Source organism: Corynebacterium liangguodongii (assembly GCF_003070865.1).
GTDB classification, from domain to species: Bacteria; Actinomycetota; Actinomycetes; order Mycobacteriales; family Mycobacteriaceae; genus Corynebacterium; species Corynebacterium liangguodongii.
This window is the reverse complement of the sequence record NZ_CP026948.1, coordinates 2,038,543-2,095,983: the sequence shown is the minus strand read 5'-3', so window position 1 is coordinate 2,095,983 and position 57,441 is coordinate 2,038,543. Positions and strand designations below refer to the sequence as shown.

Sequence of the window (57,441 nt, the reverse complement as noted above, 5' to 3'; positions counted from 1 at the left end):
GATCGAGCGTGATTTCTGCCAGCTGGGTGCTCCCCGCGCTAGCGGGGATGAGCCCCTGTGTGCCCGCATTTTACGCTACGAGTCCTCGTGCTCCCCGCGCTAGCGGGGATGAGCCCGTGCCCGCCCTTGATGGAGTAGACGTAGTCTTGTGCTCCCCGCGCTAGCGGGGATGAGCCCTGTGGCGGAGCGTGAGTAGCATCCCACCTTGGGTGCTCCCCGCGCTAGCGGGGATGAGCCCATGACGTAGAACGCGTGCCCGCCGGTCGTGAAGTGCTCCCCGCGCTAGCGGGGATGAGCCCGAAGCCGCGGCAGTAGCACTCGACGCGGCAGCGTGCTCCCCGCGCTAGCGGGGATGAGCCCAAAAACATGAACGCGACCACGTGCAATTACAGGTGCTCCCCGCGCTAGCGGGGATGAGCCCCCGAACACCGTGTACCTGGTGACGGGGTGATGGTGCTCCCCGCGCTAGCGGGGATGAGCCTCCCGGGTGAGCTGATTGATCGCGGCTTGCAGGGTGCTCCCCGCGCTAGCGGGGATGAGCCCCATCGGCGAGGCTTTCATCATGGAAATCATGGGTGCTCCCCGCGCTAGCGGGGATGAGCCCGTGACGCTGATCCTGGTCCTTCATTTCCATTAGTGCTCCCCGCGCTAGCGGGGATGAGCCCAAGGAGTGGTCACAGACCCGTTTGGCACAGCAGTGCTCCCCGCGCTAGCGGGGATGAGCCCCTACCAGCCTTGGAAACCCCCACGAGGGAGGCGTGCTCCCCGCGCTAGCGGGGATGAGCCCACGTCCGACGTGCTGACCTTGCCGTCCAGCGCGTGCTCCCCGCGCTAGCGGGGATGAGCCCGCATCCAACAGCGCATCATGCGCCGCAATCCGGTGCTCCCCGCGCTAGCGGGGATGAGCCCTTGGTGGCCTGGTGAGGGAAAGTCAGGTCGGAGTGCTCCCCGCGCTAGCGGGGATGAGCCCCACTACCGGCGACTTGATGAACCGCACACTTAGTGCTCCCCGCGCTAGCGGGGATGAGCCCAACGCGCGATAGAACAACTGTTCTATAGACGTGTGCTCCCCGCGCTAGCGGGGATGAGCCCTACATCCACCAGGTTGTTCGACCCGCTCTAAAGTGCTCCCCGCGCTAGCGGGGATGAGCCCGCACAGACTCTGCGTGAGGTGATGGGGAGTACGTGCTCCCCGCGCTAGCGGGGATGAGCCGGTGGCGAGCGAATCACGGAAACGAAAAATCTGGGTGCTCCCCGCGCTAGCGGGGATGAGCCCCTACAGCCTCTACAGCTGCCCCGAGCTAGATGGTGCTCCCCGCGCTAGCGGGGATGAGCCCATTACACACCAGCCCGTAATTACGCAACTGTGGTGCTCCCCGCGCTAGCGGGGATGAGCCCCATCATGACCCACATGCCCAGCCCTCACGCGAGTGCTCCCCGCGCTAGCGGGGATGAGCCAGCCTCATCAACCCCGAAAAGAAGATCACGAACGTGCTCCCCGCGCTAGCGGGGATGAGCCCGGCAAGGTCGTTTTCCACCAGTTCAAGAACGGGTGCTCCCCGCGCTAGCGGGGATGAGCCCGAGCAGAGCGACGGAGGCGTAGCCGACTGCGGTGCTCCCCGCGCTAGCGGGGATGAGCCCAATCTGCTCGGCCCCTGGGTCTCACTCCACAAGTGCTCCCCGCGCTAGCGGGGATGAGCCCAGTCACCGCGATTGACAAGCTAGACCAGCGGAGTGCTCCCCGCGCTAGCGGGGATGAGCCCGCGGTAGAGGAACTCTTCGAGAGTGCCCCCGCGTGCTCCCCGCGCTAGCGGGGATGAGCCCACGTCAAGAAGCGTTTCGCCAGTGTGGGCGTTGTGCTCCCCGCGCTAGCGGGGATGAGCCCGTGCCGTAGACACTCATGTAGAACTAACCGTAGTGCTCCCCGCGCTAGCGGGGATGAGCCCCATCGAGCTCACGCTCCAGCACGACAATCTGCGTGCTCCCCGCGCTAGCGGGGATGAGCCCATGCATAAATGCATTGGTCAACGCTGGCACGGGTGCTCCCCGCGCTAGCGGGGATGAGCCCCCGATGGAATTGGCTTCCATCCACAACGTGCTGTGCTCCCCGCGCTAGCGGGGATGAGCCCTGGCAGGAGGTGGTGGAATGAGCACCCACATCGTGCTCCCCGCGCTAGCGGGGATGAGCCCCCGAGCACCTGTTCGGCGTGTGGGCGAAACACGTGCTCCCCGCGCTAGCGGGGATGAGCCCATGCGCGCATCGTCGGCGGCATTTTCGATCCCGTGCTCCCCGCGCTAGCGGGGATGAGCCCGGACCTCGTGCGGTGGCTTGCGGCGCACGAGTGTGCTCCCCGCGCTAGCGGGGATGAGCCCAGAATCGAATGTGTCAGATTTAAGACCGCTGTGTGCTCCCCGCGCTAGCGGGGATGAGCCCAGACTCGGCACTATCGTGCTCGCGGTAGTCGGGTGCTCCCCGCGCTAGCGGGGATGAGCCCTTTGACGCCGGCATAGGTGAGCAGCGCGCCCAGTGCTCCCCGCGCTAGCGGGGATGAGCCCGGCACCATTGGTGCGTGAGAGTGCTGTCGTCGGTGCTCCCCGCGCTAGCGGGGATGAGCCCCTTGAGGAGCTGATGGGTCTCACGATCCCGCGGTGCTCCCCGCGCTAGCGGGGATGAGCCCATTAAGAAATGGCTTACCAAAGTCGAGTCCTAGTGCTCCCCGCGCTAGCGGGGATGAGCCCGCCATGGCATGCGCAGCCCAATGCTCCGCAGTGTGCTCCCCGCGCTAGCGGGGATGAGCCCATGTCGGTGACCAGCTGGCAGAAGTCACGCTCGTGCTCCCCGCGCTAGCGGGGATGAGCCCCGGGCCACGAATGTTGTGGGTAGCACGAGGTGGTGCTCCCCGCGCTAGCGGGGATGAGCCCGGGCTTGCCACTGTCCGAGGTGTCGGTTGATGGTGCTCCCCGCGCTAGCGGGGATGAGCCCAATTCGCGCCATGTTGTCCGGTTTTCGATACTGTGCTCCCCGCGCTAGCGGGGATGAGCCCGGCATGGGCGAGGATGACACACTCGCAGACCTGTGCTCCCCGCGCTAGCGGGGATGTGCCCGCTCCCATCGCCGGGGATGTGCTCGCCTGTCTGTGCTCCCCGCGCTAGCGGGGATGAGCCCGAAAGGTAGGCTAAACAATGTCCCAAATCACCGTGCTCCCCGCGCTAGCGGGGATGAGCCCCTGGCTTGAAACGGGCGAAACCCCCGCCGAGGGTGCTCCCCGCGCTAGCGGGGATGTGCCCGCTCCCATCGCCGGGGATGTGCTCGCCTGTCTGTGCTCCCCGCGCTAGCGGGGATGAGTCCGGATCATGCCCGCCGCCAAGATCGGAAAGCGCGTGCTCCCCGCGCTAGCGGGGATGAGCCCTAGTGTTAGTGGTGTCAGCAAGGAAGACACAGGTGTTCCCCGCGCTAGCGGGGATGAGCCCGAGCGAGGAATGCTCGAGGGAACCCACCCCGAGTGCTCCCCGCGCTAGCGGGGATGAGCCCCAATGTGGAGCGCATCGAAAAATACTCCAAATGTGCTCCCCGCGCTAGCGGGGATGAGCCCACCAGCCAGGTCACGAACGTGAGCTTCATGTTGTGCTCCCCGCGCTAGCGGGGTGAGCCCGCGGCAGTAGCGTCCGGGACGACTAGCTGAATGTGCTCCCCGCGCTAGCAGGGATGAGCCCCACGCACACATCACCCTCCTGGGCGGGCAGGGGTGCTCCCCGCGCTAGCAGGGATGAGCCCGCGCCCACCCCATATGTGCCTGCACCGCGCCCAGTGCTCCCATTCATCCCCTAGGAAGTACCTGCCCAGCCCTAATGCACCGGACCAAATACCCTCCTGCGACGGTAAAATCGCCACCGTGAACTACACCGTGGAAGTCAATAGGGAAGACGATGTCTGGCATGCGACAGTGCTGGAGCTCGAAGGCGTCCATATGTTCGCGGAGACTTATTGTGCTCTGGAGGGGCATGTTCGTGAAGTAATTGCCCTCGCCCAAGACCTCCCCGCCGGAGAAGAATCTGCGTTTGAACTCAACTGGGTATTGGGCGGTGCATTGGAGTCGCGGAGCTGAGAATAGTAGGGCGCGTTTCGGCGGTCCGCGCTAGTCGCCCCTCTGCGCTGTCTCCACCCGATCCTCGCCCAGCAAGCGGAACCCCACCTCTCCCGCTAGCGCTCCGCACGAACATTGCGCGGCAGACGTCCCGCAGCAGCAACCCCCCCCAAAAAAATCCCCCGCACTACACCTCTTTAGACCGGCGCGACGTTTTCCTGCAGTTCCTGCTTCACCCGCTCGGAGTAGGGGCGGGGCTTGTGCGGGCGTTCGGGGTGGGCGTGGCGGCGTGCGTAGCGACGCTTCTCCACCTGCACCCCGAGTACGAGGCAGATGAGGCCGACGATGAGCCAGCCGATGAGGATGGCCACGTAGGGGGCGATGGAGAGGTGCGGGAAGTAGGCGATGTTGCGGGTGGATTCGATGAACCCGGCGCCGATCCAGAAGTTGTGGAGGAAGCCGAAGAAGGGGTATTGCACCTCCGGGTTGAAGGCGCCGCCCGCGGTAGTGAAGTTCAGGCCCACGAACATGCTGGCGTAGGTCAGCGAGCTAAACCGCCCGAGGATCGGGTGCAGGCCAACGCCCAGGAACAGGATGGCCGCGCAGTAGAGCAGCGAGAGCGCCCACGTGGAGAGGATCTGGCCCGCGAACATGCCGAAGAATAAGTGGGCGGTGGCCATGAACACGGTAGAGATGACGACGGCGGCCGCCGCGGCGATGGCGACGCGCACGCGGAAGCGGTGGTGGGCACCGGCGGCGCCGATAGCGATGGCGGTGGCGTAGGAGCCGACAGACATCGCGATCATGTAGAAGAAGATGTTCTGCCCCACGGGTCGTCGGCGTCGACAGGCACGACGTCCTCGATCGCGAGCCGCACCTCCTGGGCCTGGGTGAGGCGCTGGAATATGGTCACCACGGTCTCGGCTGTGGTGACCGAGGAACCCGAGGCGATCAACAGGTCGGCGTGGTCGGCTCCGTCTAGCCCGGCGGGGACGAAGGCGCCGGCGATTTCCCGGTTGGCCAGGAGGTCCGTCGCCTCCTCGCGGGTTGCCACGGTGCTCACGTTGATGCTCTCGCCCAGCGAAGAGGTGAGCGCTTGCTCGACGGGCGCGGCGGCCGCGGGGTTGTCGGCGATGATGGCTAGGTCGAGGTCGTGGGGGCGTGGGTTGTGGAAGCCGCCGAGGTAGAACAGCAGCATAAGGAACGCCATCAGAACAGTTAGGATGACGTGTTCGAGAATCGGGCGGACGTTTCTCCTGTAGGAAGACACAATTATACCGCAAAAAGTAGCGCGGTGAATAAGCAAGCACATCCCAGGGCGGATGCCCGCCCTGGGATGCTTGAAAAGCGCGGTCTATCCTACCCCACGGGCGGGTAGTTCTTCTTGGCGGCCTCCGAAAGACCAGTTGGGTTGCCGTTTTCGTCGTAGACGTAGAAGCCCTCACCGGATTCCTTGCCGATGTGCCCTTTGTCCATGAAATCTTCCTTCAGGCGGCGGTTGAACTCCGCGGCCAGCGGGTCGCCGGTCTCGGCGCGGTTTTTGGTGATGCCGTAGACCACGCCGAAGCCGGTGCGGTCCTGGGCGAGGAAGGGGCTGAGCTGAGAGGATCCGGCGATCATCGCTGCGACTTTGTCGATGGTCTCGATGTCGGCCACGCCCCTGACCCACAGGTCGCGTGCCTGGTCGACCCAGGTGGAGTAGAGGGAGTTGATGATGTACTTCGGCTGCTCGCGGTTCAGCCGGATCGGTTGCATGCCCATTTCGGGAGCGAACTCGACGATCTGATCCACGACCGCGGGGTCGGTGTCGTCAGTAGGCATGACCTCGACGATGTTGGCGATGTGGATGTCGTTGGCGAAGTGGTAGGCGAGGAACTTCTCTGGGCGTCCGGTTGAGTCCTTGAAAGAGCTCGGCAGCAGGGTGGAGGTGTTGGTGAGAACGATCGTGTGCGCGGGCAGGAACTCGGCGAGCTTGGAGTAGGTTTCGCGTTTGATCTCGAGGTTCTCCGGCACGGCCTCGATGATGATGTCGGCGTCTTTTGCGGCCTCTTCAAGGGATGTGGTGAGCTTTACCGCGGCAGCTGTGGCCTTGGCCTTGTCTTCTGAGACGTCGTCAAGATCGCGCACGTACTTGCCCGCGATGGTTTCGAGGCGCCCCTTGGCGGCCTCGATGGCGTCATCGTTGATGTCGTAGGAGGTGGTGTTGAAGCCGTAGAAGGCCAGGCGGTAGGCGATTTGGGCGCCGAGGTTGCCGGCGCCGAGCACGGAGACATTTTTCACATCAGTCATGTGAGCGAGCCTACTCCTTAATGTTGGTGGTAGTCGGCAAGGAAGTTGCCCAGGCGCTCGATCGCGTTTTCCAGCTGGGAGGCCCAAGGCAGTGTGACCACGCGGAAGTGGTCGGGGGTGGGGTAGTTAAAGCCCGTGCCCTGCACCATGAGGATTTTCTCCGACTTGAGCAGGTCGAGCATGAAGCGTTCGTCGTCGTGGATGTGGTACATCTCGGTGTCGATCTTGGGGAAGCAGTAGAGCGCCCCCTTCGGCTCGACGACGCTCACCCCGGGGATCTCACGGAGTTTGCGCACTGCCGTATCGCGCTGCTCACGCAGACGCCCGCCCTCGCCGGTGAGCTGGTAAATCGACTGCCGGCCGCCGAGCGCGACCTGGATCGCGTGCTGGCCGGGCACGTTGGCGCACAGCCGGGTACCGGCGAGCAGGTTGAGGCCCTCGATGAACCCGGTGGCGCGGCGGCGCGGCCCGGTGATGATCATCCAGCCGGCGCGGTAGCCGGCAACTCGGTAGGCCTTGGATAGTCCGTTGAATGTGACGGTAATCAGGTCGGGGGCGACCTCCGCCATGGAGATGTGGGTGGCGTCGTCGTAGAGGATGCGGTCGTAGATTTCGTCGGCAAGCACCATGAGCTCGTGCTCGCGGGCGATATCGGCGATGCCTTCGAGGACCTCGCGGGAGTAGACGGCGCCGGTGGGGTTGTTCGGGTTGATCACGACGATCGCCTTGGTGCGGCTCGTGACCTTGGCGCGGATGTCTTCCAGCGACGGGTTCCAGTTGTCTTCCTCGTCGCAGAGGTAGTGCACGACCTTACCGCCGGCGAGCGTGGAGGCCGCCGTCCACAGTGGGTAGTCGGGGGCGGGGATGAGGATCTCGTCGCCGTCGTTCAGCAGGGCCTGGGTGACCATGCTGATGAGCTCGGAGACGCCGTTGCCGAGGTAGACGTCGTCGATGTCGAAGGACGGGAAGTCCTCGATGACCTCGTAGCGGGTCACAATCGCGCGGCGCGCGGGAACGATGCCCTTCGAGGTGGTGTAGCCCTGCGAGGTCGGCAGCGCGGCAATCATGTCGCGCATGATCACATCGGGGGCCTCGAAGCCGAAGATCGCCGGGTTCCCGGTGTTGAGCTTCAAGATGGTATGCCCATCGCGCTCCATCTCCTCCGCGGTGGTGCTCACCGGCCCGCGGATGTCGTAGAAGACGTTTTTGAGCTTCTCCGCCTCGTCGAAGTGGCGGTGCTTGCGCAAGGGCGTTTCGCGTGGCGATGCCCCCTTCACCGCCTCCTCCACAACCTCGTTGGCCGGATACGACGTCTCCTCGTGTGACTCTTTCTTGCCCATGCGGCCTTATCTTACCGGCTTTTACTTGCCCCGGAGCCGCTTGACGGTGTGGTGGGCGGCGCTTAAGGCGTCGTCAGTCAGCGCGCTGAGCTGCTGCTTGCGCGCCGCCTTCCGCAGGGCCTCTTCGTGCGCGCGGGCGGATTCGATCTCGAGCTGACGGATGCGCACGAGCTCGCGGCGCCGGCGCTCGAGCTGGCGCACGCTCGGGGTGTACCAGGAATCCGGCCCGACCTTCATCATGTAGAGCAGGACGAAGAGCGTGGGGATGAGCAAAAAGAGCAAATACCCCAGCCCGCTGCCCGTAGCCACGGCCAGCGCCGGGGCGCCCGCGAGCGCGCCGAGGGTACCGAGCCAGAACACCCCGGCCCGCATCTTCTGCCCGTCGCGCCGGGCGGCTGAGATCTCGCCCGCGCCGTAGAGCGTGACCTCCCCGCCCGCAGGGGAGTAGGCAGTCGGGGCCTGCGGGATGTCGGAGAAGATCGGCTCTAGGTCCGCCTGGAACTCGGCGGCCGCGACGCGCCGGGCGCGCTCGTCGAACTCGGTCACCGTCAGCCGACCCTCGCCGAGAGCGGTGCTCAGCGCTCCCATCGCGTCGTTTCGTTCGTTGTCGCTTAAGCGAAATCTGCCGTAAGGGGTGCTCACACCGGTTGATCTTAGCCGCTAGGCGTCCTCGCTGAACTGCGATTGGTTCAGCCGCCAATACGCCCCGCGCGCGGCGAGCAGCTCGGCGTGGGTGCCCTGCTCGACGATGCGGCCGTGCTCCATGACGATAATGAGGTCCGCGCCGCGGATGGTGGAGAGGCGGTGCGCGATGACGAAGGAGGTTCGGTTGTGCCGCAGCGCGTTCATCGCCTCCTGCACGGCCAGCTCCGTGCGCGTATCCACGCTCGAGGTTGCCTCGTCGAGGATGAGGATCGCGGGCTGCGACAGAAACGCCCGGGCGATCGTGATGAGCTGGCGCTCGCCGGCGGAGATCGCCCCGGATTCCTGGTCGATGACGGTGTGGTAGCCCTCGGGCAGCGCGTGGACGAAGCGGTCGACGTACGTCGCCTTCGCCGCGGCGATGACCTCCTCGTCGGTCGCGTCGAGGCGGCCGTAGCGGATGTTGTCCATGATCGTGCCCTCGAAGAGCACCGCGTCTTGGAGCACCATGCCCACGCTGCCGCGCAGCTGCGCCCGCGTCATCTCGCGGGTGTCCACGCCGTCGATGCGGATAGATCCGGCGTCGATGTCGTAGAAGCGCATGATGAGGTTCACCAGCGTCGTCTTGCCCGCCCCCGTCGGGCCCACGATCGCGGCGGTGCGGCCCGGCTCGACGCGCAGGCTCAGGTCCTGAATCAGCGGGGTCTCCGGGTCGTAGGAGAAGGAGACTCGGTCGAACTCGACGAGGCCGGTGGTGCGGCCCGTCTCTGCGGCGGCGGGATCCGGCGTTTCCTCCTGCGCGTCTAAGAACTCGAAGATGCGCTCGGCCGAGGCCACGCCGGACTGCAGCATCTGCGCCATCCCCGCGATCTCGCCGAGCGGCTGGTTGAACTGGCGGGAGTATTGGATAAACGCTGTGGCGTCGCCAAGCGTCATGTGCCCGGAGGCCACCTTCAGGCCGCCGAAGACCGCGATGGCGACATACGAGAGGTAGGAGACGAACTGCATGATGGGAAACATCGAGTTCGAGAGGAACTGGGCGCGCGAGGCGGCGTCGTAGAGCGCCTCGTTGCGCTCGTCGAAGGTCTCCGCGAGCTCGTCCGTGCGCCCGAAGATCAAGGCGAGCTCGTGGCCCGAAAACGCCTCCTCGACGTGGCCGTTGAGCTCGCCGGTGGCCTTCCACTGGGCCGTGAACTGCTTCTGCGAGCGGGTGCCGATGAGCCCCATGACCACCCCCGTCAGCGGGATGGCCACGAGCGCGAGCAGGGCGAGCTGCCAGGAGATCGCGAACATCATCACGATGATGCCGGCGACCATGAGGATCGAGCCGAGCAGCTGGGCGAGCGCCTGCTGCAGGGCCTGCTGCACGTTATCGACGTCGTTGGTGGTGCGCGAGAGCAGATCGCCGCGCTGGCGCGAGTCGAAGTAGTTCAGCGGCAGCCGGTTGATCTTGCGCTCGACGTCCGCGCGCAGCCCGAAGACCGTCGCCATGGTCACGCGGTTGAGGATGGCGCCTTGCGCCCACATGAGCAGCGAGGAGACGGCAAAGAGCGCGACAGCGAGGGTGATGAAGCTGCCGAGGCGCTCGAAGTCGATGCCGTGGCCGGGATTGAGCTCCATCGCGGCGGCCATGTCCGCGAATCGGTCCTGGCCGCTTTCGCGCAGGCCCTCGATGACCTGTTCCTGCGACGCCCCGGGCGGGAGCTGGCGCGAGATCACCCCGCTGAAAATCACGTCCATCGCGTGCCCGAGCACGCGCGGGGCGTAGACCGCGAGGACGACCGAGCCGATGTTCATCGCGATGACGGCGGCGAGCTTTACCCTGTGCGGGGCGAGCAGGCCGATGAGGCGCTTGGCGCTCGGCCAGAAGTGCTTGGCCTGGCGCGGTGCCTTACCAGAGAAGTCGTCGCCGGCGACGCGGGCCTCGAGCTCGGCGAGCTCGTCATCGCTAAGGCGCGTTGTATCGGTCATCTAGGCCTCCACCATTTCCTGGGAGCGGACGATGTCTTGGTAGGTCTCGTTGGTCTCCAGCAGCTCGGCGTGCGTGCCCAGGCCGACGACCTCGCCGGCCTCCATGACGATGATCTGGTCCGCGTGCTCGATCGAGGCGACGCGCTGGGCGACGATGATCGTCGTGGCGTCACGCGTGTAGGCCTGCATGGCCTCGCGGACCTTCGCGTCGGTGATGGCATCGAGGGCGGAGAAGGAGTCGTCGAAAAGAAAGACCTTGGGCCGCGCGAGCAGCATCCTCGCTATCGACAGGCGCTGGCGCTGCCCGCCCGAGACGTTGGTGCCGCCCTGGGAGATCGGCATATCGAGGGATCCGACAAAGCCCGCCTGCGCGGTGTGCAGCGCCTCCCACATCTCCTCCTCGGTCGCATCGAGCTTGGCCATGCGCAGGTTGGATTCCACGGTGCCGGAGAACAGGTAGGGCTTTTGCGGGACCATGGAGACCCGCTCGACGATGTCCTTTCTCGGCATCGCGGCAACGTCGACGCCGTCGATGAGCACCTCGCCCTCGTCGGCTGCGTGCAGGCGGGGAATGAGCGAGATCAGCGTCGTCTTGCCCGACCCGGTCGCGCCGATAATCGCGGTCGTCGTGCCCGGCCGCGCGGTAAACGTCACGCCCTTGAGCACGGGCTCTTCCGCGCCGGGGTAGGTGTAGGAGACGTTTTTCAGCTCGACGAGGCCTTCGCTTATCGACGCCCCATCCGCCGCCTCCGGCTCCCTCATCGACGACTCGTGGTCAAGCAGCTCGGCGATGCGCCGGGCGCAGACCACCGCGCGCGGCAGCATCATCGCCATGAAGGTACCCATCATCACCGCCATGAGGATCTGCATGAGGTACTGCATAAACGCGGTGAGCGAGCCGACCTCGACCTCGCCGGCATCCACTCGGTGACCGCCGAACCACAGCACCGCCGCGGTAGCGACGTTGAGGATGAGCATGATGACGGGGAAGAGCAAAACGAAGATCCGCCCGATATTGAGCGAGACTTTAGTGATGTCGATGTTCGCGGCGGCGAAGCGCTCGGTTTCGAACTCCTCGCGGCCGAACGCGCGCACCACGCGGATGCCGGTGACCTGCTCGCGCACCACCCCGTTGATCCTGTCCAGCTTGGACTGCATCGATTGGAACATCGGCATGAGCAGGGAGATCATGATGCCCACGGCGACGGCGAGGACGGCAACCGCCGCGACGACGAGCCAGCTCATGCCCGGGTCCTGGCGGATGGCCATGAAGATCCCGCCGATGGCCATGATGGGGGCGGCGACCATGAAGTTGAGGAAGAGCAGGTAGACCATCTGCACCTGCTGGACGTCGTTGGTGCCGCGCGTGATCAGCGTCGGGGTGCCAAAATGGCCAAGATCCTCCGCGGAGAAACCGCTGACGTGGCGGTAGACCCGGCCCCGCAGGTCGCGGCCGATACCCATCGCGGTGCGGGAGGCGAAAAACACCGCGCCCACCGCGGCGATGACCTGGACGAACGCGACGGCAAGCATGACTAAGCCGACGCGCCAGATGTAGGGGACGTCGGCTTGCGCGACACCGTTGTTGATGATGTCGGCGTTGAGGTCGGGCAGGTACAAGGTTGCCAGGGTGGTGATGAGCTGGAGCCCCACGACTGCGGCGATGTAGCCCGCGTAGGGCCGAGAGGCGCGGGCGAGGATTCTGACGAGGTCCACTAATAACCTTTCAGCAATGTTTACCGATGGCTGTTGAGTATATCTGAGGTACACTAGGTTTGTCCCGCCTGGCAGGTGGGAAATGTGAACCCTGCCGAAAAAGTGTGATCACGATGTTAAGGACCGCATCGTCCGTCTCATGGAGGATTGCCTCCTGGCCGAGGATATTTCGACGCAAGAAGCGTGCGAAATTGGGATATCCGAATTGGGCGTTTCGTGGCACACAGCCCGACAATGGAGACATACTGCTCGCCGTGAAGGACGCGTTTTAGAGCGTATGACGGAGGACCGTGAAGGCAAAAACGCCAGGCCACGGTGGGCAAACCAGGAGCAACGTGACACAAACGGGTTGTTGAAAGCTCCTCCAGCTTTCTCGCCCCGGAACTCGGCCCGCAACGTTAAGAAATGATTCGGTTCATCGATGAATGGCGGGATTGTCTCACCGTCGAGTTCCGGACAATCGTCGCGACTGTGGCTTGCATTACAAGAGAAACTCCCCTATGGTTGGAGATTGGAAAGGACAGAGTTTCCAGTGCTACGAAGCGTCGAGAGGGAAAATCTGGCAATTATTTTCAAAAATGGTGTCTGCCATTAAAGCGTGCTCCTAGACATTGGCTCAACTAACAGTATGCAAGAGGAAGGTTCAAAATGCGCAATAATAGAATCAAATTCTTGGTCTCCGTGTGGACGGTGCTAATCGGACTGAGCATGGCTCCAGTCGCTCCTGCCCACGCTCAGGCTCCCAGTGAATTTGAAGACCTGGCAGATGCCTACGATGAAGTGATTCGAATTTCAAATGATTTGAGAGCTAAGAATGGGATCAAAGACGGTGAGGAGACCCCTCAATATATCGTTGATCAGGTCGTGCGGGATCGGCAATCTCGGCAAGAACTAAGAGATTCGGGCGACGCTTATGGAACGAAACTAGGTTATCGAGAGATCGCTGCTTGCGCGACCAATCCAGCAGATTGCGCGCGTGCGAAATCGGCGATTAAAGATGCTGAACGAATTTCTGTAGAACGATTTCCCGGCGACTCAAATGATAATGCACAAGACGCAGACCGGCACTGTATTTGGCAAGCCTTGACAACAATCCGTTCAAATGCAGACTTCGCGCGACAAATAGGAGACGCACATGAAGCAGATCATCCTGGTTCGGATGCGGCTGCCCAAATGGACCAAGCGAACAATCAGACTGGACGCGAAGTGGGTCAGCGACACCCGCAAGACGAGGGCGCGGCAATCAATGAGTGCCACGATCTAGCTGCATCGGGGCAACTAGTTACCCTCAAGTAATGAGAGGACACTTTTATGAGTAATCGGTCGACCGTCATTCCGGTAACGATCGGTATTTTTGGGGGCTTAGCAACAGTGTATTTAGGTGCAATGGCGAATGTCCTGCTTCTGAGAAATTCCGTTGCTCTGGGATTATTGCTGCCGACAATTGTTTTTGCAATAGTTACTGTTGCGGCTCTGGCCCGTATTCATAATTCCGACAGTAAGGGCTTTACGCACAGAGCACAGTACCTGTTAGCTAGTTACGTCGTGAGTTTCGTGATATCGGCTGGACTGTGGATTTGGCTTTTGTATCCTTACGTTAGCCTCGCGGGGTGGGATTGATTTTTTAATGAGACCGTCCAAAAAGGGCGGAAAAGATAGTCTCGGTGACATCCGCTGTCAAAATACAGTGCGTTTCCGGGGTGCGTCCTGGCGAGCTGCTCGATTGAATTTACTACTATGACTCCCTCGGCTCGGTCGTGGTGGCCGGGGTGCAGTCCCGGTGTACTGCGCTCGCGTCAATCACCCCTTAGCGATCTGGCGCTTTTTGGTGAGGATTATTGTTGGGGCGCCGATACCCAGGCTCTCGGCCATCGCGGCCCGCGAGATCGTGCAGTTCGCAATCCACTGCGCAACCATGCGTCCTGATGCTCAGTCACTTTCGTCTGCTGTCCCGTCAATCGGCCGTGGGCTTTTGCTAGCTCCAGCTCTTCTTTGGTTCTTGGTGAGATCAGGTCTCGCCCTCGACCTAGGCGATCATGGCCAGCATGTTGAACCTTAACTAGTCCATCGGGTCGACAGGGTTGTCGACATTGCTGCCGATCTGCAGCCTTGCTTTCTTCGTGGCGATTTCCTACGCGACCGAATGCGCGTGCGGCACACTGCGGACCAGGCGGTCGAATTTGGTCACCACGAACGTGTCGCCTTCACGGAGTCGATCAACAGCTCGTGCAAGCCCGGGCCGGTTGAGGTTGGAGGCGGCGTAGCCATGGTCGAGGAGGATGATGTACTCATCTACCCCGAGCTGTTTCAGAAGCCGGGTCTGCACGGAGAGTTCTTGGTCGCGGGCCGACAGTCGGGCCTAACCAATCTTCGTAGCGGTTACCTACCCTTCTTGGGCGCATCTGCCCTGGCGGACGTTTCGCCTATGAGAGTTACGGCGGTTGAGAGGAGATTACCAACGACGATTCCAACATTCCCGGGCCACTGGAGCGTTTGGATTAAGAGGTTGGTGGTAGCAGTGGCAGCACTGGATGCGTAGAGCGTACACAATGAGCCCAATCACGGCATCTTTCCTGGCCTGCCCTCTGGTCGTACTGCCCGTCACATTACAGTGACAGCTGAAGGCAGACAACCCCGTTGCCGACAAGAACCATATAAGCAAAGGTCACAATTACCGCGTGGTGTTGGCAGCGATTGAAAAGTAGCCCTTCTATGACGGTTGAAGAGTGCTGGTCGTGGAATAATAGAAATCAAGGAACAAGCTTAGGAACACAACCCCGGGGCACTTCATGTGCGCCAATGGGGAGTTGAGAAGTACGTCGCTAGAAAACAGGCGGGTTAAGTTGGAGCTACGAGGTCCCCAACGGCACGTCATTGGCGCCGAGTGCTTGCTTCGCGTAGCGAGGTCATTACCTATCCGATGATATTTCTTCAGATCGGAGTCGCACGCACTTTCATTCCGGTGCACTGTTTGGGTGAACACTTTGGAGGGGGATAGGCAGCGCAGTCGGCAGGAACGGTGTGGAAGCAACCGCCGCTACTGTTTCACAATGTCCCCCATAAAAATTGACCCTGTCCTCAGTTAACTAGTATTCTGAAATTCCATGGTCACTAAGTTCATCATGGTTACCGGGGGCGTTGCCTCCTCCCTTGGAAAGGGACTCACCGCGGCGTCGCTCGGCCGCTTGCTCACCTCACGTGGTCTGAAGGTGACCATGCAGAAGCTCGATCCCTACCTCAACGTCGACCCGGGCACGATGAACCCCTTCCAGCACGGCGAGGTGTTTGTCACCGAGGACGGTGCCGAGACCGACCTCGACCTGGGGCACTACGAGCGCTTCTTGGACCGCAACCTCTCCGCCGGCGGCAACGTGACCACCGGAAAGGTCTACTCCTCGGTGATTGCCAAGGAGCGCCGCGGCGAGTACCTCGGCCAGACCGTGCAGGTCATCCCCCACATCACCGATGAGATCAAAGCCCGCATCGTCGCGATGGCTACCCCGGACGCGAACGGCGAGCAGCCGGACGTGGTCATTACCGAGATCGGCGGCACCGTCGGCGACATCGAGTCCCAGCCCTTCCTCGAGGCCGCCCGCCAGATCCGCCACGACGTCGGCCGGGAAAACGTCTTCTACCTGCACGTCTCCCTGGTTCCCTACCTTGGGCCGTCGAAGGAATTGAAGACCAAGCCCACCCAGCACTCCGTAGCCGAGTTGCGCTCTATCGGCCTCGTCCCGGACTCGGTGGTGCTGCGCAGCGACCGCGAGGTGGGCGACAGCCTCAAGGACAAGATCGCGCTGATGTGCGACATCGACCGCGAGGGCGTGGTGTCCTGCCCGGACGCGCCGAGTATCTACGACATCCCCAAGGTCCTCTACGACCAGCGCCTGGATACCTTCATCATCCGCCGGCTGAACCTGCCGTTCCAGGACATTGACTGGACCGTGTGGGGTGACCTGCTCGACCGCGTGCACACCCCGGAAGGCGAGGTCAACGTCGCGCTCGTGGGCAAGTACGTCGACCTGCCGGACGCCTACCTCTCCGTGGCCGAGGCCGTCCGCGCGGCCGGTTTCGCCCACCGTGTGAAGGCGAACATCCGCTGGGTCGGCTCCGACGAGTGCGAAACCGAGGCGGGCCTGGCTAAGAACATGGAGGGGATTGACGCCATCGTCATCCCGGGCGGGTTCGGCGGCCGCGGCATCGAGGGCAAGATCGCGACGATCCGTTACGCGAAGGAGACCGGCACCCCGCTGTTGGGGATTTGCCTGGGCATGCAGTGCATCGTCATCGAGGCGGCGCGCAGCGCGGGCGTCGATACTGCATCGTCCACGGAGTTCGACCCGGATACCGCCGAACCAGTGATCGCCACCATGGAAGAGCAGCTGAGCGCGGTCTCCGGGGAGGCCGATCTGGGTGGCACCATGCGCCTGGGTTCCTACCCGGCAACGCTCGCGGAGGGCTCCGTTGTCGCGGGCCTCTACGGCACCACGGAGGTCACCGAGCGCCACCGCCACCGCTACGAGGTCAACAACGCCTACCGCGACAAGCTCACCGAGGCCGGCCTGGTCATCTCGGGCACCTCGCCCGACGGCAAGCTGGTCGAGTTCGTCGAGTACCCAAAGTCGGTCCATCCGTATCTCGTGGCCACCCAGGCTCACCCCGAGCTGAAGTCGCGGCCGACTCACGCGCATCCGCTTTTCGACGGCTTGATTGCCGCCGCGCTGGAGCGCAAGAACTAGCCAGAATCTAGGGCACCTGCGGCACGGCGCGGGCGTGGGTGACCATGTCCTCCCACTCGACGATCTTCCGGCGCTCGCGCGGCAGCAGCTCGCTGGTTTCGCCGAGGCGGCGCTCCTCTGCGTCGAGGCGGTACCAGCCGTCCCAGGTGGTGTAGGCAATGCCGCGGGATTCCAAGAGCGCGATGATGGCGTCCGGGTCGGAGTGCTTCGGGGTGGGCAGCTTCCCGGCCGCGGCATCCTCGAAGAGCATGTCGGTGGTCTCTTTGGCATCGGACTTCGTGTTGCCGATCAGCCCGATGGGGCCGCGCTTGATCCAGCCGGTGACGTAGAGGGCCTCTTCCAGGCCGGTCTCGCCCAGGACGTGGCCGCCGTCGTTGGGGATGACGTTGCGCTCGAGGTCGAAGGGTACGCCCTCGACCGGCTCGGAGCGGTACCCGATGGCGTGGTAGACCTGCTGCACCGGCCAGTCGGTGAACTTGCCGGTGCCGCGGATGCCGCCCTCGCCGTCAAGCTCCTGGCGCTCGGTACGCACGCCGACGATGTCGTCGCCCTCGGTGAGCACCTCGACGGGCTCTTCGAAGAAGTGGATGTAGATCTTGTGGGGAGAATCGTCGGGCTCGCGCATCGCGTACTGCTCGAGGACCTGGCAGTTCAGGTCGATGGATTTATCCTTGCGGCGCAGCTCCTCGGAGAGCTGGTCGTAGTCGATATCCTCGGGGTCGACGAGCACTTGGATGGTGTCAGAGAGGTCGAGCTCGCGCAGCTCCTTCGGCGTGAACTTCGCCTGGGCGGGACCGCGGCGGCCGAACATGTGGACAACCTCGGCCTTGTTATTCTTCAGCGAGTCGTAGACGTTGTCCGGGATCTCGGTGACGAGCAGCTCGTCGCCGGTCTTGGCCAGGATGCGGGAGATATCGAGCGCGACGTTGCCGACGCCGATGACGGCGACCTCGCGGGCGGAGAGGCCCCAGTTGCGCTCGAAGCGGGGGTTACCGTCGTAGAAGCCGACGAACTCGCCTGCGCCGATGGACTTCTCTCCGCCGGGGATGAGCAGCTCGCGGTCTCTCACGGCGCCGGTGGAAATCACGATGGCGTCGTAGTAGTCGCGCAGCTCCTCGATGGTGATGTCGCGCCCGATGGTGATGTTGCCTAGGAGCCGCAGGTGTGGCTTGTCCAGAACGTTGTGGAGGGATTTGACGATACCCTTGATGCGCGGGTGGTCCGGGGCCACGCCGTAGCGGATGAGGCCGAACGGGGCAGGCATCTGTTCGAAGAGGTCAACGGAGATCTCGAGCTCTTCGTTGCGGATCAAAAGATCAGAGGCGTAGATGCCGGCGGGGCCGGCGCCGATGACGGCGACGCGCAAACTCATGAGGTGGTGGTCCTTTCCGGTACGGTTTTCTGTTCGTCCATGGTAGACCATAGACCGCTTGGTCTAAAAATCTACCTGTCGCGGCAGGGGTGTCAAGCGTGCGGTCCAATATTCATTCACCAAGCTGCCTGTAGAATTAGATTCACGGCCAAATATGCTGGGTAAATGGCGTAACCGTCCGGCCCGTATTGCAATAGACAAAGCAGTACGGCAGACTCCCGGGAGAGCGCCGTGATCCGGCAAATGTATAGACAGCGTGGTCTATGTGTAAGGAGTAACATGACAGGCCCCACCGCGAAAACGCGAGAAGTCAAGGCCCGGTCCAAGAAGCCGGAAGGGCAGTGGCTTGTAGACGGCACCTCGCCGCTCAACCACGACGAGGAGCTCAAGCAGGAAGAGCCGGTGATGCAGGTCAAGCAGCGCGTCATCGAGACCTACTCCAAGCAGGGCTTTAACTCCATCCCCGCCGAAGACCTCGCGCCGCGCTTCAAATGGCTAGGGCTCTATACCCAGCGTAAGCAAAACCTCGGCGGGGAGTACACCGGCGAAGACAACTCCGTCCTCCAAGACGAATACTTCATGATGCGCATTCGTTTCGACGGCGGGCAGTGCACCACCGAGCAGGCCCGCGCCGTCGGCGAGCTCTCGCGCGACTGGGCACGCTCCACCATCGACCTCACAGACCGGCAGAACATCCAGCTGCACTGGGTCGCCATCGAGGACGTCCCCGCCATCTGGGACAAGCTCGAAGCCGTGGGCCTCAACACGTGGGACGCCTGCGGCGACGTGCCGCGCGTCGTGCTCGGCTCGCCAGTGGCAGGGGTGGCTAAGGACGAGATTATCGACGCCACGCCGGCCATCGAGCGCATCCACGAGATTGTCACGAACGACGAGTTCCAAAACCTGCCCCGCAAGTTCAAGTCGGCGATCTCCGGCAACGCCCGCCAAGACGTCGTCCACGAGATCAACGACCTCGCCTTCATCGGCGTCGAGCACCCCGAGCTCGGCCCGGGCTTCGAGTGCTACGTCGGCGGGGGCTTATCCACCAACCCGATGCTCTCGCAGTCCCTCGGCGCGTTTATCACCTTAGAGCAGGTGCCCGATGTCTGGGCGAACGTCGTGCGCATCTTCCGCGACTACGGCTACCGCCGCCTGCGCAACCGCGCGCGCCTGAAGTTCCTCGTCGCCGAGTGGGGGGTGGAGAAGTTCCGCCGCATCCTCGAAGAGGACTACCTCGGCTACGCGCTTCCCGACGGCCCGCACGCACCAACCAACCTCATCGACCGCGACCACATCGGCGTACACGAGCAGGTCGACGGCAAGTTCTACATCGGCGTCAAGCCCACCCTAGGCCACATGTCCGGCGAGCAGCTCATCGCCGCTGCAGAGCTCGCGGAGTCTTACGGGCTCTCCCGGCTGCGCTTCACGCCGTTTAAAGAGATGCTCTTCCTGGATGTGGAGGAAGGGGACGTCGAGAAGCTGCAAGCGGACCTGGAGAACATGGGCCTGTACTCCAAGCCCAGCGAGTTCCGCCGCGGCCTGCTCTCGTGCACCGGCCTGGAGTACTGCAAGCTCGCACACGTGACCACCAAGTCGCGCGCCATCGAGCTTGCCGACGAACTCGAGGAGCGCTTCGGTGACCTCGACTCTCCGATCACCATCTCGCTCAACGGCTGCCCGAATGCCTGCGCCCGCCACTACGTCTCCGACATCGGGCTCAAGGGCCAGATGGTGGTGGGCCCCGACGGCGAGAAGGTCGAGGGGTTCCAGGTCCACCTCGGCGGCGGCGTCGGGGAGGGGGCGAACTTCGGCCGCAAGATCCGCGGGCACAAGGTGCTCTCGACCGAGCTGACCGACTACGTCACCCGCGTCGTGCAGAACTACGTGGACAAGCGCGCCGACGGCGAGATCTTCCGCGACTGGCTGCGCCGCGCGGACGAGGAGGACCTGAAGTGAGTGTGCGCCGCGCGCCGAACCCGAACCGGAACTTCCCCTCGTTTTGCCCCTACTGCGCGGGCGAGGAGCTCTACCCCCACGAAGGCAGCGACTTTAGCTGGAAGTGCGGCGAGTGCCTGCGCATTTTCGAGGTGAAGTTCTACGGCCAGGACGACGCAGACGTCGCTCCCGCCCCGGCCGTCTCCACCGAGGAGGCACTGCAGAATTCTCTGCGCAGGCACGGTCATGATGCGGTCCTGCGCACCATCGGTCACACTGGAGGGAACGCATGAAAGGTGATGGAACGATGATTAATTTTCTCCAGGGTCCCTCCGGTAGCTTCAAAGACCCCGAGGTAAGCCCTGCCGGGCCGAAGGACACCGAGCCGCTCGACCCGGAGGTCCGGGCGCGCAACGAAGAGCTCGTCGATACGTACGCGCGCGAGCTCTACGACGCCCCCGCCGAGACGATCCTCTCCTGGGCCCACGAGAACGCCCCCGGCAAGCTCGTGGTCACGCTGTCGATGGAAAACACGGTGCTCGCCGAGCTCGCCGAGCGCCACCTGCCGGACGCGGACTTCCTCTTCCTCGATACGGAGTACCACTTCCCGGAGACCCTCGAGGTGGCCGATGAAGTCGAGCGGCGCTACCCCTCCCACAAGCTCGTGCGCACCAAGGCCATCCTCTCTCGCGCCGAGCAGGACGCCACCTACGGGCCGAACCTCTACCGCTTAAACCCCACCGCGTGCTGCCGCATGCGCAAGGTCGAACCTCTCGCCGTGCACATGAGCCCGTATGCGGGGTGGATCACCGGCCTACGGCGCGCAGACGGCCCCACCCGCGCCAAGGCGCCGGCCCTGTCGCTGGATAACACTGGTCGGCTCAAGATCTCCCCGCTGGTGACCTGGACACTGGAGGATACCGACGAGTTCGAGGAGACCAACAACCTCATCATCCACCCGCTGACCCGCCAGGGCTACCCCTCGATCGGGTGCGCGACGTGCACGCTTCCCGTGGCGGAAGGGCAAGACCCGCGCGCCGGGCGGTGGGCCTTTAGCGCCAAGACCGAATGCGGACTCCACGAGTAGTAAAGGTTTGACGATGACTGCAACAACACATACCCAGGCGCTCTCGCCGCACCTGAAGGACTTGGAAGACGAGTCCATCCACATCCTGCGCGAAGTCGCCGGGCAGTTCGACAAGATCGGGCTGCTGTTCTCCGGCGGCAAGGACTCCTGCGTCGTGCTCGAGCTCGCGCGCCGCGCCTTTTACCCGGCGGCGATGCCGATTGAGCTGCTCCACGTCGATACCGGGCACAACTTCCCCGAGGTCATCGAGTTCCGCGACGAGGTGGTGAAGGACTACGGCGCGCGCCTGCGCGTGGCCAAGGTGCAAGACTGGATCGACCGCGGTGACCTCGTCGAGCGCCCGGACGGCACCCGCAACCCGCTGCAGACCGTGCCGCTGGTGGAGACCATCGCTGAGGTCGGCTACGACGCCGTGCTCGGCGGGGCGCGCCGCGACGAGGAGAGGGCGCGCGCGAAGGAGCGCGTGTTCTCCATCCGCGACACCTTCGGCGGCTGGGATCCGCGCCGCCAGCGCCCCGAGCTGTGGGACCTCTACAACGGGGAGAAGCTCCCCGGCGAGAACGTACGCGTCTTCCCCATCTCCAACTGGACCGAGGCCGACGTGTGGGAATACATCGGCGCGCGCGAGATCCGCCTGCCGGAGATCTACTTCGCCCACGAGCGCGAGGTGTTCAACCGCGATGGCATGTGGCTCACCGCGGGCGAGTGGGGCGGGCCGCGAGAGGGCGAGGAGCTGGTCACCCGCACGGTGCGCTACCGCACCGTCGGCGACATGTCGTGCACCGGCGCCGTTGATTCGAATGCGTCGACTATCGACGAGGTCCTCGCCGAGATTGCCAATTCGACCCTGACCGAGCGCGGCGCGACGCGTGCCGACGACCGACTAAGCGAGTCCTCCATGGAAGACCGCAAGAAGGAGGGCTACTTCTGATGAGCGCCACCGATATGCTTTCCCAGCGCCAGACGCTGAGGCTGTGCACCGCCGGCTCCGTCGACGACGGCAAGTCCACCTTCGTCGGCCGCTTGCTGCACGACACCAAGAGCGTGCTGGCAGACCAGCTCGCCTCTGTCGAGCGCACCTCCGCAGACCGCGGCTTCGACGGGCTCGACCTCTCCCTGCTGGTTGACGGCCTGCGCGCGGAGCGCGAGCAGGGCATCACCATCGACGTCGCCTACCGCTACTTCGCCACCGACAAGCGCACCTTCATCCTCGCCGATACCCCGGGCCACGTGCAGTACACCCGCAACACGGTCACCGGCATGTCGACCTCCCAGGTCGTCGTGCTGCTTGTCGACGCCCGCAACGGCGTCGTCGAACAAACCGTGCGCCACCTCACCGTCGCCGCGCTGCTCGGCGTGAAAACGGTCATCCTCGCCGTGAACAAGATCGACCTTGTCGACTACTCCGAGGCCGTCTTCGACGAGATCAAGGCCGCGTTCTCCGCGAAGGCCGGCGACCTCGGCATCGCCGGCCCACACGTGGTTCCCATCTCGGCGCTCAAGGGCGATAACGTCGTCGAGCGCTCCACCCAGATGGACTGGTATGCGGGCCCGACCGTGCTCGAGCTGCTCGAATCCATCCCCGTGAACTCCGGCCGGGCCCTGGAGCTCGATTTCCGCTTCTACATCCAGTACGTCCTGCGCAACCACGCCACGGACTACCGCGCCTACGCGGGTCGCGTTAACGCAGGGACGATCTCGGTGGGCGATGAGGTCACCGCCGGCGGGCGCACGACGACGATCACGCACATCGACACCGCCGACGGCGAGCAGGACTCCGCCCGCGCCGGTGAGTCCGTGGCGCTTCGCCTGGCCGACGACATCGACCTCGTGCGCGGCGACCTCATCTCCGCGGGCAGCGCGCCACAGCCCGTGCGCGAGTTCGCCGCCACCGTCGTCGGGCTTACAGACAAGGCGATTGCCGCCGGTCAGGCCGTGAAATTGCGCCTGGGCACCTCGCTCGTGCGGGCGCGCGTTGGGGGCGTCGATAAGCTGATCGACCTCGACTCGCCCGCCGGCGATATCGCCAGCCCTGAGTCCTTTGGCCTCAACGACATCGCGCACGTGACCATCCAGGTGGCCATGGAGCTGCCGGTGGAGGACTACGCCGCGCGCGGCGCGGTGGGCAACTTCCTGCTCATCGACCAGGCCTCCGGCTCCACGCTCGCCGCCGGGCTCGTCGGGACCCGGCTGAGGTAGCTGGTAGCGATGACCGCCGCTTTGATTACGCTCTCGCACGGCTCGCGGCACGAGCGCGCCCAGCGCGGCATCGAGCGGCTCACGGCGGCGGCCGCAATGACCCTGGGGGTAGGCGCCATGGACTCCTACCTGGAATTCAATGCCCCCGACCTCACCGGGGCCGCGCGCCTGGCGGCCGCGGAGGGCTACGACACCGCGGTGGTCGTCCCGCTGCTTTTTACCCGCGCGTTCCACGCCACAAAGGACGTCCCCGCCGCCATCGACGCGGCCCGCGCAGCGACCGGGATTGAACTCGTGCCCGCGGCGGGGCTCGGCCAGGGCGCCGACCTCGTCGAGGTGCTCGCCCGCCGCGTGCGTGTCGACGCCCCTGTGCACGCCTCGATCATCCTCTACCCCGTAGGCACCTCCAACGATCAGGCTGCGGCGAAGACGCAGAACCTCGGCGCGGCACTCGGAGCCGCCACCGGCCGCGAGGTCACCGTCGTGCCCGCCACGGGCCGCGGCCGGATCACGGGCAACGAGGGGATCGAGCAGGCTGCCAGAGGGCAGCCGCAGGTGCACGTTGTGCCGCTGTTTGTCACCGACGGCCTCCTGCTCGATCGCGCCACGCACGCCTTCGGCGAGATCCAGGACCGCACGGGGGCGAGGATTACGCACTCGGCACCGCTGATAACAGACCTCACAGACATCGTTGCTTCGCGCTTTAGCGAGGCACTTCACGAAAGGGGGGAGATCTAGATGACCAGACTCACCACACTTATTCTCATCGCCATCGCCGGGCTCGCCGGCCAGCTCGTTGACGGAGGGCTCGGGATGGGCTTCGGGGTCACCTCGACGTCAATCCTGGTAGCGCTGGCGGGCCTGGGGCCGGCGAGTGCGTCGGCCGTGGTCCACACCGCGGAGCTGGGCACCACGTTCGTCTCTGGGCTCTCCCACTGGCGCTTCGGCAACGTGAACTGGAAGGTCGTTGCCACCATCTCCATCCCGGGCGCCATCGGTGCGTTTGCCGGGGCGACCGTGTTGTCGAACCTGTCGACGGAGGCGGCGAAGCCGATCATGTCGCTCATCCTGGCGCTCATCGGCCTGAACCTTTTGCTGCGGTTCTCCCGCGGGCTGACCAAACGGGTGGTCAACCCGAAGCCGCACTCGACAGGCTTCCTCGGCGGCCTCGGCCTCTTCGGCGGCTTTATCGACGCGACCGGCGGCGGTGGCTGGGGCCCGGTGACCACCTCGACCCTCATGGCTGCCGGCCGCTCCGAGCCGCGCTACATCGTGGGCACCGTCAACACCGCAGAGTTCTTCGTCACCTTCGCGGCCACGGCCGGCTTCCTCATCGGTATGTGGGAAGACCTCGTTGCCAACCTGGCCTCCGTCGGCGCCCTGCTCGTCGGCGGCGTGATCGCCGCACCGCTCGCCGCGTGGCTGGTCACCAGGCTCAACCCGGTCCTCCTCGGCGGGGTCGTGGGCACGCTCATCCTCGTGCTGAACCTGCCGACGGTACTGAAAGCCGTGGGCTTTACCGACCACCTGTGGGTCGTGCGCGTCGCCGTCCTCGTCCTCGGGCTGGCGTTGAGCGCCCACGGGGTGATCAAGTCGCGCCACAACTCCCGCGCGGCGGCGGAGAAGGAGCGCATCGCCGAGGACGCGCGCGCCCTCGGGGGCGTGGAAAACCACGCCGAATCCCGCTAAAGCAGGGACTCGATGAGCGCGGCCACCCGCGCATCAATGTCGTCGCGCACGAGCCTCATGCGCTCCATGCCCTCGATCCCGCGGGTGGAGGGCTCGTCGGTCACCCAGCGCTCGAGCGTTCCGCGCGCATCGCCGGGCAGCTCGAGCTGTGCATCCGAGCCCAAGATGATGGTGCGGTCCACCCGGCGCAGCAGGTCTGCGTCGATGGGCTTGGGCCGGCCGGAGGACATGTCCGCGCCGACCTCGGCGATGGCCTCGACGGACTCCGCATTCAGCGCGCGAGCGGGTTTCGTGCCGGCGGAGTGGATCTCGAGGCGCTCGCCCGCCCGCTTGTGCGCAAGCGCCGCGGCCATCTGGGATTTCCCGCCGTTGCCGACACAGACAAAGAGGACAGAGGGGGTATGAGGCATGGGGATTCCTTTCAGCGCGGGGCCGCGGCGGTTTCGGGCAGGGTGGGGTCGGAGGGGAAGAGTTTCGGGCCCGCCCAGAGCATAAAGTAGACGAGGCCGACGAGCACCGGGATTTCCACCAGCGGGCCGATCGTTCCCGCCAGGGCCTGCGCCGAGGTGGCCCCGAAGGTACCGATGGATACGGCGATGGCCAGCTCGAAGTTGTTGCCCGCGGCGGTAAAGGATACGGCGGCGGATTGCGCGTACCCCATGCCGGTGGCCTTGGAGGCGGCGAGTGCGAGGCCGAACATGAGCATGAAGTAGGCCACGAGCGGGACGGCGACGCGGGCCACCGTCAGGGGCTGGTCGATGATCTTCTCGCCCTGCAGGGAAAACAGTAAGACGATGGTGTAGAGCAGGCCGATCATCGCCAGCGGAGAGATGGCGGGTAGGAACCTCGATTCGTACCATGCCCGCCCGCGGGAGCGCTCGCCGATGAACCGAGAGGCCGCCCCGGCGAGGAGGGGAATGCCTAAGAAGACGAGTACGGAGCCGATGATCGCGGCGATGGAGAAATCCACCGAGGTCGTCTCTAAGCCCAGCCAGGAGGGCAGGACCTGCAGGTAGAACCAGCCGAGGATGCCGAAGGCGACCACCTGGAAGACGGAGTTGATGGCCACGAGCACGGCGGTGGCCTCGCGGTCGGCGCAGGAGAGGTCGGCCCACACGAGCACCATCGCGATGCAGCGGGCGAGGCCGACGATGATTAGGCCGGTGCGCAGCTCCGGTTGGTCGGGTAGGAAGATCCAGGCCAAGGCGAACATGAACGCCGGCCCGACCACCCAGTTGAGGGTGAGGGAGACGGCCATGAGCCGGGTATCCGCGGCGATCCCTGCGGCCTTGTCGTAGCGCACCTTTGCAAGCGGCGGGTACATCATGACCAACAGCCCCACGGCGATGGGCACGGAGATGCCGCCGACCTCGAGCGCGGAGAGTGCGGAGGGTACGCCCGGTATGAAGCGGCCGATGGCCAGTCCGAGCGCCATGGCGGCGAGGATGAATAAGGGAAGTGCGCGGTCTTGGACGGAGAGTCGGGGCAGCGCGGGAGAGTCGTTCATGAAATCCTCGGGTGCGGTGGGGGAATGGTTGTGCTATCGGCTTTTACCGGGGGCAGCCTATCCGATATATTGATGCGCGTCAATATATAGTGGATGGTGTGGAACACCGTGACCCCCAGTGCTGCCTCGGCACCAGCCCCCTCACCCCGGATGAGGCCGCCTGCTACGCAGGGCTCTTTCGCGTGCTCGCGGACCCCGCCCGTCTCGAGTTGCTCTCCCATATCGCTGCCGAGGGCTGCCGGCCGATGGGCGTGGGTGAGCTCGCCTCCTTAGTTGGCCTTAGTCAGCCGACCGTCTCCCACCATCTGAAGAAGCTTGCTGAGGCAGGCCTGGTGGACCGCGTCGCGCAGGGCCGCAGCACCATCCATGTCGTTGTGCCCGAGGCATTTGCTCGGCTTCGCAGGGTCCTTGACGTGGGACTGTAACAGTCTCCCCGGCCCCGCCGATCGAAGCTAGTGTGAGGCATACACTCGATCAGAAGGAGGCCGGCGTGAAAAGGTTGATTGGAATGATTGCGGCGGCCGCGACCGCCGCTGTGTTGGGGGCCGTAGGAGGAGGTTCTGCGACGGCGCAGGAGGTGCCCAACGGCAGCTCGCAGGTGTTCGGCTCGTGGTCGCGCCATGGGTTAGGCGCGCGCCCCATGGGAGATTACGTTCCGCCGCAGGAGGAACTCGATGCGGCGTTTCGCTGCGTCCACGACACCCCCGATCCCTCGGCAGTCAAGACAGTCGTGCTCGTCCCCGGCGTGGGGGCTGACGAGCAGCATTCGTTCGCGTGGAACTACATCCCGCAGCTCGGCGCGGAAGGTTTCGACATCTGCTGGGTCAGCCCGCCGCGTAACGGGCGCGGGGATATGACGCAGGCCGGCCTCTATGTGGCACACGGGGTGAAGCTAGCCCAGGCACGTCTCGGGAAAAACGTCTCCGTCATCGGCCACAGCGCGGGCCCGCCGGTGAGCATGTGGGGGCTGCGCTATGACGAGGAAGCGGCCTCGCTTGTTGATGACTTCATCGCGGTCGCCGGTGCCGTGCGCGGCACCACTCTCGTCGAGCCTGCGTGTCAGGCGGTGGGTGCCTGTCCCGTCGTGGCGTGGCAGATGCACCCGCAGTCCAACTTCGTCCAGGCGCTCAACGCCAGGCCGCTGCCCGATAGCATTTCAGTGACCAGCATCTATAGCCGCACCGACGGGGGGATCCAGCCGGCGGACGAGGTGAGCGCCATACGCGGCGCGGAGAACATCGCTGTGCAGGATATCTGCGCGAACCAGGCTCCCGGGCACCTGGGTATCTTAGCCAACAACACGGCCTACAGGCTTGTCCTCGATGCGCTGAATAACCCGGGACCTGCCAACCCCGAGAGGGCGGGGATCGATTGCTCGACACACCTCGCGCCCGGCCTAGTCGCGGCTGAGCTGCCCCAGCTACTTGGCGCCGTGCCAGAATACCTCTCTGCACTCGGCGAGCCGCGCTTCGAAAGTGAACCCGAGGTTCCTGGCTACGCGCGGGCGGACGTGACCAATCCCACTGAACCAGGCGAGATCGCCTCCGGCTCGTCCGTGCGTGCGCAGGACGCGAGTAGCACGCTCGTCGGCGCCATGCTCGGCAGCTCGGTGGGCGCTACCGGATCCTCCCGGTAACCACAGACGCTACTTGGCAAACTCGGCCACGAGCGCGGCGTTAAACGCCGGGAGGTCCTTCGGCGTGCGGGAGGAGATGAATCCGCCGTCGACGACGACCTCCTCGTCGACCCACTGCGCGCCGGCGTTGACCAGGTCGGTCTTAATGGACTTGTACGAGGTGAGCTTCACACCGCGGATCACGTTGGCGTCGGTAAGGATCCAGCCGCCGTGGCAGATCACGCCGGTCGGTTTGCCCGCCTCGCGCAGGGCGCGCACGAACTCGACCGCCGCTTCGTCGGTGCGGATGGTGTCGGCGTTGCCGGTGCCGCCGGGGAGAATCAGGGCGTCGTAGTCGGCGGCGTCGGCCCGAGACGTGGTGACGTCAACGGCGACCTTTGTGCCGTTCTTGCCCTCGATCTCGCCGGGTTCGGTGGCGATAACGTGGGTGGTCGCGCCCGCGGCCTCAACGGCCTCCTTCGGTGAGGTGAGCTCGGAATCTTCGAAGCGGTTCGTGGCCACAATGGCGACGAGCTTGCCGGTCAAATCGGCCATGGTTTGGGTCCTTTCTTTCTTTTATGTCTGCCTACGGTGGCCACGGTAGGCAAAAACCCGGTGCCGCGCAGGACGCGCAGGTCACCGGGTTGAACGGCGGATGCGGAGCAGTGGGCGGTTAGCCTCGCTGGTCGGGCTTTGCCTTGACCGTCGGGTCGTGGGTCGCGCTTGTACGCCCAGGCACCTCGCGGTCGAGCTCGTGCTCGGGGGCCTCTTTTTCGGAAGAGACTTTGGTCGAGCCGGTGGTCTGCGCGATCGGCTTGCCGTTTGAGCCGCGGTTGTTGCGGCCGAGGGAGCGCATCTTCTCGCGCACGGCCAAAAACGCCTCCTTGGAATCGACGCTTTGGCTTTGCTGGGTGGCGATCATGATGTCGTCGGCAGTAATTTGCCCCGCCCGCAGCGAGACCATCTCCGCCCAGTACCCGAGGAAGACCGCGACGACCGCAGCGACGGGGACGGCAAGGAAGGCGCCGATGATGCCGAAGAGGGTGCCGCCGAGGGCGACGGCCAGCAGCACGACCACGGCGTGCAGGCCCATCGCCCGCGATTGCAGGATCGGCTGCAAGACGTTGCCCTCGATCTGCTGGACAGCGATGACGAGCAGGAGCACGAGGATGGCGTTGGTCGGGCCGTTGGAGACGAGCGCCACCGCCACGGAGAGGGCACCGGCGGTAAACGCACCGATGATCGGGATGAACCCGGCGAAGAAGGTGATCAGCGCCAGCACGGGCCACAGCGGGACGCCCAGGAGGATGAGGCCGACGCCGATGAAGACCGCGTCGACCGCGGAGACGATCGCCTGCGTGCGGATGAACCCGGACAGCGTGTTCCAGGAGCGCATGAGCACCTCGGTGAGGTGCCAGCCCGAGCGCACGCCAGCGTACTTGCGCACGAAGGGCAAGAAGCCATCACCGTCTTTGAGGAAGAAGAACGTCAAGATGAGCGTGAGCACCATGGTGGTGCCAATGCTGGCGACGGCGCCGAGGCCATTAAAGACGCCGGAGGCGATTGTCGACGCCTGGCCGCGCACGAAGTCCGTTGCCTGCTGGATTCCCTGTTGGACTTTATCGGCCTCGATAAACCTGAGGTTTTCCTCCGCCCAGTTGATGATGACGTTGATGCCGGCCTGTGCCTGGACCACGAGGTCGCCGCCCTGCGAGCGCACGATCGGCGCCATCGCTGCGATGAGGCCTCCGAAGATCCCGAAGGAGGCGAGCAAGACGATGATCACAGCGAGGGCTGCGGGTACCTTGTGCGTGCGCAAGAAGCGCACCGGGGGCCAGAGCACGGTGCAGATGATCAGCGCCATCAGAACTGGCAGCACGCCGAACCAGACGTAGCGCAAGAGGTAGAACAACAACGCGGTCGCTGCGACAACGATGATGAAGCGCAGCGCCCACGCCGCGGCGGTACGCCCGTCGGCTGCGATGACCTGGCCCCGATCGATCGGCTCGCCGGAGAGCTCCTGCGCGGCGTCCGCCGCGGTGGGGAACATCTTTGGCTCTTCGACGGCGGTGTCGAGCGCGCCAATGTAGTCTTTATTGTCTTGATTTGGGGTGGCCTCCGCCGGCGTGGCGCGACTGTTTTCGCTGCTTGTATTCACAAGCACTTATTGTGCCAGATCGCGGGGGCCGGGGCAGACGCGAGGGTTTTTCTGTAAGAAAAATGGGAAAACCCTGGCACGGAGCAATGTCGGGCGCTAGGATCCTCGGCGAGAAGTAATTTCCCGACAGAAAGGATATGGACTATGAAACGAACCCGACTCGCTGCGCTCGCTACCTCGCTGGCCGTGGTGGCCACCGGCGTGGCCGCGCCGCACGCACGCGCGTGGGAAAACGGCTATAACGCCGCGACGGATACATGCACTATCACCTTCACTGAAAGCGACCAGGAGAAGGTCAACGACGCCTACCGCCAGCTCTTTGAGCTCATCGCACGCAATGCCTTTGCTGGCCTGAGCGAGCGGGAGGGCGCGGGCCTTATCGAGGCGTACGCGCTTGACCCGGCGACGAAGAATGCCGCGCTGTTGAGCCCGGATGCGGAGACGCGCGGGGCGCAGACGCGGTTTTTCATGTCCACCGGTGATGATCACTCGAACTACGTGCGCGGCGTGGCCTTTGCCAATCTGTCTAAGCGAGAGGTTATCGAGGATGGGGACCGGGAGATCGTGATGTTCCCGGCGCAGGCCCACGAGGAGGGCGGGCCCCTCTATGGTGTGGACCTCGCCGGCGTTGCCATGGCGGCAGCGTGGACCTCTGCGATCGACGGCGGTATCTCCGGAGCGAAGGACCTCATCGTGGAGACTGCCAAGGAGAACTACCCCCGCTTTGCTGCGCCGATCCTCACCTACAGCAAGGCCTTCGAGGCGTGCGCGAATAAGAAGGACTCGACGGGGGCTGTCTCCTCCGGCTCGAGCTTGAGTGGAGATCAGCTCTCCAGCATCGGCATCGCCGGCGGGGTGGTGGCGCTCATCCTCATTGCTGCGCTGGGGTTTGCCGCCCGCCCGCTCGTTGACCAGTGGGTTGCCGGCATGAACCGGTAGGGGGTCAGCATCGATAAGCAGGCGCTGTGGCGGAAAGTTGAGCCGGGCGGGAACAACTTTCTGGGTGGGTGCGTTACGTAGGTTGAGTGTGATCGACTCAAGAGTGCTCCCGGCCGTGTATAGTAGGCGGGGAGAAGTTGAGTCGAAAGCCCTCAACTTAAAAAACGTAAGACAACCACCTTTCAAGGAGACACAACACATGGCACGTGCAGTAGGCATCGACCTCGGTACCACCAACTCCGTCGTATCCGTCCTCGAGGGCGGCGACCCGGTCGTCATCGCGAACTCCGAGGGTTCGCGCACGACGCCGTCGATCGTGGCCTTTGCCAAGAACGGCGAGGTCCTCGTCGGCCAGTCCGCGAAGAACCAGGCGGTGACCAACGTCGAGCGCACCATTCGCTCCGTCAAGCGCCACATGGGCGAGGACTGGACGATTGATATCGACGATAAGAAGTACACCCCGCAGGAAATCTCCGCGCGCACGCTCATGAAGCTCAAGCGCGACGCGGAGGCCTACCTCGGCGAGGAGGTCACCGACGCCGTTATTACCGTCCCGGCGTACTTCGAGGACGCGCAGCGCCAGGCGACCAAGGAGGCCGGCCAGATCGCGGGCCTTAACGTGCTGCGCATCGTCAACGAGCCGACCGCGGCGGCTCTCGCCTACGGTCTGGAGAAGTCCGACAAGGAACAGACCATCTTGGTCTTCGACCTCGGCGGCGGCACCTTCGACGTCTCGCTGCTCGAGATCGGCGACGGCGTCGTCGAGGTACTCGCCACCGCCGGTGACAACGAGCTCGGCGGTGACGACTGGGACCAGCGCATCGTCGACTGGCTCGTGGAGAAGTTCAAGTCCCACAACGGCATCGACCTGACCAAGGACAAGATGGCGCTGCAGCGCCTGCGCGAGGCGGCGGAGAAGGCGAAGATCGAGCTGTCCTCCCAGCAGCAGTCCTCCATCAACCTGCCCTACATCACCGTTGACTCGGAGAAGAACCCGCTCTTCCTCGACGAGACCCTCACGCGCACCGAGTTCCAGAAGATCACCTCCGACCTGCTCGACCGCACCAAGGCACCGTTTAACCAGGTGATCAAGGATGCCGGGCTCTCCGTCGGCGACATCGACCAGGTCGTCCTCGTGGGCGGCTCCACCCGCATGCCCGCCGTGGCCGACATGGTCAAGGAGCTCTCCGGCAAGGACGCCAACAAGGGCGTGAACCCGGACGAGGTCGTCGCCGTCGGCGCCGCTCTGCAGGCCGGCGTGCTGCGCGGCGACGTCAAGGACGTGCTGCTTCTCGACGTCACCCCGCTCTCCCTCGGTATCGAGACCAAGGGTGGTGTGATGACCAAGCTCATCGAGCGCAACACCACCATCCCGACCAAGCGCTCCGAGACCTTCACCACCGCCGAGGACAACCAGCCCTCGGTGCAGATCCAGGTCTTCCAGGGCGAGCGCGAGATGGCATCTGCGAACACTCTGCTCGGCTCCTTCGAGCTCGGCGGTATCGCACCCGCCCCGCGCGGCGTGCCGCAGATCGAGGTCACCTTCGACATCGACGCCAACGGCATCGTCTCCGTCTCCGCCAAGGACAAGGGAACCGGCAAGGAGAACACGATCACCATCCAGGACGGCTCGAAGCTCTCCCAGGAGGACATCGACCGCATGATCAAGGACGCCGAGGCACACGCGGAGGAGGACCGCAAGCGCCGCGAGGAGCAGGAGACCCGCAACAACGCGGAGACCCTGGCCTACCAGACCCGCAAGTTCATGGACGAGAACACCGACAAGCTCCCCGAGGATCTCAAGACCCGCGTGGGCGAGGCCGCCGACGCGGTCGACGAGGCGCTGAAGGGCTCCGACCTCGAGGCGATCAAGTCGGCCGTGGAGAAGCTCACCACCGAGTCCCAGGAGCTGGGCAAGGCCCTCTACGAGGCGGAGGCCAACAGCGGGGCAACCCAGGCGGACGCCCCCGCTGACGACAACGTCGTTGACGCCGAGGTTGTTGAGGACGACAACGACGCCACCGGTTCCGACAACAAGTAAGGACGATCTCGCGAGATGACCTACCCGAATACCCCCCAGATGCCCGACGACCCCGGCGCGCCCGAGAACACCGACCCGGAGTACGTCTCCCCCGACCAGGCGGAGACGCTGGCCGACGAGGCCGCGGAATCGGCCGCACTCGATGAGGCGGACGAGGACCCCCTCGGGGAGTCGGCGGAGCTCAGCGACGCCGAGATCGACGACGCCCTCGGCGCGGAGCGCGAGGTCAACACCGACGCCGATGGCGACGGTGTGGTCAGCGAGGCCGAGCTCCAGCTCGCCGAGCGCACCGAGGACCTGCAGCGCCTGAGCGCGGAATACGCCAACTACCGGCGCCGTTCCGAGCGCGAGCGCGCGCAGGTTGCCGAGGTGGCGAAGTCGCGTGTGATCACGGAGCTGCTCCCGCTTCTCGACGACCTCGAGCTCGCCGCCCAGCACGGCGACCTCAACGAGGGACCGCTCAAGGCGTTTTCCGATAAGTTCCGCTCCGTGCTCGAGGCCCAGGGCCTGAGCGCGTTCGGAACGGCGGGAGACGAGTTCGACCCCGAGCTCCACGAGGCCGTTCAGGACCTCTCCCAGGGCGAGACCAAGGTTGTGGACACCGTCTTGCGCAAGGGCTACCGCGTGGGCGATCGCCTCGTGCGAAACGCCATGGTGCTCATCGGCGACCCAGCCGAAGGCAAGCCGGAGGCCTAGGCGGGCAGTTAGGAATGATGCCGGGGTGCGCGCACGCGAGAGTGGGGCGTGGCACCCCGGCCTTTTTTCAGATCCACGAACACGATTATTTAGCAACAAAACATAGGCGATACCGAAGTGAGACAACGACACACGAAAGGAGGGTGTCTCCATGGCGATGCAGCAAGACTGGGTGAATAAGGACTACTACGGCGACCTTGGAGTGTCCTCGACCGCGAGCGCGGCCGATATTAAGAAGGCCTACCGCAGGCTCGCCCGCGAGAACCACCCTGATAGCAACCCCGGCAACAAAGCCGCCGAGGATAAGTTCAAGCGGGTTGCCGAGGCCTACGACGTCGTCGGGGACGCGGCCAAGCGCAAGGAATACGACGAGTTGAAGTCGATGGTGAACTCTGGGGGCTTCGGCCGCTTCGGGGGGACAGGAGGCCCGGGCTTCCCGGGAGGGTTTCGCGCCCAGACGAGCCAAACGAGCGCAGACTTCGACCTCTCCGACATCTTCGGCAGAGCCGCCGCTGGCGGATCGGCTGGAGAAGGCGGCTTTAGTGATCTCTTCAGTGGCATCTTTAACCGCGGCGGCGCTGCTGGCAGGAATGCTCGGCCGACGCGGGGGGCCGACGTCGAAACGGAAATAACCCTCGATTTCCGCGAGGCGGCCCAGGGAACGACGATTCCTCTGGAGCTCACCGGCGACGCGCCGTGCACCACCTGCCACGGATCCGGCTCGCGCAGCAGCACGGTGACCACCTGCACCGCGTGCTCCGGCAGCGGGTATGTGCGAGAGAACAGCGGGGCGTTCGGGATGGCGCGGCCGTGCCCGGAGTGCGGGGCGACGGGCCAGCGCATCGAGGACCCGTGCGGGGATTGCTCCGGCACGGGCACGGTGCGCCGGACCCGCTCCATTACGGTGCGTATCCCCGCGGGGGTGATCGACGGCCAGAAGGTGCGCCTCGCCGGGCAGGGTGAGGCCGGGCCGAACGGCACCCCGGCCGGGGACCTCTTCGTCACCGTCCACGTTCGCCCGGACCCCGTCTTTAGCCGCAAGGGCGACGACCTCGAGGTCACCGTGCCGGTGTCCTTCAGCGAACTCGCACTCGGTGCGGCCGTGGCCGTGCCCACACTGGATACACCCGTGAAGGTGAAGATCCCGGCGGGCACCCCGAGCGGGCGCACGCTGCGCGTACCGGGCCGCGGCGTGCCTAGGAAGTCCGGGACGGCTGGGGACCTGCTTGTCACCGTCGAGGTGCAGGTGCCCGCGCACCTTGATGCGGGCGCGGCCTCTGCGCTGCGCGCCTACGCGCAGGCGGAGAAGGACTCCGGCTTTAACCCCCGAGCCGGGTGGGCCGGGTTGAAGTAGGCGAGGTGAGCATGGACAGCGAGCAGGAATACTTCGTCATCTCGGTGGCCGCGGAGATTACCGGCATGCACGCGCAGACGTTGCGCACCTACGACCGCATGGGCCTGGTCTCCCCGGCGCGCACCGCAGGCGGGGGGCGGCGCTACTCACGCCGCGACATCTCCATGCTGCGCCGCATCCAGTACCTGTCCCAGGAGGAGGGGGTCAACCTCGCCGGGATCAAGACCATCATCGAGCTCACCGGCGAGATCGAGCGGTTGCAGGAGGAAAACGAGGAGCTGCGCAAGCGCGTTGAGGGCTCAACGCGCCGCGGAGGCGAGCTCGTCCACGTGCCGCGCTCCACGGCGGTCGTGGCGTGGGACCCCTCGATGAGGCGTAGGCGCCCCCGCTCTTAGCGGGAGTACGGGCGGAGAAAAATTGCACCGGGCGGATGGTTCCGCCCGGTGCAATGTCGTTGTGGTGAAGCCTTTCAACTAGGCCTCGCGGGAGCTGGGCCCGCGTGCTCCCTAGCGGCGGCGAAGAACCTGCTCCTCGGTGCGGGTGAGCACGGAGCGGGAGCCTGCGGCGCCGGCGAGGGAGGAGATCACGGCGCCCACGATGAGGCCGAAGAACGTCCACCAGGAGCCCTCAGCGGCCTGCGGCGCGACCTCGTTGTAGGTCTGCTGTGCCTGCTGGGCGGCCTGGCCGGCGGCGTCGCGGGCCTGCTGCTGGGCCTGCTCAGCCTGCTGCGGGTCGACGCTATCCTGCGCGGCCTGGGCGTCCTCGCTGGTGACGCTCACGGCGTTACCAGCGGACTGCGCCACCGAGCCGAGCGCGGAGCCCAGCCCGCCGACGACGGAGGCACCCAGCCAGCCGGCGAGGACGAGGGAGGCGATAAGGGAGGTGGCCCAGGTGGCGAAGCCGTGGAACACGCCCGCGCGCACGCCCAAGGCGCCGGAGACGTAGCCGCCGGCGGCGAAGGCGACGGCCAAGGAGATGAGGGCGAAGATGCCGGTGGCCACGGACGAGGAGCCCTGCAGGCCCATCGCGGCGGCGCCGACGCCGAGCAGGATCATGATGCCGAGGAAGGTGACCACGCCGGCGATGATGGCGCCCCACGACACGTTGCCGCGGGAGACCTCGACGCTATCGGTGCCGATCCAGGCTTCACGGCCCGTCTGGTCGTTGTCGGCGACGGTGGTCTCGGCCTCGTAGGCGTGGGATTCGGAGCGCGGGTTGATGCGGTCAGTGCGGTCACTGCGGCCCGGGGTGTGCGAAGTTGTCACTGGGACACAACCTTTCTAATCAATCTTGGTGAATATGTTTGCTTGGCCCAGGATAAGGATTGGCCCATCGTTTTGTGTTGCGTTCCCATAACGATTTGCGCATGATTGTGTCTCGCCGGGATCGCACTGGTCGAGGGCGGTCGGCGCGGGCCGTGGGGGGAGGTGCTACTTCACCTCGATCGCCGCGGCGGCTCCGATCTGGCGCAGGTTGCGGCGCGCGAGCTCGACCATCTTGCCCACGCCTCCCTCGAGCACCGTCTTTACACCGGTGGCGGTAAAGCCCTGGAGCATCTCGGCGGTAATGTCCGGCGGCAGGGACAGTGCGTTGGGGTCCGTGACGACGTCGATAAGCGCGGGCCCGTCGGCCGCGAGCGCCTCTGAAACCGCCTCGCGCAGCTGCGCGGGATCCTCCACGCGGAACGCGGCGATGCCGACCGCCTCGGCGATCGCGGCGTAGTTGACATGCTCGTGGTCGGTGCCGAAATCGGGGAAGCCCTGGACGATCATCTCGAGCTTGACCATGCCGAGCGAGGAGTTGTTAAACACCACGATCTTCACCGGCAGGTTGTGCAGCGCCACGGTGAGGAGCTCCCCAAGCAGCATGCCCAGGCCCCCGTCGCCGGACCACGAGACGACCTGGCGGTCCGGGTGGGCGGCCTGCACCCCGATGGCCATCGGCAAGGCGTTGGCCATCGTGCCGTGGAGGTAGGAGGCGAGCTCGCCGCGCGTGCCGTTCGGGGTGAGGTAGCGCGAGGACCACACGTTGCACATGCCGGTATCGACGGTGACGAAGGCGTCGTCGGCAATGAGCTCGTCGATCACGCTCGCGGCGAACTCCGGGTGGATGGGGGTGCGCGCCTCCGCCGCCGGGGTGGTGTATTTCTCCACGACATGTTCAAGCAGCTCCGCGTGGCGGGCGAGCATGCGGTCCAAAAACGAGCGGTCAGCCTTTTCCTCGACGTGCGGGAGGATGTTTTCCAACACGCTCTTCACGTCGCCGATGACGGGGTATGTCACCGGCGTGCGGCGCCCGATGTGGGAACCGTCGAGGTCGATCTGCGCGACGTTTCCCTTCGGCAGCCAGTCGCTGTAGGGGAAATCTGTGCCCACCATGATAAATAGGTCCGCCTCGAGCGAGGCCTCGTGGCAGGCGCCGTAGCCGAGCAGGCCGGACATGCCCACGTCATACGGGTTGTCGTGCGCAATAAACATCTTGCCGCGGAAGGAGTGCCCGATGGGGGCCTTGATCTTCTCGGCGAGCGCGAAGACCTCTTCCCGGGCGTCGCGGGCACCGTAGCCGCAGAACAGGGTGACGTTCTTCGCGGTGTTGATCGCATCCACAAGGGCGGCCGCCTCGCCCGGGTCGGGGAAGACGCGGCGGCCGTCCCCGCGGGCGAAGGTAGACTGCGCGGTGGAGGATTCGGGGGCATCGGCGGAGAAGACGTCGCCGGGGATGACCATGACGCTCACACCGCCCCCGGAATAGGTCGACTGTAAGGCGTTGTGCAGCACGCGCGCTCCCTGGGTGGGGGAATGGACGACCTCGCGGTAGCCGGAGCACTCCTGGAAGACGTACTCGGGGTGGGTGGCCTGGAAGAACTCGGAGCCGATCTCGGCGGAGGGAATGTGCGAGGCGATCGCGAGCACGCGGGCCCGGTCGCGGTGGGCCTCGTAGAGGCCCTGGATGAGGTGGGTATTGCCCGGTCCGCAGGACGCGCCGCAGACCGCGAGCTCGCCCGTGGTCAGGGAGTCGGCCGCGGCCGCGAACGCGGCGGCCTCCTCGTTGCGCACGTGGATCCATTCGATCTCGCTGCCGCGCACGGCATCCGAGAGGGGGTTGAGGGAGTCGCCGACGAGGCCGTAGATGCGCTTGACGCCGAGGCCCTCCAAGGTGTGGACGATGTACTGGGCGAAGGAAGTGGACATGGTGCCGATCGTAGGGGTTTTCACCGCCGCCCGGCGTCCTCGAGCGCGCGCAGCAGGACGGGGTCTGTGAAATAGGCGCCGTGATCGCCGCGCACGCCGCGGACCACCGTGGCGCCGAAAGACTCATCTGACGGCGAATACCCGTGCGCCGCGTCGCTGAGGTAGCGCGTGGCCAGGATCGGGTCGCGGTCGGCGTCCGCGACGTAGACCTGCGGGTCATCCCCGACGAGCACAAGCTTATCGACGCCCGACGCGCCCATCCCGGGGGAGCCCAGCAGCCAGAGGTCATCAACATCGAGCCCCGTCTCGCGCGCCGCGCGGTCGGCCACCACGGTTCCGTAGCTGTGCGCCACCACGGTGAGCTGGGCGTTCGGGTAGCGCTGGCGCAGCGCCGATTGGAACCGGGAGAGGGCGGGCCCGCCGATCCCGGCGGCGGTCGGATCGATCCCGTGGACGACACTGGGCGGGGGCGCGTAGCCCTGCCACACCACCACGGTGGCACCCGTCGCCGCGGCGATCCCGCGGGCCTTCGACAGCTCCCCGGCGAGCTGGTCGGGCCTGCCCGTGCTCACGCCCGCGACCATGGTGATGACCCGGCTCGGGTCGGTGTTTTCCCCGTTGTCCGCACCGATGAGCACGGTCGTTCCCCCGGGGCCGGACTCGAGGATGTATCCCCCGGCCGCGCGCACCGTCTCCACGGTGGCGGCCGGGAGGGTCTCGGCGACCCGCGCGTCGATGGTGCCCAACGGCACCCCGGGCTGGTCCGCCAGGGTCGGTGCGCCCCCGCCCGCCAAGGCCTCGAGTGCCGCGGCGGTGTCGCGGTCGAGCAGCGCGGAGAGGGCGTTGAGGTAGCGCACGGACTCGGCGTGGCGCAGCGTTAAGGCGAGCAGCGCGAGCCGGTCGAGCGCCTCCTGCGCGCTCGCGGAGCTGCGCAGGATCTGCGCGCCGTGGCGCAGCAGGGCCGCCACCGCGAAGATCCGCCCCGCCCACCAGGCAAACCCGCTCAGGCCCTGGGCGGCGACCTCCCCGCCGAACCCGGTGCCTGCGATCTCCTCGCACGCCGCCTCGATGTCCCGGCCGCGGCCGTCGGCGGCAGCGGCAGCCAGCTCGAGAGCGTCCGCCGCCACACGAAGTTCCGCGGCGTTGAGGCGCGGCGCGTATACGGCACCGGCACCGGTGCTGGTGTCGGCGCTCGCACTAGGGGCGGCCATCGGCGCACCTGGTGAGGGCCTCGGCGAGGCGGCGATCGAGGGAGATGACCTCCGCGGCGAAGGAGGCGATGGAGGCGCAGCGCGTGCGGGCGGCGGCCGAGGGGGCGTCGACAAGCGAGCGTGCGCGCTGTTGGAAGCTGGCGAGCCCGGCGGCTGCCTGCCCGGCCGACAAGCGGGCCTCGGGCAGCGCGGGCCAGCCCGGCAGAGCGCGCCGGGCGGCAAGGGACGTCTCGGTCGAAAGCTGGATGGCGTTCATGCGGCCTAGGGTCGGCGAAGACGCGCGCAGGAGCAAGAGCACCGGCGCGGGGTTGTGGATAGGTGGGGGTTATCCACATACGGTAGGGGCTATGAAGATCGCGCTGTTGCAGCTAACCTCCGGGCCTGATAAGGGCGACAACCTTGCCCTCCTCGACGCGGAGATCCGCCGCGCCGCCGGGCAAGGCGCGCGCCTCATCGTCGCGCCCGAGGCCGCGAGCCAAGGCTTCAACCAGGGCAGGCTCGATACCCAGGCCGAGGACCTCGGCGGGCCGTTTAGCTCGGGGCTGCGCGAGCTCGCCGCGGAGCTCGGGGTCACCATCGTGGCGGGGATGTTTCGCCCCGCCGACCGCCTCGGCGGCAGAAACCGCGTCTTCAACACGGCGCTGATCACCGGCGGGGGAGTGCACAAGGGCTACGACAAGATCCACACCTTCGACGTGTCCAGCTACCGCGAATCCGACACGGTCAAGCCCGGCGGGCGCCTGGTTACGTTTCTTGTCGACGACCTCGTCGTCGGCGTGGCCACCTGCTTCGACATCCGCTTCCCCGGGCAGTTCACCCGGCTCGCCATGTGCGGCGCCGGCCTCGTCGTCGTGCCCACGAGCTGGGCCGACGGGCCGGGGAAGCTCGACCAGTGGCGCACGCTCACCCAGGCGCGAGCCCTCGACGCCGGGGTGTATATCGCCGGCGCCGGGCAGGCACGCCCCGGCGGGGCCGCGCTCGGCGGGCAGGCGAGTGGGCCCACGGGGGTGGGGCATTCGGTGGTCATCAGCCCCTCCGGGGAGCGCATCGCGGAGGCCGGCTTTGAGCCCACCATCCTCTACGCCGAGGTTGACCCCGGGGCGATCGCGGAGGCGCGGGCGCGCCAGCCGTTGCTGCACTACCCCTGGTAGAAGTCCTGGTAGGACCAGTCCGGCGGGGAGTCCGGGCAGATGAGCACGTCCCCGGCCGCGTGCGGGCCAACCTCTCCGGCCGGGCCGCACACGACGACCTCGGCCGCGCCGTCATCGGGGCCGAGGTGCAGCCAGCCGTTCTCCCCGGCGGCGGCGCGGATCGCCGCGGTGGCGGGGGAGTCATCGAGATCGACGGTTGTGCGCGGAGGGGCATCGAGCTCGAGGGCCGCGAAGATGATCGCCTGGGCCGCCGCGCTGCCCGTCGAGCGGGCGCGCACGTGCAGCGTGCCGCGCTCAAGGCGCGGCGAGGCCCCGCGCGCCGCGCCGAGCGTGAGGTAGTCGCCGAGGCGGGGGCGGAGCTCCCCGCGCAGGTGGAACTCGAGCTGGCCGAAGGGGTTGGCGGGCAGCGCCGGGGCGAGGTTGACCCACACCCCCGGCTCCGCTGTGTGCATGACCGGCATGAACTGGCCCGGCGCGTAACTCAGCGCCATGCCTGCGGTCAGGCGCACGCGCGAGATATCGCCTAGCTTATCGACGCCCACGACACGCGCCGCGGCCGCCGGCGGCACGCCGCTGATATCTGCTGCCGCGGCGGCGCGCGCCATCTCCTCGGCGGCCTCGTCGAGCACGAGGCGCGCCGCGATGCCCGCGCCCAACGCCTCGCGCACCACCCGGGCAAACACAGGGTAGGCCTCGGGCGGGAAGCCGAAGCGCCGCAGATCCAGGGCCCAGGCCTGCAGCTTTTTCACCGCGGCCTCGGGCAGGGTGCCGGTGCGCTGAGCTGCGGTGAAGGTGTAGACGAGGGCGTCGATAAGCTCGTGCGAGACCTCGCTCGCGCCCGCCGGAAACATGCTCGCGCCGCGCGGCAGCGCGCCGACAATGCCGGCGTAGAGCTCGGCGCGGATGCGCGGGGCGTCTGCGCGCAAAAGGTCGATGGTCTCCGAGAACAGCTGCGGATTGGTGGCCATGGTGATAAAGCGTAGCCAGTTCAGTAAAATTCATACGCTTCGTTTAGTGTTTTTCATATCAAAGCCGTCTGCGAAGGGAGCCGCAATGGAATACACCCCCTACACGCTGCTCGTCGATATCGGGTGGATCTCGATCCTGCTCATCGTCGGCAACGTTTTGCGCAACCGAGTAAGGTTCCTCCAGACACTGTTGCTCCCCGCGCCGATCACGGCCGGGCTCATCGGCCTGATCTTGGGGCCCGAACTCATCGGCCTGATCAACTGGTCCGATCAGGTGGGCAACTACACCACCTTGCTCATCGCCGTCGTGTTCGCCTCCATGGCCTACTCCATGGACCTCGGCGGATCCGTCGCCTCCGGCGCGCGCAACATGTGGGCCTACTCCACCTCCATGTTCATGGGACAGTGGGGCCTGTTCATCCTGCTCGGCCTCTATCTTTTCGCGCCGCTGTTTGGCACCGAACCGTGGTTCGGCATGATGCTCCCCGTCGGCTTCGTCGGCGGCTTCGGCACCGCCGCCGCGGTGGGCTCCTCGCTGGAGGAAATCGGCATCGCCGAGGCCTCCTCGCTCGGCTTCACCTCCGCGACCGTGGGCACGCTCGTGGCCATCGTCGGCGGCGTCATCGTGGCCAACTGGGGCATCCGTAAGGGCAAGGCAACCGAGCTCAAGGGCGAGCTCCCGGCCGACCTGCGCACCGGCTACATCGCCAACGAGGTTGACCGGCCGTCGATTGGTAAGGCGACGACGAACCCATCGTCGATCGAACCGCTCGCGCTCCACGGCGGCTTCATCGTCTTCACAGTGCTCATCGCCTACCTTGCCAACGGGATGATCAAGGACCAGTGGCCGAACGTGTCCATCCCGCTGTTCGCCATGGCGTTCGTCATCGGGCTCATCGGGCGCACCTTGCTGCGCATCCTCGGGCGCGATAACTACCTCGACCGCGACACGATCAATTCCATCTCCGGCGCCGCCACCGACTACATGATCGCCTTCGGCATCGCCTCCATCGTCCCCTCCGCGCTTGCGGACTACTGGCAGGCGCTGGTGCTCATGTTCGTCCTCGGCACCGCCTTCTGCGTCGTCTGGATGCTGTGGGCCGGCCCGCTGTTCTTCGGGGAGAGCTGGCTTGAGCGAGGCATCTTCGGCTGGGGCTGGGCCACCGCCGCGGTGGCGACCGGCATCGCGCTGCTCAAGATGGTTGACCCGAAGCTGAAATCCGGCACACTCAACGAATACGGCGTCGCCTACGTCGGCTTCGCACCCTTCGAGATCGGCATGACCATTCTCGCCCCCATCGCGGTCATCGCCGGGTTCACCACCGGATTCGGGTGGATCACCTTCGCCATTGCCGTGGCCGTGGTCGTGATGTCCTACGCGCTGAAGTGGGTGCCGGCGGGGAAGCGATCTGACTCGGCGGGCGGATCTGTGGGTGGCTCTGTGGGTGGCTCGACCCGGATCCAGACTATGTCGAAGGGGGACTAGCCGGGGCGAGACCCCACAGCGTGCGATTGCGTGGCTGGAAAACCCCAGGATATTGCGCGTTGCCACAGGTTCTCGGGGTTGAGTGGAACAGACTCAACTTCGCGTGCGTTGCGTAGGGTGGAACCTACCAACGAAAGGAATACTCATGGCAACGTTTAACCCCACGACGAAGACGCAGGAGGCGATCCAGCAGGCGCTGCAGAAGGTGTCGGCAAGCGGGAACCCTGATATCCGCCCGGCGCACCTGCTAGAAGCGATCCTCACCCAGGAGGACGGCATTGCCGCGCCCGTGCTCAAGGCGACGGGCGTGGATCCTGCGACGGTGGCGCGCGAGGCGGGCGAGATCGTCGCCGGTTACCCGAGGGCGGAGGGCCAGAACATGGCCAACCCCAACTTCAACCGCGACGCGCTCAGCGCCATCAATACCGCCCAGGAGCTCGCCGGTGAGCTCGGTGATGAATACGTCTCCACCGAGGTGCTCCTCGCCGGCATTGCCCGCGGCAACGACGAGGCCGCCGAGCTGCTGAAGAAGCGCGGCGCCACCTTTGACGTGCTTAAGGGCGCCTTCCCCTCGGTGCGTGGCCACAAGAAGGTCACCACGGAGTCCCCGGAGGACCAGTTCCAGGCGCTGGAGAAGTACTCCACCGATCTCACCGCGCGGGCGCGAGAGGGAAAGATCGATCCGGTGATCGGGCGCGACTCGGAGATCCGTCGCGTGGTTCAGGTGCTCTCCCGCCGGACGAAGAATAACCCGGTGCTCATCGGCGAGCCGGGCGTGGGTAAGACCGCGATCGTCGAGGGCCTGGCCCGGCGCATCGTCGCGGGTGACGTGCCCGAATCGCTGAAGGGCAAGACCCTTATTTCCCTGGATCTAGGCTCGATGGTCGCCGGCGCGAAGTTCCGCGGCGAGTTCGAGGAGCGGCTCAAGGCTGTGCTGGATGAGATCAAGTCCTCCGACGGGGAGATCATCACGTTTATCGACGAGCTGCACACCGTCGTCGGCGCTGGCGCGACCGGCGAGGGCGCGATGGACGCCGGGAACATGATCAAGCCGATGCTGGCGCGCGGCGAGCTCCGCCTCGTGGGCGCGACGACGCTGGATGAGTACCGCAAGTACATCGAGAAGGACGCCGCGTTGGAGCGCCGCTTCCAGCAGGTCTACGTGGGCGAGCCGACGGTGGAAGACACCATCGGCATCCTGCGCGGGCTCAAGGAGCGCTACGAGGTCCACCACGGCGTGCGCATCCAGGATTCCGCCCTGGTCGCCGCCGCGGAGCTGTCCAACCGCTACATCACCAACCGCTTCCTGCCGGATAAGGCCATCGATCTTGTCGACGAAGCCGGCTCCCGCCTGCGCATGGAAATCGACTCCTCCCCGCAGGAGATCGACGAGCTCGAGCGCGTCGTGCGCCGCCTCGAGATCGAGGAGATCGCCCTGGCCAAGGAGTCGGACGCCGCCTCGAAGGAGCGCCTCGACGCACTGCGCCAGGAGCTCGCGGACCAGCGCGAAACCTTGGGCGAAATGAAGGCGCGCTGGGCGAACGAGAAGAGCGAGATCGACCGTGTGCAGTTGGCGAAAGAGGAGCTGGAGAAGCTGCGCAACGAGTCCGAGATCGCCGAGCGCGACGGTGATTACGCCCGCGTTTCCGAGCTGCGCTACGGCCGCATCCCCGAGCTGGAGCAGCAGGTGGCCGAGGCCGAGGCGCAGGCGAGCGACGCCTCGCGGACGATGCTTACGGAGGAGGTCACCCCGGACGTGATCGCCGAGGTCGTCTCGAGCTGGACGGGCATCCCCGCAGGCAAGATGATGCAGGGCGAGACGGAGAAGCTGCTCGACATGGAAAACGTGTTGGGCGAGAGGGTCGTTGGCCAGCGCGAGGCCGTCGTCGCTGTCTCGGATGCGGTGCGCCGCTCGCGCGCGGGCGTGGCGGATCCGAACCGCCCGATCGGCTCCTTCCTCTTCTTAGGCCCCACCGGCGTGGGTAAGACTGAGCTGGCCAAGGCGCTCTCCGAGTTCCTCTTCGACGACGAGACCGCGATGGTGCGCATCGACATGTCCGAGTACGGCGAGAAGCACTCCGTCGCCCGCCTCGTCGGTGCCCCTCCCGGGTACGTCGGTTACGACGCGGGTGGCCAGCTCACCGAGGCCGTGCGGCGCAGGCCGTATTCGCTCGTTCTTTTCGACGAAGTGGAAAAGGCGCACCCGGACGTCTTCGACGTGCTGCTGCAGGTCCTCGACGAGGGCCGGCTGACCGACGGCCAGGGCCGCACGGTGGACTTCCGCAACACGGTGGTGATCCTGACCTCCAACCTGGGCGCGGGCGGTGACCGCGAGCAGATCATGGATGCGGTCAAGCACCACTTCAAGCCGGAGTTCATCAACAGGCTTGACGACGTCGTCGTCTTCGAGCCGCTCACCACCGACCAGCTGGTGGGCATCGTCGATATCCAGCTCGACCAGCTTGCGGATCGCCTTTCCGCCCGGCGTTTGACCCTCCAGGTCTCCGATGCGGCGAAGGCGTGGCTGGCGGAGCGGGGCTACGACCCTGCCTACGGTGCGCGCCCGCTGCGCCGCCTGATCCAGCAGGCGATCGGTGACCGCCTGGCCAAGGAGCTGCTGGCCGGCTACGTGCGCGACGGTGACACCGTGGCCGTCGACGTGGCCGACGGTGGCGAGGGATTGAGCGTCGACGCCGCCTAGGCCGGTGCCTCACTAGTGGATTTATCCATACCTCACTAGTGGATTTATCCACTAGTGAGGTATGCTGCGGGCCATGAAGTCGTACATCGACCGCGTTGTTGACCACGAGGTTCGCCGTGGGTTGAAGACGTCTGGGGCCTTGGTCATCAAAGGGCCCCGCGCGTGCGGAAAGACGTCAACGGCACAGCAATTCGCCGCCTCGGCTATTCAGCTCGACCGAGACACAGCGGAAGCTGCCGCGGTGAGGATGGAACCCTCCCTCGGGCTGGAAGGTGCCCGCCCCAGACTCATTGATGAGTGGCAAGCGGTGCCCGCCATCTGGAACGAGGTGCGTCATGCCGTCGATAGCAGCGCCGAAAAGGGCCAGTACCTCCTGACAGGTTCGGCAACACCGGACGAGGTTGCCCAGCGTCACTCGGGCGCGGGCCGAATTCGTAGCGTTATCATGCGGACCCTCACCCTCATGGAGCGCGGCGTGGAGGCCGAGCCGGTGTCCCTGTCGGCGATCATCGACGCCACCCAGGAACCGACCGCGGGCACGGCCGCCACGGTGGCAGATTACGCGGACCTGATCGTCGCAGGCGGTTTTCCCGAGTTTTTCGCCATGGATCCCCTCGACGCCCAAGAATCCATGGATTCGTATGTGCGGGAAATGAGCGAGCACGACTACCCCCAACTCGGCGGTCCGCGCCGGGATCCACGCCGCTTCCATAATTTCCTGCGCGGCTATGCGGGCCTAGTTGCCCAACCGACCACGGCGGCGGCGATTCGGCGGCGTATTGGTGATCTCAGCGGGGCGGTGAATGCACCAGCACCGGATACCGTCAACGCTCTTCACGACTTCGCGGCCAGGCTCTTCCTCATCGAGGATCAGCCCGCGTGGTCGCCGTCGCTACGCTCGAAAGCGACACTGGTCCACATGCCAAAACGCCACCTTGCGGATCCATCCCTCGCCGCTGCGCTCTTGGGCGTCGGGCCAGACGGGCTTCTGCGAGACCTTGACACCTTCGGCATGTTCTTCGAATCCCAGCTGGTCCACGACCTCAACGTCTACGCCCAGCACCTGCGCGCGCGTGGAGTCTTCCACCTGCGCGATATGAAGGGGCGCGAGGAAATCGATGCGGTGATCGGGCTTCGCGACGGGCGCTGGGTTGGGTTTGAGGCAAAACTGTCCCATCAGCAGGTCGATGCTGCAGCCGCCCATCTCCTTGCGGCGGCGGGGAAGATTGACATTGACAAGGAACCCGCTGCGCTTATCGTGGTCATTCCCAGTGGTCCGGCGTTCCGGCGGGCAGACGGGGTGTGGGTGGTGCCGCTGGCTGCGCTGGGGCCCTAGCCCCACGGCTCCGCCTCAACCCTGACACCCCGAACCTGCTCTGGGTTTAGGGCGAGCACCCGCATGTTGACCTGTCTGGGTTTGGGGCGAGGGTCTAGACTGCCCACCATGCAGCCGACGACGACGATCATCACCCGCGTGGCGGTTCCCGGAGTGGAAAACGAGCAGCTGGCCGCTCACCAGCTCGGCTCCCATACCTTCGTGGTGGCGAGCGTGCCGTTCGTCGATACGACCCTGGCTCTCGGCGACATTGTCGAGTGCGTGCTGGTCGGGCAGCAATATCACGTCAACCGCGTGGTGGTGCGCGGCGGGGCGTCGACAATCAGGATCCTGCCGCACGGCGAGCACCCGCACGATGACGTCGCCGAGACCTTGCTCGCCCTGGGCTGCCGGGTAGAGCTGGGCCCGGGCGGGATGCTCGCCGCCAGCATCGGCCCGGACGCACCGCGCGAGGGCATCACTCAGTGGCTCGATGGCCTGGAGGCCGACGGCGTCATTGAGCAGGCGCCCGGTTACACAGCGTAAATAGCGCCACTTCCCTAGACTTAGGGCCCATGGCGGTATTTGTCTCGGCAGACGAGCTCAACGAACGTATCCAAACCGGTAAGAAGCACACGATCCTGGCCGCGCTGTGGGAACCTCGCGAGGGGTGGGCGTGGTCGAAGTTCCAATCCGAACACATCCCCACGGCACTGTTTTGTGACCCCGCGGTCGCGCTGGCTGGCATGCCGGGGCGCCCGCAGGGCCGCAACCCCCTGCCGCAGGTGGACGTCATCGCTGCGCACGTCGCCGGGTGGGGCATCGAGCCTGGCCGGCCCGTCTACATCTACGACACGGGCGTGGGCGTGTACGCGGCGCGCGCGTGGTGGCTCCTGCGGTGGCTCGGCGTCGAGGACGTCTACATCCTCGACGGCGGGTTCCCTGCGTGGGATTCGCGCGGTTTTGACACGCTCGCGGGGCCGGGCAACGTCGCCGTGCGCGCGCCCATGGAGCTTCGGCCGGGCTCACTGCCCGTCGCCGACATCGAGCAGGTCAAGGCTTGTGCGGGCACGCTTGTCGACGCCCGGGATACCCCCCGGTTCTCCGGCCGCCACGAGCACCTCGATCTGAAAGCCGGCCACATCCCCGGCGCCGTCAATCTCCCCGTTGATGACCTGTTTGATCCTCTCACGCACGAAGTGGTCAGCGTCGACCTTATTAGGGACCGCTTCGCCGCGATCGGCGTGACGCACAACGCGGACCCTGCCGAGGTCATCGCGTATTCCGGCTCGGGTAATCACTCCTCGCTGCTGCTGGCCGCCGCGGCTCACGCCGGGCTTCCCGTGCTCACGCACTTCGTCGCCGGGTGGTCCCAGTGGAGCGCAGATCCGGCCAACCCCGTGGCCCGCGACGTCTAATGTCGCGGCCGCGCACTAACATCACTCTGCGATGGCCTACGTACTGATTATTCTCGCCCTTCTCGCCCTCGCCGGGGCCGCCGCGTTGTGGTTCGCCGACGAGCGTGAGACCTCCTCCCCGCGCCTGCCCGGTGCCGGCGCCCGGGCGCGCCGCGCCTGGGCGAAGGACAAGGGCTTCGACTTCGCCCGCGCCGATGACGCGCTGGGCGGCGAGTGGGGCAGGGGGCCCGCTGCTGCCGGGGCCCGGCCGCGAAACGTCGCAGCGGGAAGCGCCTTCGGCCACGACGTCTACCTCGCGGACGTGGGGGCGGTTGCGGTGATGGTGATGCGCACCGGTGAGGTCAGCGACGTGGTGGTCGAGATGCGCAGGGAGGGGCTCGCGGGCGAGCTGCCGGCCGATGTGGTCGAGGTGGCCACCACGCAGGGCTTTCGGGTGGCGTCCAACGAGCCGGGGCCGGCGCAGCGCTTTATTGACGTGCGGGTGCGCACCGCGCTCGAGGAGATGCCGGAGGCCGTGAGCGCAGTGTGGTGCGAATCCGAGTGGGCCGCCGCGCAGTTTGCCGGCCCCGTCTCGGAGGAAGATGCCGATGCGACACTGGCGCCGCTCGCGCTCATCGCGGACGCCGCGCGGGTGCTCCCGCCGCGCAGGTGGGGCAGTGTGGCGTGGGAGTTTCCCACGCGCGAGGTGGTCGGTGTGGCTGGTGGAGGGGGCGTCGACACGCGAGATGCCTTCGATCCAAGACCGGTGAAGCGGCCCGAGGAGCCGCTGGAGATGCCGACTCGGGCGACGGGCGCGGTGCGCGGCACGCTCGAGCGGCGCGCCGTGGGCGGCGACGAGATAGACCCCATCGCGGATGGCCCCGTGGCAGAGCAGCCTTTCGATTTGACCCGCGTGCGCCGTAACCAGGTTCCGCCGTCGATTTTCGGCGACGAGTAAGGTAGTGGGCATGAACGAGCGGAAAGCTGAACTGGCGGGCCTGGTCAAAGAGCTTGCAGTAGTGCACGGCAAGGTGACCCTGTCGTCCGGGCGCGAGGCCGATTACTACGTCGACCTGCGTCGCGCCACGCTGCACCACCGCGCATCGAGGCTGATCGGGCAGCTGCTGCGCGAGCTCACCGCGGACCTCGAGTTCGACGCCGTGGGCGGGCTCACGCTCGGCGCGGACCCGGTCGCCACGGCGATGATGCACGCCGACGGGCGCGACATCGACGCGTTCGTGGTGCGCAAGGAGGCCAAAAAACACGGGATGCAGCGGCGCATTGAGGGACCGCAGATTAGCGGTAAACGCGTGCTCGTTGTCGAAGACACCACCACGACCGGAAACTCGCCGCTCACCGCGGTGGAGGCGTGCCGTGCCGAGGGCGCGGAGGTCGTTGGCGTGGCCACGGTCGTCGACCGCGCAACCGGCGCGGACGAGGCGCTGCGCGACGCGGGGCTGGACTACCGCTACCTGCTCGGGCTTGCAGATCTTGGACTCGCCTAAGGGCCCCACCGAGTGGGCGGAGGGCCGCCACGGTGTCGGCCCCTGGGAGGGCCCGTGGCCGGATGACCCGCGCTTTGATCCAACCCTGCTTGCCGAAGGGGACCGCCGCAACGTCGTCGACGCCTACCGGTATTGGTCGCTCGAGGCGATCCGTGCCGAGCTAGATACCCGGCGCCACCCGTTCCACGTCGCGATCGAGAACTTCGAAAACGACATGAACATCGGCACCGTCGTGCGCACCGCGAACGCCTTTTTGGCCGAGGCCGTCCACATCGTCGGGCGCCGGCGCTGGAACCGCCGCGGCGCGATGGTCACCGACCGCTACCAGCACATCATTCACCACGACACCGTCGGCGACCTCGTCGCCTGGGCGCGCGGGCGGGGGCTGGCCGTGGTGGCGATCGACAACACCCCCGGCAGCGTGCCGCTGGAGACCGCCACGCTGCCCGAGCGCTGCGTGCTCGTCTTCGGGCAGGAAGGCCCCGGGATCACCGGGGATACGGCCGCCGCGGCGTCGATGACCTGCTCGATTGCCCAGTTCGGCTCGACGCGCTCCATCAACGCGGGCGTGGCGGCGGGCATCGCCATGCACGCCTGGATTCGCCAGCACGGCGACCTCTCGCGCGCCTGGTAGATTTTGCGTATACCCGGTTGGAGTTCGAAGGAAGTGGGGTCGCAGGTGCCTGAGAAGTGGCCGCATCGCGCGGACCTGGCGGAAGAGGCCATCACCGAGCGCCACGCCGCCCCGCTGTGGCGCCTGCCCAGGACAAACCTCGCCGTGGTGGCCTGGCCGCCGCGGCCGGCCGAGCGCAGCTTCGTGCACTGGCACTACTGGTGGCAGGCGCACTACCTCGACTGCCAGATCGACGCGGCGCTGCGGCGCCCGACGAAGACGCGGCGGGGGCGGGTTGCCGATACGCTCCGCGCGATCAAGCTGCGCAGCCGCGGGGACGTGTCCAAAAACCGCTACTACGACGACAAGGCGTGGCTCGCGGTGGCGTGGAACCGGGCGCTCGCCTTAGAGGGGATCGAGCGCACCAAGTCGCTCGACGCGCTCGAGTTCAACATCCTCGCGGGCATCGACCCTGACGCCGGCGTGCTGCCTTGGCGCGCGGGGGAGACGTTTTTCAACGTGCCGTCCAACGGCCCCGCCTCGATCCTCTTCGCGCGCACGGGCCGGCTGGATAAGGCCCGCACGGCGACGGATTGGATATTCGACAACTTGAGCGCAGATTCCGGCCTCATCAACGACGGCATCCGCATGCGCATGAACGGCCCCGAGGTCGTCGACAAGATCTATACCTACAACCAGGGCACTGTGCTGGGGGCCTCCCTTGAGATCGCGCTTGCGCTGCGTGAGGACGTCGGGCTTGGCGCCACCGAACCCATCGACTCCTTCGACCACTCCGAGCGCGCCGACGACTCCGTGTTCTACATCACCCACATCCGCGAGCTCGTCAAGGCCATCGCCCTGCACCTGGCCACCCCCCAGGGCGTGATCCTGTGTCCGCCGCAAGAGACCCGCGACGGCGACGGCGCCCTCTTCAAGGGCATCCTCGCGCGCTACCTTGCCGACGTCGCGCTGCGCCTGCCGGAGGACTCCCGCGAGAACATCGCCACCCGCAAGGTCGCCGCCCGCATGGTCATGGCCTCGGCGGAGTCGTTGTGGAACCGCCGCCTCGAGGTCGACGGCCTGCCGGTCTTCGCCTCCGAGTGGACTCAAGACGCGCGCCTGCCGCACAACTACGGGCTCGGCCCCGCCACGATCAGCGAGGCCGTGGGGCTCGTGCGTATCGACGAACGTGATCTCTCCGTCCAGCTCTCCGGCTGGATGCTGTTGGAGGCCGCCGCCCGCATCGCAACCGCGGCCGCACGCGTGCAACGGGGGTAGAACCGACTGCACCGGAGGGCCAAAACGGGCATACTGGGGGCGAAGATCGATAGAGCCAACCACCTGGAGGAACCCCCAATGCCCATTGCCACGCCTGAGGTCTACAACGAAATGCTCGACCGGGCGAAGAAGAACGGCTTCGCCTTCCCCGCCATCAACTGCACCTCGTCCGAGACCATCAACGCAGCCATCAAGGGCTTCGCCGAAGCGGAGTCCGACGGCATCATCCAGTTCTCCACCGGCGGCGCGGAGTTCGGCTCCGGCCTCGGCGTGAAGAACAAGGTCGCTGGCGCCACCGCGCTCGCCAGCTTCGCCCACGAGATTGCGAAGAACTACGACGTCAACATCGCGCTTCACACCGACCACTGCCAGAAGGAGGTGCTTGATGACTACGTCCGTCCTCTCATCGCCATCTCCCAGGAGCGCGTTGATCGTGGAGAGCTGCCCCTGTTCCAGTCCCACATGTGGGACGGCTCCGCCATCCCGATCGATGAGAACCTCGAGATCGCCCAGGAGCTGCTGGCCAAGGCTCACGCCGCCAACATCATCCTGGAGCTCGAGATCGGCGTCGTCGGCGGCGAAGAGGACGGCGTGCAGGCCAAGGCGGGTGCGAACCTCTACACCACCGCGGAGGACTTCGAGAAGACCATCGATGCCATCGGCACCGGCGAGAACGGCCGCTACCTGCTCGCCGCGACCTTCGGCAACGTTCACGGCGTGTATAAGCCGGGCAACGTGAAGCTGCGCCCCGAGGTCCTCGACATGGGCCAGAAGGCCGCGGCCGCCAAGCTCGGCCTTGACGAGGGCACCAAGACCTTCGACTTCGTCTTCCACGGCGGCTCCGGCTCCGAGAAGGAGAAGATCCAGGAGGCGCTGACCTACGGCGTGGTGAAGATGAACATCGACACCGACACCCAGTACGCCTTCACCCGCCCCATCGTCTCCCACATGTTCTCCAACTACGACGGCGTGTTGAAGATCGACGGCGAGGTGGGCAACAAGAAGGTCTACGACCCCCGCTCCTACATGAAGAAGGCCGAGCAGGCCATGTCCGAGCGCGTCATCGAGGCGTGCGAGGACCTCCACTCCGTGGGCAAGACCGTCTCTAAGTAGTCTGACCCCGGTTGCCGGGCGAGCCGCGTTGTCGTGGCGCGCCCGGTTTTGTGTGTCTCGTGTGGGTGGGGGCGTGCTGGTGCTGGTGCTGGTACTGGTGCTAGTGCTGCGGTATAGCTGCTATACCAAAACACCAGCCCCAAGTAAGGTGAGGGCATGGCGAAGGAACGGATGAGCACGCGCGAGAGGCTCAAAGCCGTTGACCTCTCGCTTCAGGGCCGTATTCAAAGGGTGCGCAACCGGCTGCTTCCCATTGCGCAGACAGCGGTGGCGGCAGGGCTGGCGTTTTGGATTGCCAGCGAGCTGGCGGGGCACGAGCAGCCGTTTTTTGCGCCGATCTCGGTCATCATCATCATCGGGATGACGGGCGGGGAGCGCATCAACAAGGCGTGGGACATCTCGATGGGCTGCATCCTGGGGGTGTTGGTGGGGGATTTGATCTTCTACCGCCTCGGCGTCGGCGGGCCGCAGATCGCGGTGATGGTGGCGGGCGCGCTGGCGATTGCGTCGTTCTTTTCGCGCTCGCAGCTTGTCAATAATCAGGTGGCCATCGGCTCGGTGCTCATTGCGACGATCATGCCGCCGGGTGGGGATGTCACGGGCATTGACCGGTCGATTGATGCGTTCATTGGTGCGAGCGTGGCTATGGTGACATTGGCGTTGATTCCGCAGGGCCCGGTGCGCAAGGCGCGCCAGGAAATTGCGAAGGTCATGGAGCTGATGTCGTCGGTGCTCGATGACGTTGCGGCGGGGTTGCGGGCGCGCGATTCGGGGGTGATTGATGAGGCGCTGGCGTCGATACGCACGACGCAAAACGATATTGATGCGATGTCAACTGCGATTGCGTCGGGGGCGGAGTCGGCGAAGCTGTCGCCGTTTTTGTGGGCGTCGAGACGCTATGTGCACTCGCTGGAAAACGTCATTCCTCCCGTCGATGCTGCGATACGCACGACCCATGTGCTTGCGCGCCGGGCGCACGTGTTGTGCGACGACCGGGACGAGGTATCCGATGAGCAGATCGCGCTTATCGACGCCCTCGCTAAAGCTTGCCTCGACATCTCCAGCGTCTACGAGCTCAACTCCACCCAGCTGCAGTCTGTGGCGATCCCGCGCATCACCAATGAGCTGCGCGTGCTCGGTGGCAGATCCGGGATGGAGGTGGTGCCGGACCGCGGCGTGCTCTCCGCCTATGTCATTCTCGCGCAAACGCGCTCGCTCATCGTGGACCTCCTGCAGGTCTGCGGGATGTCGCGGGAGTCCGCGGCGGCGGTGCTGGCGCCGACCTCGGAGAGCCCGAAGTACCCGCCGGAGTTCTACGCCTGATAGTCCAGCCCGATATCGAGCGCTCGCACCGAGTGGGTCAGCGCGCCCACGGCGAGGTAGTCCACCCCGGTCTCGGCGAACTCCCGGGCCCTCTCGAGGGTGAGCCCGCCGGAGGATTCCAGCAGGGTTCGCGGGCTCTTCTCGTTTCGACGCCCCACCGCTGCCGCCGTCGCTTCCACCGTGAAATTATCGAGCAACACCAGCTCCGGCGGGGTCCCGAGCGCGAAGAGCTCATCGAGCTGGCCGAGCGTATCCACCTCGACCTCGCAGGGCAGGCCGGGGTAGGCGGCTCGCACCCGCTCGAGCGCGCCGGTGAGCCCGGCGGCGGCGACGTGGTTGTCCTTAATCATCGCGCAATCGCCTAGCCCCATCCGGTGGTTCACACCCCCGCCGGCGCGCACGGCGTACTTCTGCAGGTCCCGCATGCCGGGGAGCGTCTTGCGCGTATCGCGGATCCGGGCACCGGTGCCGGCGACAGCCTCAACCCAGCGCCGCGTCTGCGTGGCTATGCCGCTCGCGTGGCACAGCAGGTTTAAGATGGTGCGCTCGGCGGTGAGGAGGTCGCGGGTGGGGGCGTCGATAAGCGCGAGCGTCGTGCCCGCCCCCACCGCATCGCCGTCGGCGACCTCGAGCTCGACGCGCGCGTGCGGCAGCGCCCAGCCGACGACCGCGAGCCCGGCGATAACACCAGCGCTGCGCGTCACCAACGCCGCCCGACAGCGCGCCCCCTGCCCGATCGTGGCCAGCGTCGTCGCATCCGGGCCGAAGGCGAGGTCTTCGTCGAGGGCCACGCGGATGAGATCGCGTGTCTTGGCCTGATCAAGCGGGGTCACTCGCCGCCCCCGGGCTCGCCAATCGAAATCATCGCCTCCAGGCTGGCCCGCGCCTTATCCGCAATGTGGGCTGGCACGTCAACCTCGTCCTTGCCCTCGCGCAAGCACCGCAACAGCGCGGCCGGGGTGATCATCTTCATATACTTGCACGACGCGCGGTCATTCACCGGCTGGAAATCCACCTCCGGCGCCGCCCCGCGCAGCTGGTGCAGCATGCCCACCTCCGTGGCCACCAACACCTTGTCCTGCTGCGTCGTCCGCGCGTGCTCCAGCATTCCGCCGGTAGAGAGCATGTGCACCCGCTCCCGGTCGATGATCCCCTCACCGGAGAGATAAATCGCCGAATTCGCGCACCCGCACTCCGGGTGAATATAGAGGTCAGCATCCGGGTGTTCTTGCGCCTGCTCGGCGAGGTGCTGGGCGCTAATGCCCGCATGCACGTGGCACTCACCCGCCCAGATCCGGATGTTGTCCCGGCCGGTCTCGCGCTTCACATGAGCCCCGAGGAACTGATCGGGGCAGAACAACACCTCGCGCTCCGGGTCGATCGACGCCACGACATCGACCGCGTTTGAAGACGTGCAGCAAATATCCGTTAACGCCTTGACCTCCGCGGTAGTGTTCACGTAGGAGACGACCACGGCACCGGGGTGCTCCGCCTTCCACTCCCGCAGCTGCTCCGCGGTAATCGAATCAGCCAGCGAGCACCCCGCGTCCTGATCCGGGATGAGAACCGTCTTGTTCGGGGAGAGGATCTTCGCGCTCTCCGCCATAAAGTGCACCCCGCAAAACACAATCACGTCAGCGTCCGTCTCCGCGGCCTTGCGCGAGAGCGCCAGAGAATCACCCGTAAAATCCGCGATGTCCTGGATCTCGGGGATCTGGTAGTTGTGCGCCAGGATCACCGCGTTGCGCTGCTTCTTCAGCGCGTCAATCTCCTGCGCCCACGATCGATCTGCCTCAACCCCCTGCCACACCCCGTCCCGGCGGACTGGTTCAGCTAACAGTGTCATGCTCGGCGCCTCTCTTTCTTGATATGCCTGTGAGGGCAAGTCTAGGGCGTGGGGGTTGGGGTGGTCGGGAGGGCTGGGGTGTAGCTGGTGGTCGGGAGGGCTGGGGTGCTGGGTTGCTACTAGACCACAACCCCAGGCACAGAAAACCCCGGGCGCAGAAAACCCCACTGGCGACAGCAAAAAGCCCCCCGGGCCGGAAGGCCGGGGGGCTAAGAGCTAGCTAGTGCTTAGCGGTTGGCGTCGAAGTCGGTGTTCGGACGTGCACCGCGGGTCTCGTCGACGACAGCGCCGTCGGTCTCGATGCGCTCCTTCTGGAGCTCCTCGGAGACACGCTCGGTGGACTCGACGGTCTCCTTGCCGAGGGAGACCTTCTCCACCGGGACGGATTCCTTGGAAATGTTGACGCGCTCCTCGGAGAGGGTCACGGAAGCCTCGTCCTCGCCGATGTTGCCGTCGTAGTTGGCGCGGTCGGCGTCGGTAAGCGGCTCACGCACAACGCGGACCTCTTCGCGCTGGACCGGAACCTCGACGGTCTCGGTCTCGTTGACGACGTACTTGCGCAGGCGGACCTGGCCGGACTCGACGCGCTCCTTGTCAACGTTGAGCTGCTCCTCGGAGCGGACCAGGGTGTCGTTGTCGGTGGTGGCAGCAGCGTTGCGACGCTCGGTGTCAACGCCAGCGGCAGCCGGGGCACCAGCAGCGGCGCCGGTGTTGTAGGTGGTGACGTCGCGTGCGCCCTCGAGGCCGTAGTGGCGGTAGAACGCCTCCTGGTCCTCGTTGGTCAGGTGGCCGTCCTCCTCAAGGGTGGGGGCGTCCTTGATGCGGTCCTTCGGGAATGCGAGGTGCAGCTCGCCGTCGCGCAGGGTGTGGCCGCGCAGCGGGACGATGGAGTCGCCGCCACCGAAGAGACCGTGGTTAACGGAGACGAAGTCCGGCTGGCCGGTGGTGTCGTTGACGTAGACGTCGCGG

50 protein-coding genes and 1 CRISPR repeat array (2 of these 51 cut by a window edge) are annotated in these 57,441 nt (G+C 65.9%); of the genes, 29 read left to right on the top strand and 21 right to left on the bottom strand.

Features of this window, described 5'->3' with window-relative positions:
- A CRISPR array of direct repeats spans positions 1–3,593; the repeat unit is 29 nt; unit sequence GTGCTCCCCGCGCTAGCGGGGATGAGCCC; it reaches 3,331 nt to the left of the window's first position.
- Positions 3,594–3,893: 300 nt separating this feature from the next.
- On the top strand, positions 3,894–4,106 hold the full coding sequence (locus C3E79_RS11435; RefSeq protein ID WP_146183390.1) for a hypothetical protein: 213 nt from the start codon (positions 3,894–3,896) through the stop codon (positions 4,104–4,106).
- 176 nt (positions 4,107–4,282) lie between these two features.
- Here C3E79_RS11435 and C3E79_RS09925 read toward each other — a convergent pair whose 3' ends face one another.
- The 7 genes from C3E79_RS09925 to C3E79_RS09895 form a co-directional block, all read right to left on the bottom strand.
- Positions 4,283–4,891: a hypothetical protein gene (locus tag C3E79_RS09925; RefSeq protein WP_146183389.1), complete on the bottom strand. Its 609-nt coding sequence runs from the start codon at positions 4,889–4,891 to the stop codon at positions 4,283–4,285.
- Positions 4,888–5,295, bottom strand: a complete 408-nt coding sequence (locus tag C3E79_RS09920; RefSeq protein WP_146183388.1) for a hypothetical protein — start codon at positions 5,293–5,295, stop codon at positions 4,888–4,890. Before C3E79_RS09920 ends, C3E79_RS09925 begins: the two co-directional genes overlap by 4 nt.
- 149 nt (positions 5,296–5,444) lie before the next feature.
- Positions 5,445–6,374, bottom strand: coding sequence for a 3-hydroxyacyl-CoA dehydrogenase (locus tag C3E79_RS09915; protein WP_108404756.1), 930 nt, complete (start codon positions 6,372–6,374; stop codon positions 5,445–5,447).
- A 17-nt stretch (positions 6,375–6,391) separates the two neighbouring features.
- On the bottom strand, positions 6,392–7,714 hold the full coding sequence (locus tag C3E79_RS09910) for a pyridoxal phosphate-dependent aminotransferase (protein WP_235840626.1): 1,323 nt from the start codon (positions 7,712–7,714) through the stop codon (positions 6,392–6,394).
- A gap of 21 nt (positions 7,715–7,735) precedes the next feature.
- Positions 7,736–8,356: a DUF1707 SHOCT-like domain-containing protein gene (locus C3E79_RS09905; protein ID WP_108404755.1), complete on the bottom strand. Its 621-nt coding sequence runs from the start codon at positions 8,354–8,356 to the stop codon at positions 7,736–7,738.
- An 18-nt stretch (positions 8,357–8,374) separates the two neighbouring features.
- Entirely contained in the window at positions 8,375–10,327 is a 1,953-nt protein-coding gene (locus C3E79_RS09900; protein ID WP_108404754.1) for an ABC transporter ATP-binding protein, read from the bottom strand.
- Positions 10,328–12,043: an ABC transporter ATP-binding protein gene (locus C3E79_RS09895; RefSeq protein WP_108404753.1), complete on the bottom strand. Its 1,716-nt coding sequence runs from the start codon at positions 12,041–12,043 to the stop codon at positions 10,328–10,330.
- A 681-nt stretch (positions 12,044–12,724) separates the two neighbouring features.
- On the opposite strand from C3E79_RS09895, the gene C3E79_RS11430 reads away from it, so the two are divergent.
- Positions 12,725–13,339, top strand: a complete 615-nt coding sequence (locus C3E79_RS11430; protein WP_425266442.1) for a DUF6973 domain-containing protein — start codon at positions 12,725–12,727, stop codon at positions 13,337–13,339.
- An 835-nt stretch (positions 13,340–14,174) separates the two neighbouring features.
- Here the strand turns inward: C3E79_RS11430 and C3E79_RS09885 are convergent.
- A complete protein-coding gene (locus tag C3E79_RS09885) occupies positions 14,175–14,396 on the bottom strand; it encodes a recombinase family protein (protein WP_108404752.1) in 222 nt (73 codons plus the stop codon).
- 751 nt (positions 14,397–15,147) lie between these two features.
- Here C3E79_RS09885 and C3E79_RS09880 point away from each other — a divergent pair.
- A complete protein-coding gene (locus C3E79_RS09880) occupies positions 15,148–16,782 on the top strand; it encodes a CTP synthase (RefSeq protein WP_108404751.1) in 1,635 nt (544 codons plus the stop codon).
- Between the two features lie 7 nt (positions 16,783–16,789).
- Here C3E79_RS09880 and C3E79_RS09875 read toward each other — a convergent pair whose 3' ends face one another.
- Entirely contained in the window at positions 16,790–18,154 is a 1,365-nt protein-coding gene (locus C3E79_RS09875; protein WP_108404750.1) for an FAD-dependent oxidoreductase, read from the bottom strand.
- A 279-nt stretch (positions 18,155–18,433) separates the two neighbouring features.
- Between C3E79_RS09875 and C3E79_RS09870 the strand changes: the two genes are divergently transcribed.
- From C3E79_RS09870 to C3E79_RS09840, 7 genes are read left to right on the top strand one after another with little or no spacing between them, the layout of a single operon-like run.
- A complete protein-coding gene (locus tag C3E79_RS09870; RefSeq protein ID WP_108404749.1) occupies positions 18,434–20,110 on the top strand; it encodes a nitrite/sulfite reductase in 1,677 nt (558 codons plus the stop codon).
- Positions 20,107–20,382, top strand: coding sequence for a hypothetical protein (locus C3E79_RS09865; protein WP_108404748.1), 276 nt, complete (start codon positions 20,107–20,109; stop codon positions 20,380–20,382). The genes C3E79_RS09870 and C3E79_RS09865 overlap by 4 nt, the downstream gene beginning before the upstream one ends.
- A 14-nt stretch (positions 20,383–20,396) precedes the next feature.
- On the top strand, positions 20,397–21,176 hold the full coding sequence (locus C3E79_RS09860; RefSeq protein ID WP_108404747.1) for a phosphoadenylyl-sulfate reductase: 780 nt from the start codon (positions 20,397–20,399) through the stop codon (positions 21,174–21,176).
- A gap of 13 nt (positions 21,177–21,189) precedes the next feature.
- Positions 21,190–22,107: a sulfate adenylyltransferase subunit CysD gene (cysD, locus tag C3E79_RS09855; RefSeq protein ID WP_108404746.1), complete on the top strand. Its 918-nt coding sequence runs from the start codon at positions 21,190–21,192 to the stop codon at positions 22,105–22,107.
- A complete protein-coding gene (locus C3E79_RS09850; RefSeq protein WP_108404745.1) occupies positions 22,107–23,375 on the top strand; it encodes a sulfate adenylyltransferase subunit 1 in 1,269 nt (422 codons plus the stop codon). Before cysD ends, C3E79_RS09850 begins: the two co-directional genes overlap by 1 nt.
- Before the next feature lie 9 nt (positions 23,376–23,384).
- Positions 23,385–24,113: a sirohydrochlorin chelatase gene (locus tag C3E79_RS09845; protein ID WP_108404744.1), complete on the top strand. Its 729-nt coding sequence runs from the start codon at positions 23,385–23,387 to the stop codon at positions 24,111–24,113.
- Positions 24,114–25,064, top strand: a complete 951-nt coding sequence (locus tag C3E79_RS09840) for a sulfite exporter TauE/SafE family protein (RefSeq protein ID WP_108404743.1) — start codon at positions 24,114–24,116, stop codon at positions 25,062–25,064.
- Here the strand turns inward: C3E79_RS09840 and C3E79_RS09835 are convergent.
- Both C3E79_RS09835 and arsB read right to left on the bottom strand, forming a co-directional pair.
- Positions 25,061–25,474, bottom strand: a complete 414-nt coding sequence (locus tag C3E79_RS09835; protein ID WP_108404742.1) for an arsenate-mycothiol transferase ArsC — start codon at positions 25,472–25,474, stop codon at positions 25,061–25,063. The genes C3E79_RS09840 and C3E79_RS09835 overlap by 4 nt on opposite strands.
- 11 nt (positions 25,475–25,485) lie before the next feature.
- Positions 25,486–26,571 carry an ACR3 family arsenite efflux transporter gene (gene arsB, locus C3E79_RS09830; RefSeq protein ID WP_108404741.1) on the bottom strand — a complete coding sequence of 362 codons (1,086 nt, stop codon included), beginning with the start codon at positions 26,569–26,571 and terminating at the stop codon, positions 25,486–25,488.
- Between the two features lie 98 nt (positions 26,572–26,669).
- Between arsB and C3E79_RS09825 the strand changes: the two genes are divergently transcribed.
- Together C3E79_RS09825 and C3E79_RS09820 are read left to right on the top strand one after the other, a co-directional pair.
- A complete protein-coding gene (locus C3E79_RS09825) occupies positions 26,670–26,996 on the top strand; it encodes an ArsR/SmtB family transcription factor (protein WP_108405163.1) in 327 nt (108 codons plus the stop codon).
- Positions 26,997–27,061: 65 nt separating this feature from the next.
- On the top strand, positions 27,062–28,207 hold the full coding sequence (locus C3E79_RS09820) for a lipase family protein (protein WP_235840625.1): 1,146 nt from the start codon (positions 27,062–27,064) through the stop codon (positions 28,205–28,207).
- A 9-nt stretch (positions 28,208–28,216) separates the two neighbouring features.
- On the opposite strand, the gene C3E79_RS09815 is transcribed toward C3E79_RS09820, so the two are convergent.
- Together C3E79_RS09815 and C3E79_RS09810 are read right to left on the bottom strand one after the other, a co-directional pair.
- Positions 28,217–28,741: a type 1 glutamine amidotransferase domain-containing protein gene (locus C3E79_RS09815; protein WP_108404740.1), complete on the bottom strand. Its 525-nt coding sequence runs from the start codon at positions 28,739–28,741 to the stop codon at positions 28,217–28,219.
- A 118-nt stretch (positions 28,742–28,859) separates the two neighbouring features.
- Positions 28,860–30,236, bottom strand: a complete 1,377-nt coding sequence (locus C3E79_RS09810; protein WP_108405161.1) for an AI-2E family transporter — start codon at positions 30,234–30,236, stop codon at positions 28,860–28,862.
- Between the two features lie 252 nt (positions 30,237–30,488).
- Between C3E79_RS09810 and C3E79_RS09805 the strand changes: the two genes are divergently transcribed.
- The 5 genes from C3E79_RS09805 to C3E79_RS09785 all read left to right on the top strand — a co-directional run bounded on the left by C3E79_RS09805 (position 30,489) and on the right by C3E79_RS09785 (position 35,769).
- Positions 30,489–31,283 carry a hypothetical protein gene (locus C3E79_RS09805; RefSeq protein WP_108404739.1) on the top strand — a complete coding sequence of 265 codons (795 nt, stop codon included), beginning with the start codon at positions 30,489–30,491 and terminating at the stop codon, positions 31,281–31,283.
- A 199-nt stretch (positions 31,284–31,482) separates the two neighbouring features.
- Complete coding sequence (dnaK, locus tag C3E79_RS09800) at positions 31,483–33,324, top strand: molecular chaperone DnaK (protein WP_108404738.1); 1,842 nt, start codon at positions 31,483–31,485, stop codon at positions 33,322–33,324.
- Positions 33,325–33,339: 15 nt separating this feature from the next.
- A complete protein-coding gene (gene grpE / locus C3E79_RS09795; RefSeq protein WP_108404737.1) occupies positions 33,340–34,020 on the top strand; it encodes a nucleotide exchange factor GrpE in 681 nt (226 codons plus the stop codon).
- A gap of 151 nt (positions 34,021–34,171) precedes the next feature.
- The gene (gene dnaJ, locus C3E79_RS09790; RefSeq protein ID WP_108404736.1) at positions 34,172–35,374 is read left to right on the top strand and encodes a molecular chaperone DnaJ; all 1,203 of its coding nucleotides are present in this window, start codon (positions 34,172–34,174) and stop codon (positions 35,372–35,374) included.
- 11 nt (positions 35,375–35,385) lie between these two features.
- Positions 35,386–35,769: a heat shock protein transcriptional repressor HspR gene (locus C3E79_RS09785; protein WP_108404735.1), complete on the top strand. Its 384-nt coding sequence runs from the start codon at positions 35,386–35,388 to the stop codon at positions 35,767–35,769.
- 111 nt (positions 35,770–35,880) lie between these two features.
- Here the strand turns inward: C3E79_RS09785 and C3E79_RS09780 are convergent, their stop codons facing one another.
- The 4 genes from C3E79_RS09780 to C3E79_RS09765 all read right to left on the bottom strand — a co-directional run bounded on the left by C3E79_RS09780 (position 35,881) and on the right by C3E79_RS09765 (position 40,032).
- On the bottom strand, positions 35,881–36,639 hold the full coding sequence (locus C3E79_RS09780) for a hypothetical protein (RefSeq protein ID WP_235840623.1): 759 nt from the start codon (positions 36,637–36,639) through the stop codon (positions 35,881–35,883).
- Positions 36,640–36,804: 165 nt separating this feature from the next.
- Complete coding sequence (locus C3E79_RS09775) at positions 36,805–38,565, bottom strand: pyruvate dehydrogenase (RefSeq protein WP_108405159.1); 1,761 nt, start codon at positions 38,563–38,565, stop codon at positions 36,805–36,807.
- A gap of 20 nt (positions 38,566–38,585) precedes the next feature.
- A complete protein-coding gene (locus tag C3E79_RS09770) occupies positions 38,586–39,776 on the bottom strand; it encodes an alpha/beta hydrolase (protein ID WP_108404734.1) in 1,191 nt (396 codons plus the stop codon).
- Positions 39,763–40,032, bottom strand: a complete 270-nt coding sequence (locus tag C3E79_RS09765) for a hypothetical protein (protein ID WP_146183386.1) — start codon at positions 40,030–40,032, stop codon at positions 39,763–39,765. Before C3E79_RS09765 ends, C3E79_RS09770 begins: the two co-directional genes overlap by 14 nt.
- Positions 40,033–40,123: 91 nt before the next feature.
- Here C3E79_RS09765 and C3E79_RS09760 point away from each other — a divergent pair, with 91 nt between their 5' ends.
- The gene (locus tag C3E79_RS09760; RefSeq protein WP_108404732.1) at positions 40,124–40,927 is read left to right on the top strand and encodes a carbon-nitrogen hydrolase family protein; all 804 of its coding nucleotides are present in this window, start codon (positions 40,124–40,126) and stop codon (positions 40,925–40,927) included.
- Here the strand turns inward: C3E79_RS09760 and C3E79_RS09755 are convergent.
- A complete protein-coding gene (locus C3E79_RS09755; protein ID WP_108404731.1) occupies positions 40,915–41,895 on the bottom strand; it encodes a hypothetical protein in 981 nt (326 codons plus the stop codon). The two genes, C3E79_RS09760 and C3E79_RS09755, sit on opposite strands and share 13 nt — an antisense overlap.
- An 85-nt stretch (positions 41,896–41,980) precedes the next feature.
- On the opposite strand from C3E79_RS09755, the gene C3E79_RS09750 reads away from it, so the two are divergent.
- From C3E79_RS09750 to C3E79_RS09700, 11 genes are all read left to right on the top strand, one after another.
- On the top strand, positions 41,981–43,381 hold the full coding sequence (locus C3E79_RS09750) for a sodium/glutamate symporter (RefSeq protein ID WP_108404730.1): 1,401 nt from the start codon (positions 41,981–41,983) through the stop codon (positions 43,379–43,381).
- 145 nt (positions 43,382–43,526) lie between these two features.
- Positions 43,527–46,082, top strand: coding sequence for an ATP-dependent chaperone ClpB (clpB, locus tag C3E79_RS09745; protein ID WP_108404729.1), 2,556 nt, complete (start codon positions 43,527–43,529; stop codon positions 46,080–46,082).
- 73 nt (positions 46,083–46,155) lie between these two features.
- Positions 46,156–47,418, top strand: a complete 1,263-nt coding sequence (locus tag C3E79_RS09740; RefSeq protein WP_108405158.1) for an ATP-binding protein — start codon at positions 46,156–46,158, stop codon at positions 47,416–47,418.
- Between the two features lie 108 nt (positions 47,419–47,526).
- On the top strand, positions 47,527–47,943 hold the full coding sequence (locus C3E79_RS09735; RefSeq protein WP_108404728.1) for a DUF4265 domain-containing protein: 417 nt from the start codon (positions 47,527–47,529) through the stop codon (positions 47,941–47,943).
- A 29-nt stretch (positions 47,944–47,972) separates the two neighbouring features.
- Positions 47,973–48,815 (top strand): sulfurtransferase, encoded by an 843-nt coding sequence (locus C3E79_RS09730; protein WP_108404727.1) that lies wholly within the window; start codon positions 47,973–47,975, stop codon positions 48,813–48,815.
- Between the two features lie 31 nt (positions 48,816–48,846).
- A complete protein-coding gene (locus C3E79_RS09725; protein WP_108404726.1) occupies positions 48,847–49,752 on the top strand; it encodes a type III secretion system chaperone family protein in 906 nt (301 codons plus the stop codon).
- Between the two features lie 10 nt (positions 49,753–49,762).
- Positions 49,763–50,299, top strand: a complete 537-nt coding sequence (gene pyrE / locus C3E79_RS09720; protein WP_108404725.1) for an orotate phosphoribosyltransferase — start codon at positions 49,763–49,765, stop codon at positions 50,297–50,299.
- Positions 50,277–50,933 (top strand): TrmH family RNA methyltransferase, encoded by a 657-nt coding sequence (locus tag C3E79_RS09715; RefSeq protein ID WP_235840622.1) that lies wholly within the window; start codon positions 50,277–50,279, stop codon positions 50,931–50,933. Before pyrE ends, C3E79_RS09715 begins: the two co-directional genes overlap by 23 nt.
- A 45-nt stretch (positions 50,934–50,978) precedes the next feature.
- Positions 50,979–52,190, top strand: coding sequence for a glycoside hydrolase family 76 protein (locus C3E79_RS09710; RefSeq protein WP_108404723.1), 1,212 nt, complete (start codon positions 50,979–50,981; stop codon positions 52,188–52,190).
- Between the two features lie 78 nt (positions 52,191–52,268).
- Positions 52,269–53,303 carry a class II fructose-bisphosphate aldolase gene (gene fbaA, locus C3E79_RS09705; RefSeq protein ID WP_108404722.1) on the top strand — a complete coding sequence of 345 codons (1,035 nt, stop codon included), beginning with the start codon at positions 52,269–52,271 and terminating at the stop codon, positions 53,301–53,303.
- 156 nt (positions 53,304–53,459) lie between these two features.
- On the top strand, positions 53,460–54,626 hold the full coding sequence (locus C3E79_RS09700) for an FUSC family protein (protein WP_108404721.1): 1,167 nt from the start codon (positions 53,460–53,462) through the stop codon (positions 54,624–54,626).
- Here C3E79_RS09700 and nadC read toward each other — a convergent pair.
- From nadC to C3E79_RS09685, 3 genes are all read right to left on the bottom strand, one after another.
- Positions 54,617–55,459 carry a carboxylating nicotinate-nucleotide diphosphorylase gene (gene nadC, locus C3E79_RS09695; protein WP_108404720.1) on the bottom strand — a complete coding sequence of 281 codons (843 nt, stop codon included), beginning with the start codon at positions 55,457–55,459 and terminating at the stop codon, positions 54,617–54,619. The two genes, C3E79_RS09700 and nadC, sit on opposite strands and share 10 nt — an antisense overlap.
- On the bottom strand, positions 55,456–56,472 hold the full coding sequence (gene nadA / locus C3E79_RS09690; RefSeq protein WP_108404719.1) for a quinolinate synthase NadA: 1,017 nt from the start codon (positions 56,470–56,472) through the stop codon (positions 55,456–55,458). Before nadA ends, nadC begins: the two co-directional genes overlap by 4 nt.
- 227 nt (positions 56,473–56,699) lie before the next feature.
- On the bottom strand, positions 56,700–57,441 hold the 3' portion of the coding sequence (locus C3E79_RS09685; RefSeq protein WP_108404718.1) for a DUF2382 domain-containing protein. Its footprint extends 77 nt past the window's final position; only the last 742 of its 819 coding nucleotides appear in the window; its start codon lies beyond the right edge, outside the window; it ends in the stop codon at positions 56,700–56,702.

Excerpts from the sequence above, each read along its gene's own strand:
- C3E79_RS09810 (WP_108405161.1), bottom strand. The coding sequence starts at position 30,236 with ATGTTCCCCACCGCGGCGGACGCCGCGCAGGAGCTCTCCGGCGAGCCG.
- C3E79_RS09775 (WP_108405159.1), bottom strand. The coding sequence starts at position 38,565 with ATGTCCACTTCCTTCGCCCAGTACATCGTCCACACCTTGGAGGGCCTC.
- C3E79_RS09770 (WP_108404734.1), bottom strand. The coding sequence starts at position 39,776 with ATGGCCGCCCCTAGTGCGAGCGCCGACACCAGCACCGGTGCCGGTGCC.
- grpE (WP_108404737.1), top strand. The coding sequence starts at position 33,340 with ATGACCTACCCGAATACCCCCCAGATGCCCGACGACCCCGGCGCGCCC.
- C3E79_RS09880 (WP_108404751.1), top strand. The coding sequence starts at position 15,148 with ATGGTCACTAAGTTCATCATGGTTACCGGGGGCGTTGCCTCCTCCCTT.
- C3E79_RS09900 (WP_108404754.1), bottom strand. The coding sequence starts at position 10,327 with ATGACCGATACAACGCGCCTTAGCGATGACGAGCTCGCCGAGCTCGAG.
- C3E79_RS09785 (WP_108404735.1), top strand. The coding sequence starts at position 35,386 with ATGGACAGCGAGCAGGAATACTTCGTCATCTCGGTGGCCGCGGAGATT.
- C3E79_RS09845 (WP_108404744.1), top strand. The coding sequence starts at position 23,385 with ATGACCGCCGCTTTGATTACGCTCTCGCACGGCTCGCGGCACGAGCGC.
- clpB (WP_108404729.1), top strand. The coding sequence starts at position 43,527 with ATGGCAACGTTTAACCCCACGACGAAGACGCAGGAGGCGATCCAGCAG.
- C3E79_RS09730 (WP_108404727.1), top strand. The coding sequence starts at position 47,973 with ATGGCGGTATTTGTCTCGGCAGACGAGCTCAACGAACGTATCCAAACC.
- C3E79_RS09870 (WP_108404749.1), top strand. The coding sequence starts at position 18,434 with ATGACAGGCCCCACCGCGAAAACGCGAGAAGTCAAGGCCCGGTCCAAG.
- pyrE (WP_108404725.1), top strand. The coding sequence starts at position 49,763 with ATGAACGAGCGGAAAGCTGAACTGGCGGGCCTGGTCAAAGAGCTTGCA.
- C3E79_RS09920 (WP_146183388.1), bottom strand. The coding sequence starts at position 5,295 with ATGGCGTTCCTTATGCTGCTGTTCTACCTCGGCGGCTTCCACAACCCA.
- C3E79_RS09765 (WP_146183386.1), bottom strand. The coding sequence starts at position 40,032 with ATGAACGCCATCCAGCTTTCGACCGAGACGTCCCTTGCCGCCCGGCGC.
- C3E79_RS09805 (WP_108404739.1), top strand. The coding sequence starts at position 30,489 with ATGAAACGAACCCGACTCGCTGCGCTCGCTACCTCGCTGGCCGTGGTG.
- C3E79_RS09915 (WP_108404756.1), bottom strand. The coding sequence starts at position 6,374 with ATGACTGATGTGAAAAATGTCTCCGTGCTCGGCGCCGGCAACCTCGGC.
- C3E79_RS09755 (WP_108404731.1), bottom strand. The coding sequence starts at position 41,895 with ATGGCCACCAATCCGCAGCTGTTCTCGGAGACCATCGACCTTTTGCGC.
- C3E79_RS09910 (WP_235840626.1), bottom strand. The coding sequence starts at position 7,714 with ATGGGCAAGAAAGAGTCACACGAGGAGACGTCGTATCCGGCCAACGAG.
- C3E79_RS09925 (WP_146183389.1), bottom strand. The coding sequence starts at position 4,891 with ATGATCGCGATGTCTGTCGGCTCCTACGCCACCGCCATCGCTATCGGC.
- C3E79_RS09750 (WP_108404730.1), top strand. The coding sequence starts at position 41,981 with ATGGAATACACCCCCTACACGCTGCTCGTCGATATCGGGTGGATCTCG.
- C3E79_RS09725 (WP_108404726.1), top strand. The coding sequence starts at position 48,847 with ATGGCCTACGTACTGATTATTCTCGCCCTTCTCGCCCTCGCCGGGGCC.
- arsB (WP_108404741.1), bottom strand. The coding sequence starts at position 26,571 with ATGAACGACTCTCCCGCGCTGCCCCGACTCTCCGTCCAAGACCGCGCA.
- dnaJ (WP_108404736.1), top strand. The coding sequence starts at position 34,172 with ATGGCGATGCAGCAAGACTGGGTGAATAAGGACTACTACGGCGACCTT.
- nadA (WP_108404719.1), bottom strand. The coding sequence starts at position 56,472 with ATGACACTGTTAGCTGAACCAGTCCGCCGGGACGGGGTGTGGCAGGGG.
- C3E79_RS09875 (WP_108404750.1), bottom strand. The coding sequence starts at position 18,154 with ATGAGTTTGCGCGTCGCCGTCATCGGCGCCGGCCCCGCCGGCATCTAC.
- C3E79_RS09740 (WP_108405158.1), top strand. The coding sequence starts at position 46,156 with ATGAAGTCGTACATCGACCGCGTTGTTGACCACGAGGTTCGCCGTGGG.
- C3E79_RS09840 (WP_108404743.1), top strand. The coding sequence starts at position 24,114 with ATGACCAGACTCACCACACTTATTCTCATCGCCATCGCCGGGCTCGCC.
- C3E79_RS09860 (WP_108404747.1), top strand. The coding sequence starts at position 20,397 with ATGATTAATTTTCTCCAGGGTCCCTCCGGTAGCTTCAAAGACCCCGAG.
- C3E79_RS09760 (WP_108404732.1), top strand. The coding sequence starts at position 40,124 with ATGAAGATCGCGCTGTTGCAGCTAACCTCCGGGCCTGATAAGGGCGAC.
- C3E79_RS09700 (WP_108404721.1), top strand. The coding sequence starts at position 53,460 with ATGGCGAAGGAACGGATGAGCACGCGCGAGAGGCTCAAAGCCGTTGAC.
- C3E79_RS09735 (WP_108404728.1), top strand. The coding sequence starts at position 47,527 with ATGCAGCCGACGACGACGATCATCACCCGCGTGGCGGTTCCCGGAGTG.
- C3E79_RS09815 (WP_108404740.1), bottom strand. The coding sequence starts at position 28,741 with ATGGCCGATTTGACCGGCAAGCTCGTCGCCATTGTGGCCACGAACCGC.
- C3E79_RS09835 (WP_108404742.1), bottom strand. The coding sequence starts at position 25,474 with ATGCCTCATACCCCCTCTGTCCTCTTTGTCTGTGTCGGCAACGGCGGG.
- fbaA (WP_108404722.1), top strand. The coding sequence starts at position 52,269 with ATGCCCATTGCCACGCCTGAGGTCTACAACGAAATGCTCGACCGGGCG.
- dnaK (WP_108404738.1), top strand. The coding sequence starts at position 31,483 with ATGGCACGTGCAGTAGGCATCGACCTCGGTACCACCAACTCCGTCGTA.
- cysD (WP_108404746.1), top strand. The coding sequence starts at position 21,190 with ATGACTGCAACAACACATACCCAGGCGCTCTCGCCGCACCTGAAGGAC.
- C3E79_RS09850 (WP_108404745.1), top strand. The coding sequence starts at position 22,107 with ATGAGCGCCACCGATATGCTTTCCCAGCGCCAGACGCTGAGGCTGTGC.